The sequence below is a fragment of the Lysinibacillus sp. 10T31 genome (genome assembly GCF_056394365.1).
Window position 1 is genome coordinate 1 of record NZ_JBFTHS010000029.1, and the last position, 57182, is coordinate 57182.

The 57182-nt window shown below is 34.5% G+C and carries 66 protein-coding genes and 3 pseudogenes (1 of these 69 running past the window's edge); 25 read left to right on the forward strand and 44 right to left on the reverse strand.

What is annotated here, in order from left to right:
* Positions 1–182 precede the first annotated feature (182 nt).
* A complete protein-coding gene (locus AC1DCY_RS16910) occupies positions 183–389 on the forward strand; it encodes a hypothetical protein (RefSeq protein ID WP_477351992.1) in 207 nt (68 codons plus the stop codon).
* Between the two features lie 510 nt (positions 390–899).
* On the opposite strand, the gene AC1DCY_RS16915 is transcribed toward AC1DCY_RS16910, so the two are convergent.
* The 5 genes from AC1DCY_RS16915 to AC1DCY_RS16935 form a co-directional block, all read right to left on the reverse strand.
* Entirely contained in the window at positions 900–2105 is a 1206-nt protein-coding gene (locus tag AC1DCY_RS16915; RefSeq protein WP_477351994.1) for an EAL-associated domain-containing protein, read from the reverse strand.
* Positions 2106–2652: 547 nt separating this feature from the next.
* Positions 2653–3756, reverse strand: a complete 1104-nt coding sequence (locus AC1DCY_RS16920) for a TFIIB-type zinc ribbon-containing protein (RefSeq protein WP_477352118.1) — start codon at positions 3754–3756, stop codon at positions 2653–2655.
* Positions 3757–3770: 14 nt separating this feature from the next.
* Positions 3771–5087 carry an SPFH domain-containing protein gene (locus tag AC1DCY_RS16925; RefSeq protein ID WP_477351996.1) on the reverse strand — a complete coding sequence of 439 codons (1317 nt, stop codon included), beginning with the start codon at positions 5085–5087 and terminating at the stop codon, positions 3771–3773.
* A gap of 272 nt (positions 5088–5359) precedes the next feature.
* Positions 5360–5734, reverse strand: a complete 375-nt coding sequence (locus tag AC1DCY_RS16930; protein WP_477351998.1) for a DUF423 domain-containing protein — start codon at positions 5732–5734, stop codon at positions 5360–5362.
* An 11-nt stretch (positions 5735–5745) separates the two neighbouring features.
* Positions 5746–6171 (reverse strand): acyl-CoA thioesterase, encoded by a 426-nt coding sequence (locus tag AC1DCY_RS16935; RefSeq protein WP_477352000.1) that lies wholly within the window; start codon positions 6169–6171, stop codon positions 5746–5748.
* Positions 6172–6840: 669 nt separating this feature from the next.
* Between AC1DCY_RS16935 and AC1DCY_RS16940 the strand changes: the two genes are divergently transcribed.
* The 4 genes from AC1DCY_RS16940 to AC1DCY_RS16955 all read left to right on the forward strand — a co-directional run bounded on the left by AC1DCY_RS16940 (position 6841) and on the right by AC1DCY_RS16955 (position 9481).
* Positions 6841–7032 (forward strand): RNA polymerase subunit sigma, encoded by a 192-nt coding sequence (locus AC1DCY_RS16940; RefSeq protein ID WP_477352002.1) that lies wholly within the window; start codon positions 6841–6843, stop codon positions 7030–7032.
* 887 nt (positions 7033–7919) lie between these two features.
* A complete protein-coding gene (locus AC1DCY_RS16945; RefSeq protein WP_477352004.1) occupies positions 7920–8549 on the forward strand; it encodes a LysE family translocator in 630 nt (209 codons plus the stop codon).
* A gap of 434 nt (positions 8550–8983) precedes the next feature.
* Positions 8984–9133: a YjcZ family sporulation protein gene (locus AC1DCY_RS16950; protein ID WP_477352006.1), complete on the forward strand. Its 150-nt coding sequence runs from the start codon at positions 8984–8986 to the stop codon at positions 9131–9133.
* A 147-nt stretch (positions 9134–9280) separates the two neighbouring features.
* Positions 9281–9481, forward strand: coding sequence for a hypothetical protein (locus AC1DCY_RS16955; RefSeq protein ID WP_477352008.1), 201 nt, complete (start codon positions 9281–9283; stop codon positions 9479–9481).
* Positions 9482–9914: 433 nt separating this feature from the next.
* On the opposite strand, the gene AC1DCY_RS16960 is transcribed toward AC1DCY_RS16955, so the two are convergent.
* Complete coding sequence (locus AC1DCY_RS16960) at positions 9915–10166, reverse strand: hypothetical protein (protein ID WP_477352010.1); 252 nt, start codon at positions 10164–10166, stop codon at positions 9915–9917.
* A gap of 330 nt (positions 10167–10496) precedes the next feature.
* Here AC1DCY_RS16960 and AC1DCY_RS16965 point away from each other — a divergent pair, with 330 nt between their 5' ends.
* Positions 10497–10679, forward strand: a complete 183-nt coding sequence (locus AC1DCY_RS16965) for a hypothetical protein (protein ID WP_477352012.1) — start codon at positions 10497–10499, stop codon at positions 10677–10679.
* 306 nt (positions 10680–10985) lie between these two features.
* Here AC1DCY_RS16965 and AC1DCY_RS16970 read toward each other — a convergent pair whose 3' ends face one another.
* Both AC1DCY_RS16970 and AC1DCY_RS16975 read right to left on the reverse strand, forming a co-directional pair.
* Positions 10986–11807 carry a phosphoenolpyruvate hydrolase family protein gene (locus AC1DCY_RS16970; protein ID WP_477352013.1) on the reverse strand — a complete coding sequence of 274 codons (822 nt, stop codon included), beginning with the start codon at positions 11805–11807 and terminating at the stop codon, positions 10986–10988.
* Positions 11773–13032, reverse strand: coding sequence for a Tm-1-like ATP-binding domain-containing protein (locus AC1DCY_RS16975; protein ID WP_477352015.1), 1260 nt, complete (start codon positions 13030–13032; stop codon positions 11773–11775). Before AC1DCY_RS16975 ends, AC1DCY_RS16970 begins: the two co-directional genes overlap by 35 nt.
* A 200-nt stretch (positions 13033–13232) precedes the next feature.
* Between AC1DCY_RS16975 and AC1DCY_RS16980 the strand changes: the two genes are divergently transcribed.
* Entirely contained in the window at positions 13233–13403 is a 171-nt protein-coding gene (locus AC1DCY_RS16980) for a hypothetical protein (protein ID WP_477352017.1), read from the forward strand.
* A gap of 45 nt (positions 13404–13448) precedes the next feature.
* On the opposite strand, the gene AC1DCY_RS16985 is transcribed toward AC1DCY_RS16980, so the two are convergent.
* From AC1DCY_RS16985 to AC1DCY_RS16995, 3 genes are all read right to left on the reverse strand, one after another.
* Entirely contained in the window at positions 13449–14669 is a 1221-nt protein-coding gene (locus AC1DCY_RS16985; protein WP_477352019.1) for a phosphoenolpyruvate hydrolase family protein, read from the reverse strand.
* A gap of 292 nt (positions 14670–14961) precedes the next feature.
* Positions 14962–15531: a histidine phosphatase family protein gene (locus tag AC1DCY_RS16990; RefSeq protein WP_477352020.1), complete on the reverse strand. Its 570-nt coding sequence runs from the start codon at positions 15529–15531 to the stop codon at positions 14962–14964.
* Between the two features lie 76 nt (positions 15532–15607).
* Entirely contained in the window at positions 15608–16093 is a 486-nt protein-coding gene (locus tag AC1DCY_RS16995) for an Lrp/AsnC family transcriptional regulator (protein ID WP_477352022.1), read from the reverse strand.
* Between the two features lie 206 nt (positions 16094–16299).
* Between AC1DCY_RS16995 and AC1DCY_RS17000 the strand changes: the two genes are divergently transcribed.
* On the forward strand, positions 16300–17226 hold the full coding sequence (locus AC1DCY_RS17000) for a DMT family transporter (protein WP_477352023.1): 927 nt from the start codon (positions 16300–16302) through the stop codon (positions 17224–17226).
* Between the two features lie 734 nt (positions 17227–17960).
* Here AC1DCY_RS17000 and AC1DCY_RS17005 read toward each other — a convergent pair.
* Together AC1DCY_RS17005 and AC1DCY_RS17010 are read right to left on the reverse strand one after the other, a co-directional pair.
* Positions 17961–18134, reverse strand: coding sequence for a hypothetical protein (locus tag AC1DCY_RS17005; protein WP_477352025.1), 174 nt, complete (start codon positions 18132–18134; stop codon positions 17961–17963).
* A gap of 166 nt (positions 18135–18300) precedes the next feature.
* Positions 18301–18402, reverse strand: a pseudogene (locus tag AC1DCY_RS17010) (ATP-binding protein); the annotation flags it as partial.
* Between the two features lie 125 nt (positions 18403–18527).
* Between AC1DCY_RS17010 and speG the strand changes: the two are divergent.
* Entirely contained in the window at positions 18528–19043 is a 516-nt protein-coding gene (gene speG / locus AC1DCY_RS17015; RefSeq protein ID WP_049664852.1) for a spermidine N1-acetyltransferase, read from the forward strand.
* Positions 19044–19170: 127 nt separating this feature from the next.
* Here the strand turns inward: speG and AC1DCY_RS17020 are convergent, their stop codons facing one another.
* Positions 19171–19389 (reverse strand): hypothetical protein, encoded by a 219-nt coding sequence (locus AC1DCY_RS17020; RefSeq protein WP_477352027.1) that lies wholly within the window; start codon positions 19387–19389, stop codon positions 19171–19173.
* A gap of 522 nt (positions 19390–19911) precedes the next feature.
* Here AC1DCY_RS17020 and AC1DCY_RS17025 point away from each other — a divergent pair.
* Positions 19912–20373 carry a putative iron-sulfur cluster-binding metallochaperone gene (locus tag AC1DCY_RS17025; protein ID WP_477352029.1) on the forward strand — a complete coding sequence of 154 codons (462 nt, stop codon included), beginning with the start codon at positions 19912–19914 and terminating at the stop codon, positions 20371–20373.
* Positions 20374–20557: 184 nt separating this feature from the next.
* Here the strand turns inward: AC1DCY_RS17025 and AC1DCY_RS17030 are convergent, their stop codons facing one another.
* Together AC1DCY_RS17030 and AC1DCY_RS17035 are read right to left on the reverse strand one after the other, a co-directional pair.
* Positions 20558–21184 carry a DUF3267 domain-containing protein gene (locus AC1DCY_RS17030; RefSeq protein WP_477352031.1) on the reverse strand — a complete coding sequence of 209 codons (627 nt, stop codon included), beginning with the start codon at positions 21182–21184 and terminating at the stop codon, positions 20558–20560.
* A gap of 34 nt (positions 21185–21218) precedes the next feature.
* Positions 21219–22628 (reverse strand): aminotransferase-like domain-containing protein, encoded by a 1410-nt coding sequence (locus AC1DCY_RS17035; protein WP_477352033.1) that lies wholly within the window; start codon positions 22626–22628, stop codon positions 21219–21221.
* A gap of 119 nt (positions 22629–22747) precedes the next feature.
* On the opposite strand from AC1DCY_RS17035, the gene AC1DCY_RS17040 reads away from it, so the two are divergent.
* Complete coding sequence (locus AC1DCY_RS17040; protein ID WP_477352035.1) at positions 22748–23659, forward strand: DMT family transporter; 912 nt, start codon at positions 22748–22750, stop codon at positions 23657–23659.
* 300 nt (positions 23660–23959) lie between these two features.
* Here the strand turns inward: AC1DCY_RS17040 and AC1DCY_RS17045 are convergent, their stop codons facing one another.
* Positions 23960–24301, reverse strand: a complete 342-nt coding sequence (locus AC1DCY_RS17045) for a hypothetical protein (RefSeq protein ID WP_477352037.1) — start codon at positions 24299–24301, stop codon at positions 23960–23962.
* A gap of 263 nt (positions 24302–24564) precedes the next feature.
* Between AC1DCY_RS17045 and AC1DCY_RS17050 the strand changes: the two genes are divergently transcribed.
* Positions 24565–24870, forward strand: coding sequence for a hypothetical protein (locus tag AC1DCY_RS17050; protein WP_477352039.1), 306 nt, complete (start codon positions 24565–24567; stop codon positions 24868–24870).
* 112 nt (positions 24871–24982) lie between these two features.
* On the opposite strand, the gene AC1DCY_RS17055 is transcribed toward AC1DCY_RS17050, so the two are convergent.
* From AC1DCY_RS17055 to AC1DCY_RS17085, 7 genes are all read right to left on the reverse strand, one after another.
* Entirely contained in the window at positions 24983–25726 is a 744-nt protein-coding gene (locus AC1DCY_RS17055; RefSeq protein WP_477352040.1) for an amidohydrolase family protein, read from the reverse strand.
* Positions 25727–25924: 198 nt separating this feature from the next.
* A complete protein-coding gene (locus AC1DCY_RS17060; RefSeq protein WP_477352042.1) occupies positions 25925–26110 on the reverse strand; it encodes a hypothetical protein in 186 nt (61 codons plus the stop codon).
* A 106-nt stretch (positions 26111–26216) separates the two neighbouring features.
* Entirely contained in the window at positions 26217–26909 is a 693-nt protein-coding gene (locus AC1DCY_RS17065; RefSeq protein WP_477352044.1) for an ABC transporter permease, read from the reverse strand.
* A 14-nt stretch (positions 26910–26923) separates the two neighbouring features.
* Positions 26924–27256 carry a hypothetical protein gene (locus AC1DCY_RS17070; protein ID WP_477352046.1) on the reverse strand — a complete coding sequence of 111 codons (333 nt, stop codon included), beginning with the start codon at positions 27254–27256 and terminating at the stop codon, positions 26924–26926.
* A gap of 460 nt (positions 27257–27716) precedes the next feature.
* A complete protein-coding gene (locus tag AC1DCY_RS17075; protein ID WP_477352048.1) occupies positions 27717–28289 on the reverse strand; it encodes a DUF1697 domain-containing protein in 573 nt (190 codons plus the stop codon).
* A 128-nt stretch (positions 28290–28417) separates the two neighbouring features.
* Entirely contained in the window at positions 28418–28975 is a 558-nt protein-coding gene (locus AC1DCY_RS17080) for a cysteine hydrolase family protein (protein WP_477352050.1), read from the reverse strand.
* A 232-nt stretch (positions 28976–29207) separates the two neighbouring features.
* Positions 29208–30014 carry an aminoglycoside adenylyltransferase domain-containing protein gene (locus AC1DCY_RS17085; protein ID WP_477352051.1) on the reverse strand — a complete coding sequence of 269 codons (807 nt, stop codon included), beginning with the start codon at positions 30012–30014 and terminating at the stop codon, positions 29208–29210.
* Positions 30015–30173: 159 nt separating this feature from the next.
* On the opposite strand from AC1DCY_RS17085, the gene AC1DCY_RS17090 reads away from it, so the two are divergent.
* From AC1DCY_RS17090 to AC1DCY_RS17105, 4 genes and pseudogenes are all read left to right on the forward strand, one after another.
* Positions 30174–30359, forward strand: a complete 186-nt coding sequence (locus tag AC1DCY_RS17090) for a hypothetical protein (RefSeq protein WP_477352053.1) — start codon at positions 30174–30176, stop codon at positions 30357–30359.
* Between the two features lie 133 nt (positions 30360–30492).
* On the forward strand, positions 30493–31179 hold the full coding sequence (locus AC1DCY_RS17095) for a DUF421 domain-containing protein (protein WP_477352055.1): 687 nt from the start codon (positions 30493–30495) through the stop codon (positions 31177–31179).
* Between the two features lie 148 nt (positions 31180–31327).
* Positions 31328–32242 (forward strand): class I SAM-dependent methyltransferase, encoded by a 915-nt coding sequence (locus AC1DCY_RS17100; RefSeq protein ID WP_477352057.1) that lies wholly within the window; start codon positions 31328–31330, stop codon positions 32240–32242.
* Between the two features lie 20 nt (positions 32243–32262).
* Positions 32263–32615 (forward strand): annotated as a pseudogene (locus tag AC1DCY_RS17105) (cupin domain-containing protein).
* A gap of 712 nt (positions 32616–33327) precedes the next feature.
* Here AC1DCY_RS17105 and AC1DCY_RS17110 read toward each other — a convergent pair.
* The 5 genes from AC1DCY_RS17110 to AC1DCY_RS17130 all read right to left on the reverse strand — a co-directional run bounded on the left by AC1DCY_RS17110 (position 33328) and on the right by AC1DCY_RS17130 (position 37452).
* On the reverse strand, positions 33328–33702 hold the full coding sequence (locus AC1DCY_RS17110) for a VOC family protein (RefSeq protein ID WP_477352120.1): 375 nt from the start codon (positions 33700–33702) through the stop codon (positions 33328–33330).
* A 500-nt stretch (positions 33703–34202) separates the two neighbouring features.
* Positions 34203–34910, reverse strand: coding sequence for an ABC transporter permease (locus AC1DCY_RS17115; RefSeq protein ID WP_477352059.1), 708 nt, complete (start codon positions 34908–34910; stop codon positions 34203–34205).
* A gap of 11 nt (positions 34911–34921) precedes the next feature.
* Entirely contained in the window at positions 34922–35617 is a 696-nt protein-coding gene (locus tag AC1DCY_RS17120) for an ABC transporter ATP-binding protein (protein ID WP_477352061.1), read from the reverse strand.
* Between the two features lie 63 nt (positions 35618–35680).
* Positions 35681–36229, reverse strand: coding sequence for a PadR family transcriptional regulator (locus AC1DCY_RS17125; protein WP_477352063.1), 549 nt, complete (start codon positions 36227–36229; stop codon positions 35681–35683).
* A 323-nt stretch (positions 36230–36552) separates the two neighbouring features.
* Positions 36553–37452, reverse strand: coding sequence for a LysR family transcriptional regulator (locus AC1DCY_RS17130; RefSeq protein ID WP_477352065.1), 900 nt, complete (start codon positions 37450–37452; stop codon positions 36553–36555).
* 244 nt (positions 37453–37696) lie between these two features.
* Here AC1DCY_RS17130 and AC1DCY_RS17135 point away from each other — a divergent pair, with 244 nt between their 5' ends.
* Both AC1DCY_RS17135 and AC1DCY_RS17140 read left to right on the forward strand, forming a co-directional pair.
* Positions 37697–39013: an aspartate aminotransferase family protein gene (locus tag AC1DCY_RS17135; protein WP_477352067.1), complete on the forward strand. Its 1317-nt coding sequence runs from the start codon at positions 37697–37699 to the stop codon at positions 39011–39013.
* Positions 39014–40423, forward strand: a complete 1410-nt coding sequence (locus tag AC1DCY_RS17140) for a sodium:solute symporter family protein (protein ID WP_477352069.1) — start codon at positions 39014–39016, stop codon at positions 40421–40423.
* Positions 40424–40514: 91 nt separating this feature from the next.
* Here the strand turns inward: AC1DCY_RS17140 and AC1DCY_RS17145 are convergent, their stop codons facing one another.
* Complete coding sequence (locus AC1DCY_RS17145; protein ID WP_477352071.1) at positions 40515–41360, reverse strand: MBL fold metallo-hydrolase; 846 nt, start codon at positions 41358–41360, stop codon at positions 40515–40517.
* A gap of 398 nt (positions 41361–41758) precedes the next feature.
* On the opposite strand from AC1DCY_RS17145, the gene AC1DCY_RS17150 reads away from it, so the two are divergent.
* The gene (locus AC1DCY_RS17150) at positions 41759–42532 is read left to right on the forward strand and encodes a DUF1266 domain-containing protein (protein WP_477352073.1); all 774 of its coding nucleotides are present in this window, start codon (positions 41759–41761) and stop codon (positions 42530–42532) included.
* Between the two features lie 76 nt (positions 42533–42608).
* Here the strand turns inward: AC1DCY_RS17150 and AC1DCY_RS17155 are convergent, their stop codons facing one another.
* The gene (locus tag AC1DCY_RS17155) at positions 42609–43367 is read right to left on the reverse strand and encodes a class I SAM-dependent methyltransferase (RefSeq protein ID WP_477352075.1); all 759 of its coding nucleotides are present in this window, start codon (positions 43365–43367) and stop codon (positions 42609–42611) included.
* 598 nt (positions 43368–43965) lie between these two features.
* Between AC1DCY_RS17155 and AC1DCY_RS17160 the strand changes: the two genes are divergently transcribed.
* Both AC1DCY_RS17160 and AC1DCY_RS17165 read left to right on the forward strand, forming a co-directional pair.
* A complete protein-coding gene (locus tag AC1DCY_RS17160) occupies positions 43966–44541 on the forward strand; it encodes a GNAT family N-acetyltransferase (protein ID WP_477352077.1) in 576 nt (191 codons plus the stop codon).
* A gap of 144 nt (positions 44542–44685) precedes the next feature.
* Entirely contained in the window at positions 44686–45069 is a 384-nt protein-coding gene (locus AC1DCY_RS17165; RefSeq protein WP_477352122.1) for a ribosomal maturation YjgA family protein, read from the forward strand.
* 96 nt (positions 45070–45165) lie between these two features.
* Here AC1DCY_RS17165 and AC1DCY_RS17170 read toward each other — a convergent pair whose 3' ends face one another.
* Complete coding sequence (locus tag AC1DCY_RS17170; RefSeq protein ID WP_477352079.1) at positions 45166–46011, reverse strand: alpha/beta hydrolase; 846 nt, start codon at positions 46009–46011, stop codon at positions 45166–45168.
* Positions 46012–46325: 314 nt separating this feature from the next.
* On the opposite strand from AC1DCY_RS17170, the gene AC1DCY_RS17175 reads away from it, so the two are divergent.
* On the forward strand, positions 46326–46811 hold the full coding sequence (locus AC1DCY_RS17175) for a tetratricopeptide repeat protein (protein ID WP_477352081.1): 486 nt from the start codon (positions 46326–46328) through the stop codon (positions 46809–46811).
* A 46-nt stretch (positions 46812–46857) separates the two neighbouring features.
* Here AC1DCY_RS17175 and AC1DCY_RS17180 read toward each other — a convergent pair whose 3' ends face one another.
* The 5 genes from AC1DCY_RS17180 to AC1DCY_RS17200 form a co-directional block, all read right to left on the reverse strand.
* Positions 46858–47079, reverse strand: a complete 222-nt coding sequence (locus AC1DCY_RS17180) for a DUF3955 domain-containing protein (protein WP_477352124.1) — start codon at positions 47077–47079, stop codon at positions 46858–46860.
* A gap of 10 nt (positions 47080–47089) precedes the next feature.
* On the reverse strand, positions 47090–47308 hold the full coding sequence (locus AC1DCY_RS17185; protein ID WP_053484019.1) for a helix-turn-helix domain-containing protein: 219 nt from the start codon (positions 47306–47308) through the stop codon (positions 47090–47092).
* 12 nt (positions 47309–47320) lie between these two features.
* Positions 47321–47800, reverse strand: coding sequence for a DUF2975 domain-containing protein (locus AC1DCY_RS17190; protein WP_477352082.1), 480 nt, complete (start codon positions 47798–47800; stop codon positions 47321–47323).
* Between the two features lie 497 nt (positions 47801–48297).
* Positions 48298–48693 carry a GNAT family N-acetyltransferase gene (locus tag AC1DCY_RS17195; RefSeq protein ID WP_477352084.1) on the reverse strand — a complete coding sequence of 132 codons (396 nt, stop codon included), beginning with the start codon at positions 48691–48693 and terminating at the stop codon, positions 48298–48300.
* A gap of 145 nt (positions 48694–48838) precedes the next feature.
* Positions 48839–49222 (reverse strand): winged helix-turn-helix transcriptional regulator, encoded by a 384-nt coding sequence (locus AC1DCY_RS17200; RefSeq protein ID WP_477352086.1) that lies wholly within the window; start codon positions 49220–49222, stop codon positions 48839–48841.
* Between the two features lie 137 nt (positions 49223–49359).
* Here AC1DCY_RS17200 and AC1DCY_RS17205 point away from each other — a divergent pair, with 137 nt between their 5' ends.
* Positions 49360–50229 carry an SDR family oxidoreductase gene (locus AC1DCY_RS17205; RefSeq protein WP_477352088.1) on the forward strand — a complete coding sequence of 290 codons (870 nt, stop codon included), beginning with the start codon at positions 49360–49362 and terminating at the stop codon, positions 50227–50229.
* A gap of 211 nt (positions 50230–50440) precedes the next feature.
* Here the strand turns inward: AC1DCY_RS17205 and AC1DCY_RS17210 are convergent, their stop codons facing one another.
* Both AC1DCY_RS17210 and AC1DCY_RS17215 read right to left on the reverse strand, forming a co-directional pair.
* Positions 50441–50833, reverse strand: a complete 393-nt coding sequence (locus AC1DCY_RS17210) for a topoisomerase (protein WP_477352090.1) — start codon at positions 50831–50833, stop codon at positions 50441–50443.
* 214 nt (positions 50834–51047) lie between these two features.
* The gene (locus tag AC1DCY_RS17215; RefSeq protein WP_477352092.1) at positions 51048–51512 is read right to left on the reverse strand and encodes a DUF4362 domain-containing protein; all 465 of its coding nucleotides are present in this window, start codon (positions 51510–51512) and stop codon (positions 51048–51050) included.
* A 669-nt stretch (positions 51513–52181) separates the two neighbouring features.
* Here AC1DCY_RS17215 and AC1DCY_RS17220 point away from each other — a divergent pair.
* Positions 52182–52375 (forward strand): annotated as a pseudogene (locus tag AC1DCY_RS17220) (hypothetical protein).
* Between the two features lie 458 nt (positions 52376–52833).
* Positions 52834–53046 (forward strand): hypothetical protein, encoded by a 213-nt coding sequence (locus AC1DCY_RS17225; protein WP_477352094.1) that lies wholly within the window; start codon positions 52834–52836, stop codon positions 53044–53046.
* Between the two features lie 393 nt (positions 53047–53439).
* Here the strand turns inward: AC1DCY_RS17225 and AC1DCY_RS17230 are convergent, their stop codons facing one another.
* The 5 genes from AC1DCY_RS17230 to AC1DCY_RS17250 form a co-directional block, all read right to left on the reverse strand.
* Positions 53440–53889, reverse strand: a complete 450-nt coding sequence (locus tag AC1DCY_RS17230; protein WP_477352095.1) for a hypothetical protein — start codon at positions 53887–53889, stop codon at positions 53440–53442.
* A 50-nt stretch (positions 53890–53939) separates the two neighbouring features.
* The gene (locus AC1DCY_RS17235) at positions 53940–54173 is read right to left on the reverse strand and encodes a hypothetical protein (protein ID WP_477352097.1); all 234 of its coding nucleotides are present in this window, start codon (positions 54171–54173) and stop codon (positions 53940–53942) included.
* 404 nt (positions 54174–54577) lie between these two features.
* Positions 54578–55621 carry a phosphotransferase family protein gene (locus tag AC1DCY_RS17240; protein WP_477352099.1) on the reverse strand — a complete coding sequence of 348 codons (1044 nt, stop codon included), beginning with the start codon at positions 55619–55621 and terminating at the stop codon, positions 54578–54580.
* A gap of 268 nt (positions 55622–55889) precedes the next feature.
* The gene (locus AC1DCY_RS17245) at positions 55890–56666 is read right to left on the reverse strand and encodes an SDR family oxidoreductase (protein ID WP_477352101.1); all 777 of its coding nucleotides are present in this window, start codon (positions 56664–56666) and stop codon (positions 55890–55892) included.
* A protein-coding gene (locus AC1DCY_RS17250; protein WP_477352103.1) for an acyl-CoA dehydrogenase family protein crosses the window boundary here: on the reverse strand, positions 56663–57182 show its final stretch. It continues 716 nt past the right edge of the window; 520 of the gene's 1236 nt are visible here — the last part of the coding sequence; its start codon lies off the right edge, out of view; its stop codon occupies positions 56663–56665. The genes AC1DCY_RS17245 and AC1DCY_RS17250 overlap by 4 nt, the downstream gene beginning before the upstream one ends.

Below are 57182 nucleotides of genomic sequence, written 5' to 3' on the forward strand. Positions count from 1 at the left end.
TTTTACACGTTCTGATATGGTAAGATGGGTATAGCTCATAACGATTCCTCCGTTTGAATGTTGGTGTGGTAACTACATTCTACACGAGGTCGTTATGGGCTTCCTTTATATTGATTTCTGAGTGTTGCACTTAATATTACAATCCGTCAAGTAAAAAAGAAAACCGTGAAAAAGCTTTAAGTATGCTTAATAGTGCAAAAACTAAATTAGGATCTTATTTAAATACTGCGGAGATGGACCAAAACATATCAGAGCGGATAACTGCTCAAGTAGCGACACGAGCTGGAACATCTCCAACAAAAATAGCTTCAAACGAAATGGTGGCTGAAGGTGGAGGTCATACAGGTATCCACTTTTTCAATGAAGAAATTCAAGGAAAAGAACAATAATAACACAAATCTTCTCAATTCATTTGAGGAAACTGGATATAGTAACTAATTTTGTGTTTTCAATTATATTAACTATTAAAAGTCGATTCATACTGAAAGATTCGGTATAAATCGACTTTTTTAGTGGCTTCCCCATCATGGAGTGGTCCTTTTAGTTTATATTTTATTTTTCTTTATTTCTAATTCTTCGTTGCAGTTTTTTTTATAATAATCCTTTAATATACCTTTATAAAATATAATTATATTATAAGCGGCAGTTATGTCGTAAAAATGTTCACTGCCCTAAAAATAAGCAAAAAATCAATAGGTTTTCTGCCCATGTATTGAGACACACTTATGTGAGTATTTTAATTGCAGAAAATATTGCTGTTACAACACGTAGGAGATACACCTAAAATGGTGATGAAGGCATATGTACATTCACTTAAGGATGAAGAATTAAGAGCTACTAAAAATGGGTACAAGTTTTTCTTGTACCCATTAAACCTTGATATATAAGCATTTGTAGAACTATCTAAATATATTATGTTCGTATAGGTAATCATACGAAAGATCGACGAACAAATACTCATGCTCGCTAATAGCAATTGAAAATGTTCTTGTAATTTCCCCTGTCTCGATATCTCGATAAAGCTCTGAGATTTCTCCACTTTGGTCGTTGCGCATTTTAATGATTGTTTGTAGGAAGTACGGGCGCCAACTCCAGTTTTTATTGATCGCTCTTGGCTGCAATTCCCACTGACCATCAATACGCATTACGTTTGGAGATAGTTGGAAACCATCTTCATTACAAATATATACTCGGAATGAATAACTATCCAATAGCTGCGCTAAATGCTCTAAAAGCGTGATGTTGTCACTAGAAGGTTTGACACGTTGGACAATTGCTTCTAGCTCCTCTCTCAGCTTTTTCAACTCGAAATATTGTGCTTCTAGAATTTTCTTTTCAGAGGTAATAAACTGCTGGCACTCTTCCTTAAAACGTTCCTTTAAAATATCTTTCTCTACAAAAGTTATTGCAGGGTTTGCCAAGTATCTGCCTTGATAAAAACGGCCCCCGTTCTTCCAAGCAAACTGTAATTGATAAACAGTTTTGATTCCTTCAAACAGAAGATTTGCGCCGATTTTATAAGCGAGACTCCCTATTGCTGATATCATATCAGACTGTGCAGACCAAGAATCATAATTTAAGTCTTGAATATTGACCTTTAATATTTGTGGTGATAATAGAGCAATATGCTCTAAATGACTCTCCGCTCCTACTTCCTGAACGGCAATTTTGACACCAAAAGTCGTAAAGTAACGTACTGCATGATGCAGCTTATGGATATCACCTAAAAACCGATGCTCAGAAACAACTAATACAATGCGATGTAAATCCTCTTCACTTATATATTGTTGAATAATATTAAAATGACTTTCACCGAAATCCTGCATCAGTAAGTTCGGGTTACTAGGAATATAAATATCAATATCCTGTCCGATTTCTTCTACTTTGGCTAATGCAGCATGTAGAATTTTATGTTCCATGTCAATACGATACTCTTCTGGAATATCTTCATTATTCACAAAATCTTTTAAATTAATTTGTTGACCCTCGATTAGTAACTGTCCGGAAATTTCGTAGGCAATCACCGTATGCGCATCCGCGCTAAATATAGGCTGAAAATACCCATGTATTTGATCTAAATTTGTTAAAACTTCAATTGCATCCATTGTCGAAACCTCCATACATGATGTTATCCAAGAATAACATTACATTCGCAGCTCATTACATGAAAAAAAGCTCTCTGACTGTATAATAATTTGTTTAAAGTAAATTGGCAACTTCACATGGCGTTATTTTATGGAATAAATCTGTCCTGAAATTTAACAAACTTCCACCTAACTGATTTATTTATGATGAAAATAATCTTTTTTGATAACACACTAGTACAATAGAACATATGGTTATGTTTTAGCCCATTTTTCTGACAATTCATCAGTAATAACGACTTTCCCATATAATAGGTTGCTTAAATACGTATATATTTGTTTATCCTTATTATAAAACATGGATTCGCTGGATTTTTCATGTATTGCTGTGTAAAAAAACTCCCTCAGAATTCCTTATCCCTATAAATTATGCAACAATCCCAAGCGAATGCCGTGATAACTAAAGATTTTCATCCTATATCCTAAAATTTTTCAGCCGTTCACCCATTCCATTAAATAAGCAGTATTCCAAAGTATGGATAATACCCTACAGGAATACTGCTCATGACTATTCTGACATAAAGAAATACCAAATAATCGCAATTGTAATTAATGATAAGATGACAGCAATTGTTACACGAAGTGGTGAAATTGGGGCATCTCCACCTACTCGACCTGTTTGTCCGTTTACCATAAATCGATAAATTTTCTCTTTGTAGCGGAATGATGAAAGCCAAATCGGTAACATTAGATATTTGTATGTAATATCATCATGAGTTGTTGAGAAATGTAAATTGGATACTACATCCGCATTATGTTCCCAACGTATTTTCGAGGTAATTTGTGCATTCAGATGATCTGAAATTTCCCTCTTCGCCTGACTCCACCCGTCCTGTAAACCAATACTGTAGCGTTCTGATAAAAATCCTGATACATATTCTGGTTTATAGGCCTTATTATTGAGTAAATTAAAGGGTTCTACTTTTCGCATCATATTTCGATCATAGCGGGATGTTGCACTTATTAAATGATCATCAATAAATTCCTGATAAAAACCACTTGTAGAATACCAATCTGTTTCAGTTCGAGTATTTCCCTCTTTATCTGTAACTGTGCGATGTCTACCGTATCTTGCGGAATATCTAGAGCTTGTTTTCGTGTCAAAAGTCCAATAAGGAAGATAAACTCCTTTAAATGAATCAGGCTTTGCACTATCTTTTGCTGCTCTCGGTGTAAACCATTTTCCCTTAATCCAACTTTGGAAGTTCTCTCCCGCTTGCTTATCTGTTATTTCAAATGCACATACCCCGTTCGGTGCTAGTGTATTTTCTGCACTAGCTTCCATAACCTGATTAGAACCACAATATGGGCAACTATCAGCTACCTGTAATGCATCATAAATCGTTTCTGCCGCACAGGATTTACAAATGACTGTTTTTTTCTCAACACCCCAGTTAAAATTCCCACGTTCTTCAGCCATTGCAAAATCCATTTCCTGGGCAACTTTTTCCTCTTGTTTTTCTGGGGCTGCAATTTCAGTTTCATAGCCACAATAAGGACATGTTAGCTTTCCAGTTGCTGGGTTAAATTCAATAGATGCACTACATGATGGACACTCAGCGTCAAAATCAAGCTTTACTTGTTTAGCATTTTCAGCATCTTGCGTTGGCATCATTAGTCATCTCCTTACTTAACATCATTCTCATCAAACACATCGCCACACTCTGGGCAGAATTTTGGTGGGTTTGCAGGATCTTCTGGCTGCCAACCACATTTATCGCAAACGTATTGTAATGCTTCTGAAGGTTTTTTAGCACCACATTCGCTACAGAATTTGCCTTTGTTGACAGTACCACATGTACAAGTCCATCCTTCTTCTGTAGGTTTTGATGTCCCACAATTTGAGCAGAATTTACCAGTGTTTTCGCAACCACATGCACATTTCCATGTAGCTGAATTCGTCGCTGTTTGTCCTTGTTGGGCTGCCTGTTTATTTTGCTCATTCATTTGATAAAGCTGTCCTGCATTAACACCGCCTGCTTGTGTCGCCATGTTCATGCCCATAAATCCTGCCATTGCTCCGCCATCATTATTGGCTGCTGCAATCATTGCTTCTGCCTGAGCACCTGTTAAATGAGCCGCAGCCATACCTGGATCACGCATCACTGCATTTCGTTGTAGTTGTTTAATCATTGCTTCATCTTCTTCAGATGCTTTTAAAGAACTAACGCCAAAGGATACAACTGCTAAACCACGAGTTGCTAGCCATTTCTCTGATAACACTTTATTTAGGGCATCTGCTAGAGCAACCGTATGCGCAGGAATTTCACTATAGCGTACCCCGCTTGCTGAAATTTGTGCGAAAGCCGGCTGTAACGCAGTCATCAATTCCGTTTTTAATTGACTATCGATTGCATCTCTTGTATATTCACGCTCTACGTTGCCACATACATTTGTATAGAATAATAATGGATCGACAATTTTATATGAATATTCGCCATGGCAACGAATTGCAATGTCAATATCTAGGCCGATATTACGGTCGATAACTCGGAAAGGAATCGGTGCTGGTGTCCCATATTTATTGCCTACGATTTCTTTTTTATTAAAATAGTACACACGCTGATCCTTTGCAGGTTCTCCTCCAAATGTGAAGCGTTTACCAATCTGCTTGAATGTTTCCATAATACCTTCTGACAAATCATTACCATACATAATCGAAGGCTCTGTGGATGTATCATAAACATACTCCCCAGACTCCGCTGAGAACTCCACCACTTTTCCTTGCTCGACAATCATCATACATTGACCTTCATTTATAGCAATAATAGAGCCATTACTTATAATGTTGTCATTGCCTTTATTGGATCCTCGTTTAGAAGTACGTTTAAAACCCTTTGCCACAAGAACATCCGCTGACAGAGACTCACAATAGAAATATTCACGCCATTGATCTTCTAGAACACCTGCTAATGCGCCAACTCCTGCTTTTAATAAACCCATATTTATTCCCACCTTCAACTTATATACTTACGACTTATTTTACCATATCAATTATACCTCGGCATAATTGCGTCCGGAGGCTTTAACTTCCAGCGGATGTTTGAACACCCGCTGAAAGAAGTTAAAAATAATCTAATCATTATGTAGTACGCATAAAAAGGACAATTTGTTTCATTTTTTTAAACTTCTCTATAAAAAAAGAGATAGCTCCTAAGGAACTACCTCTCTCGTATTGTTGTACAATAGCGTTTTTTAGTGGATCTTAGCATTTCTTAAGAACATGCGGAAATAGCTACAAGCACCCAGGCAACGATAAATAACAAACCGCCGATTGGGGTAATTGCTCCAAGCTTTTTCACACCTGTAACGGCCAATACATATAAACTACCGGAGAAAAACACAATACCAGCCAACATTAAGTAGCCTGCCCAAGAAAGCATACTAGAAGCTCCTAAAAGTGCCTCACTCGATAAAATACCAAGTCCCAGTAAACCTAATGCGTGATACATATGGTATTGCACCGCAGTTTCCCAAATGGCTGCATAATGTGGTGACGCAAATTTATCTTTTAGTGCATGTGCCCCAAAAGCTCCGAGTACGACACCAAGACAAGCCATAATTGCACCTATCGCCAATAAAAGTTCCATGTATGATTCTCCTATTTCGTCTCGCGTGCGATTTCTTTGTATTTCGCATCCCATGCTGGATCGATTTTACTTAAAGACACCGGACGTAACGTATCTTTGTGCGCTAGAATATGTACGGACTGAGCAGTCGCTGCAATCGTGCCATCTTCATGTAAAATTTCATAGCCATATGTAGTACGCAGACGATCGTGTTTTTCCACCCATGTACGTACCGTTGCCACTTGGCCATAATGCATAGCTGCCTTGTAAGAAATGGATAAATCCATCACAGGCGATACATAACCATCTTTTTCTAATGCTGCATACTCAAAGCCTGCATCATTTACTAACTGCGAGCGACCTATTTCCATCCAAATGATATAGTTCGCATGATACACCACGCCCATTTGGTCGGTCTCAGCATATCGAATTTCGATTTGTTTCTCACTAACAAACATTTTCTTCACCTCGTCCTACATTATAGCGTAAAAATATTGATTTAGCGGGGTTTTTGTTTTAACAAGGAAAAATCAAATTATTTAATTTTTCAATAATTTGAAGTTTAATCCAGAAATTATTATGGCAATAAATAGTGATATTCGTTTTTTACCAGTTGTACCCCACTTATTTGGGGTACAAATTAGGGTACACAAAAATTAAATTACACCGGGCAGATACAGTGAATTAATTACATGAAAACAGTCACTCAAATTCTTCAAATGAGTGACTTTTTCTTTTTTATATAAAACTGTTCATAGCTTCTTTTGTTTCGATTGAGTACGTTTCTTCTTCATGAATTATCGGTTCATTTCTATATATCCTTATTTCACTCTCTGGATCACGTTTCATATCTACTTCAATTAATCGTTTCACATACTTTTAAAATTTCTCGACTTCCCTGTCAGTGAGTTGATTTGTTCTACATGGGTTAATAGTGCCAGTTCATACTCATTATTGATACTTTTTTATGTATAGGTAACTTCAATTTGCACAAGCTAATGTTGAGTGTATCGCACGCACTTATTAGGCTTTGGCTTTGGTTGACAGTAACGGCCTCCCTCAACAGGGTCACTTCCAACTCAGTGACCCTTTTTTGTTTACTTATATTACATTTAGAGGTGCTTTAATTGACTACATTCGGAAAATGCTTATACATTGCTTTCTTTGTAACACTGTTATTATTTACAACAGTTTGGGATTATTTCAAAAGTGGTAATTTTGCTTTGCTTGAAAATTTTTTCTTTTCTTTTTGGGTAGCAAGTTTTTTATTCACGGCACTACTACTTAGAAGTAAAAAAGATGAAACGGAAAAAAGCTAAAAAACAGAAGCTGATTGGTATATTCTAATCGGCTTTTTAACTGAACAATTTCTTTTAAGTATTCACCTATCCCACCTACGCAATTCACTAATCTGCTTAAACTCTTTCCAAATGGTCCGTAGTTTCCTATAAGTCTTGCATCTTCTGCATTCTTTAGTAGGATCATGAATAGTTCTGGTTTTACACAATCAAGAATCGGTTTTCCTCCACGATTCAGGTTGACTTGCCCCAATTTTTAGAAGTATTTATCCCCTGCTGTCATTTCCTCAACCACACGAGGATCTTCCCAAAAAGTTGTATAGACCTATCTGAATTTACCCATTTGCCCCTCGCATCTACTTTTAACGTAATATAAATCTTTAATCACAGACTTAATTAACAAAAAACATATTGTGAAGCATCAACCACCGCATTATTTTTTATCAGCCTTACCAATAGCTATTTGAAAAGTGGTTACAGGTTAAGAAATAAGAAATAATTTCCCGGGTAAGCGCAAAAAATGACAAGTTTAGTCTTGCATTCCAGCACCAAGCGACTTATTTCATTTATCCTTCTCTTACTAGAATATCCAAGCAGGTAGAAGGACTTTATGGGGTACGTTATTGTTCAACGATAAATTCCTCTTGGACTGATTCATCTTCCACAACTGAATAGTTAGTTACATCTATAACATCGCTCATTTCCTCAGATACCTCTATTTTGATAGTTTCATCAGCCTCAACAACCTTTTGAAGTTCGATTGATTTAGGAGCATAATTTAATACCTCTGAACGTGAAAGCTCAATCTTTCAGGTGTAGTTCGGAAAATCTGTAAAAAAAACTTTTATTCTTCATTCATTTACTTTAATATCGATAAGGGCACCCCAAAAAAAGATAGAGGTGCTAAAATGTACGGTATTATTAATTATGAAATGTTTTTATTAACAGGGATTTTATTAAATCTAATCCCTGGTGCGGACACCATGTATATTGTTGGTAGAAGTATTTCTCAAGGTAGGCGAGCTGGAATTTATTCTGTGTTTGGTATTATTACTGGCTCCTTAGTTCATACGTTATTAGTTTCTTTTGGCTTATCGCTCATACTTACAAAATCTATTGTATTATTTAATACCATTAAAATTATTGGTGTTATTTATCTCGTTTATTTAGGGATTAAAATGATACTTGATAAGTCAAACATCGGTTTCGAAGCATCATCAAATAAATTAAACTTAAGTAAAATTTATATACAGGGACTTTTAACAAGTCTAACGAATCCAAAAGTTTCTTTATTTTTTATTGCGTTTCTCCCACAGTTTATAGATGTTAAGGCATCAGGTCCTATACCTTTTTTAATTTTAGGACTTACTTTTACAGCAACTGGACTACTATGGTGTTTATTTGTTGCGTATTTCTCTTCGTACTTTACTAAAAAACTAAGAGGAAACAAAAAGGTAGGATCGATCCTGAATAAGATAACAGGAATAATATTTATTGGAATGGGGATAAAGTTGCTTCAAACGAAAGCCCCGCAATAAATTTGTATAACAATGCCCCCTATTTAAAAAATGTTATATTGAATTTAATATAGTTCACTTTTATTGAACAGTCCTTTCAAATTGAGGGGACTGCTTTCTTATTTATCCACTTCTTTTATTGAACATTTCTCTCATATTGTTTATTAGTTTAATGTAGCATGTGAAGACGCTACGGCTTTTTTATTTTTTAATCTATTTCACAGGCAATTCACTATACAAACATAGCTATTACATCATAATAATAGTAAGGTAAAGCTAATTTAGCCTTACACCTCCGAAGGTTTTACAGAGGGTCACTCCTATCCCAAGTGACCCTTTTTTTATTGTCTTATCTCACAAAAAAATATTTTTTAAAGCCTATAGCTAAATGGTTTAACACCCCACTTTTTCTCTAAAGCTAACATATTATATGTTGTAGAAAGGAGGTGTGCTTTATGGGATACTATGGTGGAAATGTTGGTGGTATTGGTAACTGCGGCTACTACGGTGGCGGATATGGTAATGGTTCAACATTTGCCTTAATTGTTGTTCTATTTATACTTCTAATTATTATCGGCGCTACTTTTATGAATAGAGAATATTAATATTTCCGATTTAAGGGTCGCCCCTCAGCCTGGTGACCCTTTTATAGTTATTTGTCTTATATTGTTCATTAGTAGGCTGTAGCGTGTGATGACGCCATGGCTATTTTTATGGTAAAATTTACATAAATTACATAACGAGGTGATAATATGGAAAACAATAAACTAGTTTGTAAGGCTTGTGGTAATGATTCCTTCGCACAAGGTGAATTAGGTGGATCTATGGCAAAAGTAAAACCCATTAAGCTCGATATGCTCCATTTTTCGAGTTCACCACTAATTTTGACTATTTGTACGGATTGCGGAGAAGTAGCTTCAATGAAAGTTAAGAAAGTTGATAAGTTTAAATAGTCCCTTATAGTTAAACTTTGGGTCATTTCAGCCGAGTGACCCTTTATTAGTTTCATTCCACATATTGTTCAATAACTAAATTCTATAATATTTGCAACATATTTTTTTACATAACGACTCCTGTTAAAATATCTTTCTGACATGATTGTCATTCTCCCCTTTTTTAATCACTTTACATTTATGGTATAATTACTCAAAAAGGGGTTTTATTAATATAATGCTTGTAATATTATTTTTTATATTTGTAATTTGGTTTATGATTAAATTCATTAACTTGCAGGAAGAACGAAACGAAATTCTAAGGAATATATCTGAAAAGCTAGATATAGATAAGTAGTATACCTAGATGGGAAATCCATCTTTTTTACTGCACAGTTTCTTTAAAACTATTCACTAATCCACCTTTGCGAATTTAAGGAGTAAAGTCTTTGTTTTACTGTCTTTTATTTTTTCCAAATTTCTCGTTACCACGTTTAAAATTACCCGTAATTTTAGCTAATAATAACTGTACCTCTGTTAAATTATCTTCAACTTCTTTGATCCTCGCTATAAGACGCTCAGCCTCCCTCTCCTTTACTATTTTAATTTGTTTCCCTTCGTAATATATGACAACCGTTCCTTTTTTCGTTATTTGATAATCGAATGGTTCTTCGCTTAATCTGTTTCGTTTATCTATTTCGCTCACTTCACCATCTCCCTATTTCTTTTAGTTTCAAACATTATATTCAAAAAAATATGTTGATTCACTCGTTTTCTTTAATTATTTTCATTTTCAATATGTACCTGGTGTAAAAAATAGTTTAACTGCAAGCCGTAAACAACTGGAAATCACTTAATTATATTCTTTCGTTGTAATCCAATGTTGTTACCATTTCTATACCTCCATTACTGTTCATTTCTTTCGATTAACCATCCTTTGTGAAATGACATTCTCCAAGGGAAACCTCCACAAATAAGTTAACTTATAATTAATTTTGTGTTAACATATCATCATCCAATTATTGGAGGTGTTTTTTTGGCAGAAAAGAATAGAACATTACTTAGCTCGGTTAGTGGTTTGGCATTAGGTACAGTAGGAGGATATAGAATCTTTACAAATAACTTAGAAGGTATGTCAATACTAGTAGCTTATATTTTCTTGATTTGCGGATTGATAGGCTTTGTTTTTAGCGTTATAAAATTGTCTAGAATTTCTTGAACTTTGCGTTGCTTTATTGCAACGCTTTTCTTAATGCTATTGCACATTCTCTCAAGATTCACCTAACTCACCAACGCAAATTAATAACTTCTTTTTTCGATACTTTTCTACTGCCTATATTTCGAAGATCCTCTAGTTGAAGTTTTTTTATGAACGTAAGCTCAACTCGTCATTCCACCGTACCACTTACAGTTCACTTTTTCTTTCTGAATCCCCTCGCATAGCAAGAGGTTTTCGTAGAATACAAAAAAGTCACTCATGTTTACTAATGAGTGACTCAGACTATCGTAAGAGAAAACGAGTTAATTATTTTATACCTTTAAAAGCTTCAGTTTGCTCCTTAATTCCTTTTTCTGCGGCAAATCTTTCAATACTAGATGCGCCAAAGAATCCAACAATTCCATCTACTCTTTCAATAATATAAGCAGCATCTTCCGGTTCTGCAATCGGACCTCCATGACAAATTGCTAATATATCAGGATTTACAGACTTTCCAGCATGTATAATTTTTTGGATTCGATCGACACAGTCATCTAAAGTTAATGCAGTTTGTGCACCAATCGTTCCTTTTGTTGTTAATCCCATATGGGCCACTAAAATATCTGCACCCGCTTCAGCCATTTTCTTTGCTTGCTCTTCATCGAAAACATATGGAGTAGTTAGCAAATCTAATTTATGTGCTTCTCTAATCATCTCTACTTCTAAATCGTAGCCCATTCCTGTTTCCTCTAGATTTTGACGAAAAACACCGTCAATTAAACCAACAGTAGGAAAGTTTTGAACGCCACTAAACCCTTGATCTTTCAGCTGCTTTAAGAAAACCCTCATCACTTTAAAAGGGTCTGTTCCATTAACACCAGCTAGTACTGGAGTATCTTTTACGACGGGTAATACTTCATTACCCATTTCAACAACAATTTGGTTCGCATCACCATATGATAATAAACCTGCTAGAGACCCACGACCAGCCATTCTATAACGACCTGAATTATAGACTATTAACATGTCAGCTCCACCAGATTCACTACTTTTAGCTGTAATTCCTGTACCAGCGCCAACACCTAGAAGAATATTTCCTTTATTAATTTCCTCTTTAAAACGTTTCAATATTTCTTGTCTCTGTAACATGATCGTTTTCCCTCTCTTTATTTTCTATCAATTCAATTAATTTCTTAGCTGCAGCTAGTGCAAACTCTTCACTATTTATGTCCGCATTGATTTCAATCATTTCCACTTTACTTTGGTCAACATTTTCTCTTAATGTATCAAATAGCATACGGTCTTCCTCTAAACCGTAGAAAGGCTGCCCTTCAACATCAAGACCTGAGAGCCCTTTTAGCGGTAAAAATAATGCCGTATACTCATTAGCTAAAGCTAATTTTTCTGCAATTACTTCACCTATTTGCTTGTTCTCTTCAACCGATGTCCGCATTAAAGTAACTGTTGGATTATGCTTATAAAATTTTCGTCCTTTAAATTTAGCAGGGACAGAATCAAATGGACCAAAGTTAACCATGTCTATTGCACCCACTGATACAACTTGAGGAATTTGCTTTATTGAAGCTGCCTCTAAACGATGCGGTCCAGCTTTCAGTACACCCCCAATTAATTCATCAGCCCATTCAGTAGTCGTTATGTCAAGGACTCCATCTATAAATCCATTAGCTATTAAATTCTCCATTGTACGACCGCCAACACCTGTTGCATGGAAAATTAATACCTCATATCCTCTAGCTTCTAGGAAATCTTTAGCCTGATTTATACAAGGTGTTGTCAATCCAAACATAGTTGCAGCAATAAGAGGCTTCTTTTTCTCTATAGTTTTATTTTCAAAGTTAAGCATACCTGCTATCGCAAATACTGCATTCGTAAATATTTTGGTCGAAATTACATTTAAACCAGCAACGTCTACTACCGATGGAATCATAATAATGTCACTAGTACCTACATATGGCTCCGTATTGCCAGAAGCGACTGTTGAAACCATTACTTTAGGAACACCTATTGGTAATGCTCTCATACCGGTAGTTACAATAGAAGATCCACCAGTACCTCCAAAGGATAGTACACCGTCGAATTTACCTGCTTCATACAATTTCGGTAAAAGTATTTCCATCCCCTTCGCAAGAACTGCGGTTGCATTTGCTCGGTCTCTTTTCGCTGCAATTTCTTGTATATCTTCTCTAGCTGCAGCCGCTACTTCAGCATTTGATACGTCAGGCTCAAATGCTGGGGTAAAAACACCTGTGTGAATCGTGAAAGTATTGAAACCTAACGATTCAATCAACTCTTTTACATATAAATACTCTTTTCCTTTTGAATCAAATGTTCCAGCCAAAGCAATTGTTTTCATATTAACTCTCTCCCTTCTTGATCTTTAAAATCATATAAGAAAGCGGTTTCATTTATTACTCCATTTCATAATACAGTTTTCTTTTAGGAGAGTTAATGTGTTTTTGTTCTATAAAATTGTCTCTTTGTTATATTATCAATTATGCCTTGGCATAATTGCGTCTGGAATCGGCTTTGTGCTTAGGCCTGCTGATGTTTTTTGTGCGAAAGCGCAGTGCTAACGTAGCGGCAGCAACAGATGTTTTTTGCGCGAAAGCGAAGCGGCAGCAGCAGATGGTTTTTGCGCGAAAGCGTAGCGCTAACGCAGCGGTAGCAGCACCGAAGTTAGTTACTCAGTCGTGTGTTTTTGCTGTCGCTTCGCTTTCGCACTGATAAATTGCCACAGGACGTGGCGTTCTTTGACTGAGTTCCTCTGTTTCAGCGGGTGTCCAAACACCTGCTGAAAGAAGTTAAATAGTTTTGAGGTGATACACCTTTATATTTTTTAAATATTTTACTAAAGTGAGTATAATCGGGATAACCTACCATTTCGGCAATATTATTTAGAGGTAATTTTTCTAATTTTAATATTTCAATTGCCCTATTAAGTCGAAAGTTAATAAGATATTCTGTGAATGAAATACCCACCTCTTTTTTGAATAATGTGCTTAAATAAGAACGCGACAAATTTAATATTTGTGCCACTTCATTCAATGATATTTCATCCATATAATGCAAACTAATGTATTTCTTTATAAAATTAATATAATCAGCTTGACTTCCTAGTCCATCAGTAATTTTACCGATTAAATCATCCAACTGAAAATCGTTCGTTTGCTTAAATGATTTCGTAATATGTATGAGAGCTTGTTCATTTGGAATCCTTTCAAACACAGAACCTCCGATATAACCCATAATAGTAGTATCATCATACATATATTGAACATCTATTGGTTTATTAACCGGGCCTCCATAAATCATTTTAATAATGTTAGAATTTAGTTCATTACATCTATTAAAAATATTTACCGCCATCTTTTTGGCAGCCTGTAAAGATAAAATCTTTTTAGCTCCTAGTGATCCGCCATTCGTTAAACCTAAGTGAACACAAATTATATCTGCACCGGCCTCTATCATACTTATTGCTTGTTCTTCGTTAAATACAAAGGCCACTGTAAACAGCCCTTTTTCATTAGCGATACGAATAGCTTCTACCTCTTTTTCATAAGTAATTCCTTGTTCCTCTAAAGCTTCTCTAAAAAGCCCATCTACAAGACCTATACTTGGATAATTATTAATGCCCGAAAATCCTCTTTGTTTAATTAAATCGATATAACTATCTAATTCAATTGTTGGATCTGTAGCACATAAACCAAAACAAACTGGAATTTTTTTAATCATAGGAATGATCTCTTTACACGCAAAATCCATAACAACATCATTACTATTTGCATACGGTAAAAAACCAGCTAATGAACTAACCCCCATTAATCTGAATCGTCCTGAATTTAGAGCTAGAATAAAATCTGCGCCACCTTGTTCTGCGTATTTAGCTGTCATTCCAGAACCAGCAGCAACACCTAAAATATAACTATTTTTATTAATTTGTTTTTTAAAATAATTGTTTATTTCATACTTCTTATTTAGCTCTTCCTCCATTTAACTTTCACCTCTACTTAAGCTATGAAACATTACTCTCTTCTAGTGTAATGTACATTATCTCTTATCCAAAAGCTATAAATGTCTACTAGTCTTTACAGATTAACTAACTTTAAACTTGTTCGTTTTATTCAAAATTCTAGATACGACATTAGAATAAAATAAAAAAACACACTCTTAAATCGCAGCCACTGAAAAAGTCAATTCACACCAACTTTTTTGGTATAAATTGACTATAAATGCTTAATATAGTTATTAATTTAGCGATTCATATGTTTGTCAGTGCCATTGCTTAAATCTTCCACAATCTTTTTACATCGACCAATTCTTGCCCATCGAATTCCATTCTATATATGTCTGGCTTTGTTGTATGTAATAAAAAGTTCAAATCGTATTTACTATCATAAAACCCCATCATTAAAGTCATAACTGCGCCATGTGTGCCGATTACTACTTTCTGTCCTTGATATGTATTTATTATTTCTTTTAATACAATTATAGCACGTTTCTGGCAGGCCGCATTTGACTCACCTCCCTCTAAAGCATAGGTTGAGTCAGAAAATGACTTTTCTAAAAAAGGGATTAATTCCTTGTCAGAGATTCGCTTATCACCAGCAATAAATGTTTGCTCTTTAAGGTCTTCAAATACCATTACTTCTTTTTCTATTTGTTCAGCTACTTTCTGAACAGTTAGGATTGAGCGACTATACGGGCTAGAGATAACAATATTAATGTCCTCTTTTTGTAGAATTTCAGTTATTTGTTGAGCGTCTATTCTACCTTTTTCAGTTAATTCTCTCGTTCTTTCATTGCCGTCTTTTGGTGAATCACCGTGTCGTACCATATATATGAATGTTTTCATGAAGCCTCCTATTATGCTTGAGTCTTTGAGTCATTTATGCGACGAAGCTAAAAATCCATATGGCTCGGAAGAACTTCTACTGTTCATCTTCCGATATCGGTAAAACAGTTGAATATTTAACTTCTCGTAAAGATAAGTTCGTTTGAATGCGAGATATGCCCAGTCTATTTAATTTTCTTATAAAGCGATCTAATTCTTTTCGATCTCTAATAATAACCTTTAACAGATAATCATACTCTCCTGTTAAACAATGACATTCTAATATTTCTGTCATTGTTGTTAAGGCATTTTCCAAAGCTTCTAATTCCTTCGCTTGATGAATATTTGTACTCATGAAAACGTAACACAGTAAATCGAATCCCAGTTTCTCAGGATTCAAAATGGCCACTTGTTTGTCAATAAACCCTTCACTTTCTAAACGTTTTATTCTTGTATGGGTTGCCGGTGGGGACAAATTCACCCGTCTCGCTATCTCTGCATTACTTATCTGAACTTCTCTCTGCAAAATATCTAGTAGTTGAGTATCAACACTATCTAATAACTTTCTTTCAACATCTTTCAAGCTATTTTCCTCCTTTTTTATATTCGAAATTTTCGTTACATTCAGCAACTATTATTAATTTTATTCTGCAAAATACAATTATTCTTACTGTTATTTCGTTTTTTATTCATTACACAAAATATTATACAGTTAAAATGATAAAAATGTTATTATTCTTTTATCTGAAATCTCAATATACATACGAGAATCAAAGGAGAGATCGTGATTTGCCGAATGTCTATGTTTTATTAATGCTTTTAACTAGTTTACTTTGGGGAGGCAATTTTGTAGTTGCTAAATCTCTTGTTGATCATGCCTCTCCCTTAACATTGACGAGCTTAAGATGGATCATTGCAGTCGCTGTGCTTCTTCCAATGGTATGGTGGAAAGAAAAAAGATTGCTTCCCTCTCGAGATGCCCTCCTCCCTTTATTGTTAATGGGCGTTACAGGTGTAGTATTGTTCAATATCTTTCAATTTTTAGCATTGGCAAGAACTACGTCGACGAATGTTGGCTTCATTTCAACATTAAATACAATTTCAATTGCGATTTTTTCAATTGTTTTTCTAAAGGAAAAAATGAATATTCTTCAAGCACTTGCAATGCTTCTTTCGCTGTTCGGTGTTCTTCTCGTACTTTCAAAGGGGAATATCAGCCTATTATTGTCTTTTCATTTTAATGTGGGTGATTTATGGATGCTTGCCGCTGTATGTGTATGGGGTATTTATTCCGTTTGTAATAAATGGGCAATGAAAACTACCTCGCCATTAATGGCTAATTTGTATTCAGGCATATTCGGACTTCTTTTACTATTGCCTTTTAACCTTAAGGATTTTACCATTTCTAATATTAATCATTCTTTTATACTATCAATTTTATATACAGGGTTTATCTCCACTGTCGTTTGTATGGTACTTTGGAGCATTGGAATTCAAAAACTAGGTGCTACCACATCCGGTGTTTTCCTTAATTTCAATCCGATTTTCACTGCACTTCTAGCGTTTTTATTTTTAGGAGAGAGCATATCTTGGACGCAAGGGATTGGGGGATTGATTGTCATTATGGGATGTTTTTTATTTTCACATTTTAAATCAAATACAAATCAATTAAAGAAATTCTCCTTCAAGTCTAGGTCAATAAAACACATTAACTAATATTAAAGTAAAAACTTCAGATGCTTCATTAAAGGTAGGCTGATTTCTCAAATATTGTCTATATAAGGGTCACGTCATAAAAATGCGTAATAAGTAATTACAACGTTAAGTATAAAAAGTTCCCGAACCTCGCTTTGGGACTTTTTTGTATTGAACAACCTTTATTGAGTGAAAACGTCTTTGTAAGAAATAGAGAAAAAACCGAGGTGACATTATGCGATTTATTTTTAATAAAATAACACTTTTTAGCATAATTTTTTTATCATTTTGTTCAATAGTAATTGGATATATATTACAAACAATCCTTTTCCCTTTACAAGATATTAATTCTATAAGTAGTAAAGAGCTATTGGAATTTCAAAAAGTATATGCAATAAACTATCCCTTAGGAAAAGGGCTACTCTATCTAGGTCTATTTCTGATGATTTTAGTCATAATGCTATTCATCATTAAGTTAAAAAACTTAAAATATAATAATCAAAATTCAGATGTCTAACTATCCAACCACAATAAAAAAGTTCCCAAATGAATGTCAATACAGTTTTTTATGTAAAGGCGTATAAACACAGTTAATACAAGGCTTTTTGGGATTTATTTTGCAGAAAAACGCTGCTGGTGCACTGTCTATATAAAATCGTGCATATACAGACCAATTTGATAATTTGTACAGGACGTGGCGTTCTTAGTCTGAGTTCCTCTATTTCAGCGGATGTTTGAACACCCGCTGTAAGAAGTTATAGTGAATTATATTTTTTCACTTCTAAAGGAATCGATATTATATATAAATCAATAGCATATGTAGTAATCGTAATCCCTTTACCTTCTTCAGTAAATTTTGCTTGAAGAAACCGCTCCGAAACTTTTCTTTTCCCCCATTTTTTAGGGAACCATTCAAATCCTGAAAACATAAATATTAATCTACCTTCTTTTTACTAAATTTGATTGTAAACTTGGCCAAAAGGGCACTGCTTAAAGCATTTTTATTAATCTCCATGTTTTCTTGACAGAGTCACTAAACATCTTTCCTCATGTACATCAAACGGGTTTGGCAGAGAAAGACAAAAATATGCTAGTAATCGTTAATCCAAGACCCGAACCTCCTGTTTGACGATTTCGAGAGTACTCTCCGCGGTACAAAGGTTTGAAGATATGAGGCAATACATTTTCCGGAATACCTCTGAAAAGTATTTTTTTCGTTGGTTCCTTGACTATATAGTTACTATACAGCATATAGTTTATACCTGGAATAATTGTTTGTATGTAAAACATACACTTTTATAAATTTAGGAGGAACATCGATTATGTCAGAAAGTATCAAGTTAAGACCGTTAGAAAGAGAAGATTTAAAATATGTTCATAAATTAAATAATGATTCTAGAATCATGTCATATTGGTTTGAAGAACCATACGAATCTTTTGTAGAACTACAAGATTTATTTGAAAAGCATATCCATAAACAAAGTGAAAGACGTTTTATAGTTGAAAAAGAAAAGGAAATTCTTGGGCTAGTGGAATTAGTTGAAATTGACCTGATCCATCGCAATGCAGAATTTCAAATTATTATTGATCCTAATTCCCAAGGAAATGGATATGCCTACTCTGCTACTATTTTGGCAATGAAATACGCCTTTCATATTCTAAATCTACACAAACTATATTTAATTGTTGATAAACAAAACGAAAAAGCCATTTACATTTATAAAAAAGCTGGATTTCATATTGAGGGAGAACTTAAAGAAGAATTTTTTACTGAAGGTAAATATCGAGACGCCCTTCGCATGTGTATATTCCAATATGAGTTTAATAACCAAATATAGCTACACTTGCCCTTCTTATGTATATTATGAAAAAGTCATTAATGGGCATAACCAACTATTAGCTGTAGCGTATTACTACGCTACGGCTTTTTTCATTCAGTCAAATTTCCTCAAAAAGTTTATAACATCATTCAAACAGGGAGATGAATGCAACAATCCATGCTGCTATCACCAGTAATAAAAACCACCAACCCATAAACTTTAGGAACATTTTAAAAAATGGTTTCTTTTTGAATTCATCTGAAAAGGAACTCATCTGTATAGCACCCTCAGGATGCTTCAACAGCATATAAGAAATACTGCCGAAAATTAAAGTAATCAATATTGCCACTATAAACAATTCCAATAGTCCCCTCTTCACGTTTAATTCATTATCCTACTGACATGAACCTCGAAGTGTTTGTTCATTTTCGTTAACACTCGTAAAATTACCAAACAAATACTTTTTTGGCTATCAGCTTATCAATTTTACTATTTTCTACTCTATAAATCTCCTTTTTTACGTTAAATGATTATTCTTCCACACCAATCTGTTAACGTATCATGACCATGGACATATGCCTTAACAGCGACTATTGTAAAAGAATATTCAATTGCTCCAAAGAGGACATTACACACTAACTAACAATTGAAGGTGCAGTTTATGTAAGTAATTCGTCATTTTTTCATACGTGTTCACTATATTGTTGTTATTCTGAGAATGATTAGTTGAATCAAATAATTATTAATTTTCTTTACCCTGTACCTCAGCATAATGGTTTATACTTAATATAAGATGAATTATGAATCCTTACCAAAAAATGATGTGCGATTATCATGCTATTGAAACTTTTAGAGACTAAAAATAATAAGTAAAGGTGGCAAAATGATGGGAAACTGTTGTGATAGTAGCCATAAAAAAAATATAAATGAAAACGCTATTGTATGTCCTTCTTGCAAAAATAAAGCTAAAAATGTGCAGCTAATAACAATTAAATCAATGATGAAACCATCTGTATTAGGATCTATAAATGCTATGGAAAATCACTATTTTTGTTCTACTAATGATTGTCATGTCGTTTATTTTGATACCAGTTATAAGGAGTACCTTCTATCTGATATAAAGGTTGCCGTACATCAAAAGGATGACTCATTAAGTACACCGGTTTGTTACTGTTTTGATTGGACTAAAGAAAAAATTAAACAATATGTTGAAAATGAACTTTCGCCTAATCCATTAGAACATATTCGTGCAAATATAAAAGAAAACCGTTGTGGCTGCGAGATAAACAATCCTCAAGGTAGTTGTTGTTTAGGGAATGTTACGAAATATATTAAAGGTCTAGCTTAACCATCTTTCTTTAGTGGAATAAGTTGTAAGTCGCTTGTCCTAAAACCCTTAGTAAAAAGGGCTTTTAGGACATTTTTAAATCATTGTATAGCCGGCTCATTGGCGCGGAAAGCGCCCAGCGTCGGGTTGATTTCATTTCATCTTCCTCTTTCAATGTTTCTATTACTGATTTATTTGTTAATTTTTACCCTTTTTGTTCAGTCTGAACGTTTTTCCAATAAGTGTTTGGTCCATTACATATTAATGTTGCATTTTTCGGCACCTGTTTCATTATAAGAAGAAGATTTAGTAAATCAACTGACGATCCCAATGAATTTAGTATGATCAGGAACTTTATTGTCGTTGTTAAGAGTCCAAATGAACTTAAAATTAGTGGAAAAATTATTGAAAGTATCAAAAAAGGAGCAATCGTAATGATTATATATCTTGATTTTGAAATCTCTTCTTCTGTAATGACAAAACCCCCGAACAGAGTAAGCCCTACAGAAGTTTTTTCTGATTTCATAAAATTAGGAATGAACATCAAATGAAGTAATTCGTGAATGATTAATAGTAAGACGATCCCCAAAATAACGCTTAAGTTAATGGTTATTGATATTCCACCAGATGTAAATCCGAAATCTCTCAAAGAAATACTAGAAAAAATATTTATTACCCCAATAGAAATCATTGAAGCGACAATCATTAAAGGGATAGATAACAATATAGCACTAGTTAAATTTTTAGGTTCTTTCATCGGAATCCAGCCATTGTTAATTAAATCTACATGTAAATTCGGGTTACTTTTTGGCAATTTGTTTAGTATTTTCATTTAACTCCTCCATTTAATCCAAGAACTTTACAATCTATTGATTCTTAATTATTTCGCTTAATTTAAAAATGCCTTCCTTTATTTCATCGAGTGAAGCATAGCCATAGGAGATTCGTATAAACTGGCCAGACTTTTCAGCATAAATACTACCGGGATTTAGAAGAATATTTTTGGATAAGGATTTTTCAAATAGCCTTTTCACTTTAAATTCAGGTTTTATTTTAACCCATATGAACAATCCACCTTTTGGGATGTCCCATGTAGCGTAAGGACTTAAATATTTGTCCATTGCATCTAATGCAACTTTTCTACGAATCTTTAGTTGTTCTCTTACTTTATGAAGGTGATCCTCATAGCAATTACTAGATAGCCACTCTGCTGCAACAAGCTGGGAAAGGGTACTTGATCCATAATCGGATTGCATTTTTAAATCTGCTAATCGATTAATGACTGACTCCGAGCCGACTATCCAGCCAATTCGTAATCCTGGACTAAGGGTTTTTGATAAACTCCCAACATATAAAACATTTCCGTAATGGTCCATTGCTTTCAGTGGTATAGGTGGTGGGTTATCAATCCATAAATCACGGTACACATCATCTTCTATAACTGGCAGCTGCTCTCTTTCACAGTATGCAATTAATTTCTCTCGTCTACCTTCTTGCATTAAAGCGCCTGTTGGATTGTGGAAGGTTGGAATCGTATATAATATATTCTTCCCTTTTTCCTTTGTTGGATAAATTGAATCGATGATAATCCCCTCATTGTCCATCGCTAATCCTTGCAACTCCATCCCCGCAGACTCAAAAACAGTCAACGAGTAAAGATAAGACGGCATTTCTAACAATACAGTTGAACCTCTTTTTAGGAGTCCGATCGAAATTAAATGTAAAGCTTGGAGCGCACCAGAAACAACGAGAATGGACGACGGAGACGCTTCGACCCCTCTCACCTTTAAATAGTCACTAATGGCTTGTCGTAATTTTATATTTCCTTTTGGCTCTTCATAGCCAAACGAGGTTAATTGATTCGATACCTTTTGAACAATGAATTTCATCTCTTCTAAAGGGAACATCTCTGGTGATAACTCCCCTTTACTCAGTTGAATAAGATTCGTATTCGATTCCGCTTCGTTAATCTCCTGAACCATAGAAACGCTAGGTTTATGAATGCCTAAAGTGACATTTTCATTCCAGTTCGATAAGGATTTTGCCCCCATTAAAGTCCACGTATTATTAGTGACGACTGTTCCCTTCCCGGCTTTACCTTCAATTAGTCCTTCTGCGATAAGTTCGTCTAGTGCTGTTATGACTGTACTACGATTAACCTCAAACTGTTTTGCCAAATTACGTTGACTTGGTATGGGACTTCCGATTGCCCACTCCCCTGTAGCAATTTTTTCTTTTATAAAATCAATAATCCATTGATATTTTGGTTTTTTCATATGTACTCTCTTTTCTAAACTGGTTGGTTTTTTTCATTTTAACCTGTTGGAGAAATTTTACCAAAATCCTATTAATATTGAAAACATAAATTTAATTGGTTGGATAACGAGGTGTATTCATGTTAAAAACATTAGATCTTAAGATTATTTCTGCTCATTTCATAACAATCATTTTATGGGCATCGGCTTTTCCAGGAATTCGAGTGGCATTGACAGCCTATTCACCTGAACATATATCACTTTTACGATTATTAGTCGGCTCATTCGTCTTAATAATCATAGCAGTTATTACAAAAACTCCTTTGCCTGAGTTAAAAGATATCCCCATTATTTTATTACTTGGCTTTTTAGGTTTCACTGTTTATCAAGTAGCACTAAATTATGGAGAGCAAACGATTAGTGCTGGGGTTGCAAGTTTACTTGTTTCCACAACTCCGATATTCACTGCTTTGTTAGCTGTATTCTTTTATCGTGAGAAGCTTGGATTATGGGCATGGCTTGGTTCACTGCTTAGCTTTTCTGGTGTAGCATTTATTACAGTAGGAGGTTCAACTGAAGGTTTTTCTTTTAATACGGGGATTATTATCGTTTTAATAGCATCCCTTTCAGAAAGTATTTACTTTGTTTTTCAACATCGTTATCTAGAAAAATACGGCGCTATTCCCTTTACGATGTACGCCATTTGGTCAGGTACTATTTTTATGTTACTATTCTCACCTGGCCTAAGTGAAGCAATAATGGATGCCCCGTTAAATGCAACATTAGTCATTTTGTATCTTGGAATTTTTCCAACAATCATTCCTTATTTTACACTAGCTTATGTTACTTCGCGAACAGGGGCAGCTGAAGCAACAAGTACGCTTTATTTAACCTCTGTTTTTGCATTTCTTATCGCATGGATTTGGCTTGGTGAGGTTCCACATTTTTCAGCTGTAACAGGTGGCTTGATTACTTTAATAGGTGTATTTATTGCAAACATAAAGAAAGAAGATATTATTAAAGAAAATAACGATGCTCAGAGCTTGAACTAACTGTTTCGATTGCAAAATTGCTCCATTGTCATTTTTTAAGAAGCATTTTCAATTGGGGAATCCAAGCGTGAGGCTTTGAAGATTGGAACAAACAATATTCATAAAAAAAACAAATGGCCAATACAATATTAGATACTCAAAACTTTGTAAAATGGTGCCGAAGTAAGCATGGAGTAAAGTCAATCAATGAATTGAATGAAATACATTATGTGTCCTATTGCTTATTTGAATGAGAAGAACCACATAAATAAAAAACTCGGACGTTTAAAACGTCTGAGTTTGATTAAGAAACTATATTTTCTATTTCTTTATTGCCTTAATAAATTGAGCGAAAATCTCGATTATTATTTTACCAACCATTACAGTTACAGGTAAAAAAATCAAAGTATATATTATTCCCCATATAACCCTACCTTCAAAATTAATACCTTGTAAGCTTCCTCCAATAATGATGTCACAAATAATACTACCAACAGTTCCACTAATTAAACTTATCGTTAAGGCACTTATAAAACTAACCTTCCACATCTTTTTATTACTTAATTTCGAATGATCATAGAAATATGCTCCTAAAACTCCAAAAATAGTTATCATTGGTACTGATAAAGTATAGTAAAGCCATTTATCCGTTGAAAAACTCATAACACCTCCAACAAACAATTTGACTATAAATAGAATTACAAAAGATATGACAACAGAAATCAATAATCCAAAAACTGATCCTATTAAAACAAGGCCCCTTTTTTCATTTTATACTCCCTTTTAACAAAATTTCATGTTTTTAGGAAAGGAAATGATAGACTAAAAATAAAAATACCTTTATAAGTTGATTATTAAAATAGCCCTTGAAGGTTGTGACTCCTTAAAGTTAGAGTTTTTATTATGTGAACAAGGAGGAAACTACGATGAGGTATATGCGTTTTTATATTGGATTAGTAATATTTTTAATTTTTGCATGTGGACTATTTTTTTATTTGATTAATGATACTTATGTAGAAGGTGTCTATCAAATTGGGAAAGAAAATAGGACAGAAGAAAAAGGGGATATTTTCCTTATGTTAGATGGTCATAAATTAGCTGTACCTGAAAGATTCTATGATGTAATTAAATGGGAAGAAAATTACGAATATCGTGTAGGATATGTTTATAAAGTTTTTTCAAAAAATAATGGAGATGTTGTAATGTTAAAAAAATATGGTTATTCACCATAAGTTCTATATAGTAATGAAAAAACAACCTCAATTATTGAGGTTGTTTTTTGAAAGATCGTAATTTATGAATTTTATTCAATTTTGGCATTAGGGGTACTTCTACTAAAAAAACTCACTTGAAATAAAAATTCATCGCGTTTTGATAAAGAATTTTTTCCGTAGACATTGAATCAAACAATTCTCGAATTAGTTCAATATCTGCATAAGCAAACGGTCTTCTTGCTCGTGTTGACGGCAAATCTGTACCGAACATTAACGCCTCTGGATTAACAGCATGAATTGATTTCAAAGCTTGTTCTACATCGAGCTCTACACGACCAAAACCAGTCGCCTTTACTCGTACACCTTTTTCTACTAGGCGCAACAAATGAGGTAAGCCTTCCTCAGATAACCCTAAATGATCAATTGAAATCGCCGGTAATTTTTCAATAGTTGGTGCAATTTCAGATAAATCTTTTGCGTCGATATATAATTCACTATGCCAACCAGTTAAATCATAAACACGTCTTGCAAAGTAATCGAGCTTCGTTAAATCCTCGGAACCACCACGCTTCACATTGAATCGTAGTGCTCGCACACCTTTTTTATGTAAGTCCATAATCTTATCATCTGTTACTGAAAATGGTAGCTGTGTAACACCACAAAATGCAGATCCCATTTTCTCTAAAGCATTCAATAAATAAGCTTGGTCAAAACCTTGAAAAGAACCTGATACAATTGCACCACCGACGATATTATAAGTCGCTGTTTCTTTTTGGTAATCCTCTACAACATAGCTAGGTGGTACATATCCTTGATTTTCAGTAATAGGAAAATCAAAATCAATAATGTGAAAATGTGCATCAAAAATTCTCACCTTTCCCGCCTCCTTTCTTTTACGTTATCAAATTAAGAGTATAAAGTAAATTTATGATGTTTTATTCAAATACATAAGTTTTCCTTATCATCAGCCCATTCGAATCTTCAAAGTCTTACAAAAATCCCCTCAGTATCACAAATATAGTGAGCCAAAATGAAAGTCAGATATCATTTAACTACATTAAAATTAAGTACCTTATAAGAGATACTTTAAAGCATTACTTCCAGATGTAATTAACGCTAGCAAACCCGCAACCAGTATCCATATTGCATAGGGACTCTCTTCTTGTCCTCTCTTGCTTATCCAAAATAATATCATGCTAATTAATAATAAAACCACACCCAAAACTGCACCTGTAATAATGCCTATAGTCATTCCCATTTCTTGTCGCCTTCTTTCTTTACATTTTTTATTGTAAACACCAATATTAATTACTAAAACTCTTCTATTTCGATAGTCTTTTGATTCTGCTTAACTTTACTACAAATTACATTGCATCTACATTTTCAATATTACGAATACCTATGTACGCAATTATTACTCCAACTGCTGCAAGTCCTAATTGCAGTGGAATGAAGGTTACTAATGATATTTCTGGGTTATAAGCACAAGCAATTGCCACCACAAGTAAAGATGAACCAATTGTAGCCGGAACTGAATGGTTACGCATCCCAAAATACAATGGAATTAAGCTTGTTCCTGTTGCGGCAATAGCAAAAGGAACTATGTTTATGACTTCTCCAATAAACTGGCTTGCAGTTATTGTAAATGGTACGATAGGAAAATAAATATTAATGATCGAAAAAAGACCAGCTACAACGATATTTGACAACATCATAGTCATTAAGGTTAAAAAAGCGATCAAGGCCAGTTTACTAGCAATCAATTTCTTACGACTAACCGGATAAGTGAACATAATCAAAATTGTTCTGTTTTTATACTCTTCAATAACTAATTTTGCAATTAATACAGAGGCAAACACAATAAACGTTGCCCTCACACTTGCACCAATCAGTACATAAACATCTTCATATGTTGAAATGGGTATATCCCCTTCTCTTTGTGCTATATAAATTACGAAACACACTACTGCAGTTATAATGATGTTTGCAATAATTGCACCTTTTACATACCAACCTAAATTGAATTTCTTCATTTCCAGCTTAAGTAAATGTAGCATAGAACCATCTCTCCTTATTGCATGATAATATAAACAATACTCATTATGTTGAATATTGGTAGACCATAACTATTCTTGTATTCTTCAATTAATAAACGTAATAAAATAACAGCTAAAATAATTGTCAATATTGTTTTGAAAAGAATAGTCAATAATGGCATTTGTCCTGTATAATCTGAAAAAATCAGTCCACTTACAACTTTAAATCCAAACGGGACAAGGTTAACCGGAAGATAGGTTGCCACAATAAAAATTATTATTCCTGTTAAATATTTAGATAAATGATATTTTTTCCATCCTAGTTCCATCAGTTTAAGCATGGATTCTCTCTCCGTTCGTTTATTCATGAAATACTCCTCTAAAGAGCTATGTTTTTTTCATAAATTGAAATCCTTTCAGTAATCTTGATCCAAAAAAGCAATATAATTTCACCATTCTCCATACATGTTTACACCGAAACGACCCCTTTCATGTACTTTATTGTACGAATCGATCATCTCTTTTTTCTTACTCATTCCTTACAAATTTATTAATTGTAATTCTCTCGTAGGGATTATCTACAAAATAAACTGCACCCCAAATTTGGGATGCAGTTCAAAATAACTTGTTGGTTTTTATTGTTACGATTCGTCAACACAAAAAAGCTAGGCTCACAAAAAATTTGTGAATACCTAGCCTTCTTTATGCGTGTTCATTTGTTAACCATGACATTACTATATTACCATATAATCCTAATTATTGAAATCTTTTTTTATGCATTTTTGTAAATCCGATATACGAATGCTTAATAAAGAGCTTTGATAAATATTATTCACTCTTCATATGTTTGACTTCTTCGACCATACTCGATAGTTTCATGAGTGTTTTCCAATTACGGACAGTTGCTGGAATCTCAAGCTTTATTAGGTTATTACCGAGTTTGGAGTTTCGAATGCTGTCATAAAATAAAAGATACACATCTCTACCATCAATGACACTAAGCTCTTTTTCGTTTGCATAGGATAAAAACTTGTCACTATTAACCTTTAAAGGAGCTGCCGGCAACAAAGCAACATGCAAGCATTCCCCCTTACATGATTGCTCCGCTTCTGAAATCTCCTGATCAGAAAAAGGGGATTGACTAACGATCTGCTGTATTTCCTCTGCTGTCCTTATGACAACAACACTAGATACCCCAAAATCCTCTTTAATTTTATCGTGAATTTTCGTTTGCAAAAGCTCCTCAGTTTCGTCTGATTCAAAAAGAATATTTCCACTTTGGATATAAGTCTTCACATTATGTAATCCTAATTGCTCTAGAGAACTTCTTAAATCCGCCATGATTATTTTATTATGCCCGCCTACATTAATTCCTCTAAGAAATGCAATATATATGGTCATACTATCCCGCCTTTCTACTTACAATTTATTTACTAAACATTACTATCCAAGGCTCTTCCTCTAGAAAATCAAAAATAATTTCAAAAAAGAAAGACACCCATAAATATGAGTGCCCTATACATTTTTTCTTATCTATACGAATCATGTGTAGGTTGAAACAAGTCTTCTTCTGAATTTCTAACAACTGAAAAGTGTTCGACATTGTAATGACCATGAAGTGTATGATTATGATGCTTTATAATTTGTTCTGCACTTAAAACATCACTGTCCACTGTTGAATGACCATCACCCACTAACGTGACATCCAAACCACTTATAGTCGCAGTTCTTACGGCACTATCGATACAGTGCTGCGTCGAGCATCCCATTACAACAACATGATTAATTTCTTGAGATTGCAAATGATTTAGCAGTTCAGTCCCATGGAAACAATTCGTTGCTTTTTTATCGAAAATCATTACTTCCTTAGGTACACGAATGCCATTATGAATATCAAACCCAGTCCCTTTACCTTCCGCAACATCGAGATCCCTTACAAAGACAACTGGTACATCGGATTTTCTTGCTTTGTCAATGACTAAATTGATATTTCTAATTAGATGTTCTTTATTAAAAACTGCTTTTTCTTTCTCATTGCCATCCATTAATTCTTGCTGAGCATCAATAATAAGTAGTGCTTGATTCAAAAAACTTTCCCCTTTCGATTTGAGGAAACGCTATATAATTTTTTAGTTAGACGATTTCCCCTTTTTGTTTATCACGGCGCTAACATAATTTTTGTTCATAATATCTACCCCCTAAATGAAATTGTCATTTAAGACTTATTAATTTTATCACATTTTCCACGAAAGGTAATACTAGGTAAATTGGAACATTTCAAGCTCATTACCAAAACATGTGGTGATAAGCCACATTTCATTACTTTTTGACACTATTACAATGCTCAAGTATGTAAGTCATACATTGAATAGTGTCATCAATGCGTTGTTTTTTCGAATTACAATAGCGTATATTGGAACCTTCTCGAATACTGATGGCTTCGTTAATAATATTGTGAAATCTTTCTGGTAAATGATGCATTGCATATTTACAAGCATCTACTTTCGAAACAATATCTTGTTCTTGCAGTGTGTAAAATTGCCGTAAAATCCCTGTAACTGACCACTCTACTTCTAAATCAACTAATTTATTTGGTATCAAAAATGCTTTATATTTTTTAATTTTTTTCAATCTACTTGACCAATAACTGTTCATATTTTCTAAAACATAATCACTAAGCACTCTTTCATCTACACGAAAGCTATACGTAGCTAAATCCGGTCCTAAAATGGTTATCCCTTTATTTTTTAAAATCCACCAAGTAATTGGGTTAATATTATCATTACTCCAACTAGTTTTACCTTCGTTTACGTTTAAACAACCTTTTACCTCACTCTGCTTCTTACCAATATCCTCAACAAGTAAATAACATCCATCCATTCCTGTATCCTTGTATTTTCGATTTAATTCTTTGTGAAGATCGGATATTATTTTTGCATCTTCTTCGGTTAAGGATCTATTGACAACTGCAATAAAGTCAATATCACTAGAACCGTCTATGTAAGCGTTAAGCGCTATTGAACCATGTAAATAGAACCCTTCAAGCGTATTCGGTATTTTATTTTGAAATAGGGTTATATATTCATTTAGAATTTTTCGAACTTGAATAGGAACTCTAGAATCCATAAAAACTCTCCTTTTAACCAAATAATACTTATATTACCAAAATACCGATTATATTTTCCATTATTGATAATCATAGGTTCATTACCGAAGCTAAGAGATAAAATTTGTTGAAACGTATACCATGTATTAAGTTGATTGGAGTGGAGACTGGGCGACTCCTTGGGGATTAGCGTCACAGATGAGACCCTGGAGCGAGCAGCGCGAGTGAAGCGGCTCATCGGACGCCCCCAGGAAGCTCTGCTCTGTGCGAAAGCGAAGCGTCAGCAACAAATGTTTTATCTGCGCGAAAGCGAAGCGTCAGCGGCAAAGCGCCCAGTCGGAACGGAAATCAACCCTACATTATGATGAAGATCCAATAATGTACTGATCCTGTTATATTTTTAATGAAATGTAAATTTGAATCCACTCTGTTTTTGTATTGGAGTATCTTTTAAAAATTCATTGGGTATTCTAGGGATTAGATAAGGAGTGGGAGAATTTGTACACAGGTTATTTACAAGTAGTTGTTCAAACGATTATTAGTTTTTTTGTTCTTCTGACACTTACGAGGTTTCTAGGTAAAAAACAACTAAGTCACTTAACCTTCTTTAACTACGTAACTGGTATTACAATTGGTTCAATGGCTGCCAATATGGTAGTTTTAAAAACAATTGTATACACTAAATTTTTAGTAAGCTTAATCGTTTGGTGTGCGCTTACTACTTTAATTAGTTACATCGCTCTAAAATCCGGAAAAGCAAGAACATTACTTGATGGACAACCGACAATCGTTATTAAAAAAGGGAAAATAGATAGAAAAGCTTTAGCAAACACTAAAATTAATATTGATGATCTAACAATGATGATTAGACAGTATCAAGTTTTTTCAATTACAGAAATTGACTATGCTATATTAGAACCAAATGGCATGCTTAGTATTTTGAAAAAGCCTGAATTTCAAGGCACGCAAAGGATAGATTTAAAAATCTTTCCTTCACCTCCTTCTTTTATACCCATTGAAATTATCACAGATGGTAAGCTATTAACAAAAAATTTCCTGGAAGTTGGAAAAAGCAGAGAATGGTTAGATAACGAATTAAAAAAGGAAAATATACAATCAATCGAAGAAGTTTTCTATGCAGAAATTCAACCGAACGGTAAAATATTTATCCAAAAATTTGATTAAGTAGATTTCTTTATCTAGTTGTTTCTCGGCACCTCGAATTTGACAAAAAAAGTTTTTTATGCAATAATTTACTTTTAATCAATTTATTTGTACAATAGGATTCTCCTGGCCAGGGGAATCCTATTTTTTTTTGAAGGAGTGTATTTGCATGAACAAAGATGAATCCAGTTTAACTTCATTAATCTCAGCTTTTAGTAGAGCCTATCATAGTCAATTCGATACACCTAAAATTTTTGATGACTACCTAGCTAAAGAATTGATCACACAACAAGAGTTCAATGACATTCAAACAAATATGGTTCAAGGTATCCAGTTTTTCAACAAAGAAATCGCAGTAAAACTAAATGGACAAACTGAAGAGCTATTAAAATGGATTGTGCAAACTCAACTCTCCCCTACACCCTTGGCACGTGCAGCATATTGTGAAAAAGTTTTACTGAATGAAGTTTTGCTAGGTTTACAGCAATACGTCATTCTCGGAGCAGGGTTAGATACATTTAGCTTAAGACACCCGGAACTTGAAAACATTTTGGAAATCTTTGAAATTGATCACCCTGCAACACAGGAATTTAAAAAGAAAAGATTAGCTGAAGTTAATTTAAAGCTTCCAATTAATGTACATTTCGTTTCGATGGATTTCACAAAAAAGTTTTCATATCAAAATCTAATGGATATCGGCTTTGACAATAAAAAAACTTTCTTTAGTCTACTAGGTGTTTCCTATTATTTAACGAAAGATGAAATTTCAAGTTTAATTGATCATTTGTTTGCCAATGTACCAACAGGAAGTTCGATAGTGTTGGACTATGCAGATGAAAAACTATTTAAAGAACAAGGAATTTCAAACCGAGTAGATAACATGGTGAAAATGGCTGCTGCAAGTGGTGAACCGATGAAATCGTGTTTCACTTATAAAGAAATGGAAAAAATGTTAGAAAACTCAAACCTACTTATTTATGAACATCTGTCGCCATATACAATTAATGAGCTTTATTTTGACAATCGAAAAGATTATCTAACAGCTTTTGAAACGATTCATTACGTTCATGCTGTAAAAAAATAATTTAAGTTTGGAGGAATCAAATGAAACTTTATCAATTGTCTAAAGAGAATGGGAAAAACATAACTCAGTTTGAGTCAAACTTTATTATGTCTCGCATTATTAACACAGAAGTACCAGCTAGTATCGGGTGCATGTATTTAGAAGAAAACGGTGTTATTGGCTATCATCAAGCAGTGGTTCCCCAGCTACTCTTAATTTTAGAAGGCGAAGGATATGTAAGAAATGAACAGGAGCAATATTATCAAGTCCAGCCTGGAGACGCAGTTTTTGGGAAAAGGATGAATGGCATGAAACTAAAACGGATAAAGGATTAACTGGTATCGTGATAGAATCTGAACAATTAAATCCCGCAGCTTTTATGCCTTTAAAATAACTAATATTATCAATTATGCCTCGGCATAATTGTAGCTGTCGCTTCACTTTCGCATAGATAAACAATGCGTCTGGAATCGGTTTTGTGCTTTGTCCTGCAGATGTTTTTTGTGCGAAAGCGCAGTGCTAATGTAGCGGCAGCAACATGATGCAGGTCAGTTAGCCGTTATCGCATGGATGCGATGATTTTAGGCTAACATCCTTTATTAACTCCTTTCCGATTCCGTGACATCCGCCGGAGGCTTTAGGCCAACAAATGTTTTCTGTGCGAAAGCGTAGTGTTAACGCAGCGGCAGCAACACGAAGTTGGTCACTCAGTCGTTGCCACAGGACGTGGCGTTCTTAGACTGAGCTCCTCTATTTCAGCGGGTGTCCAAACACCCGCTGAAAGAAGTTAAACTATTTCTCAGGCAATTAACTATGCAAGAATAACATCGTATCATATCTTAGTAATGTAAGATTGTTTTAGTCTTACACCTCCGAAGCTTTGTTACTAAGGGTCACTTATAATAATAAGTGGCCCTCTATAAATTTTCTGTTCAAGAAATAGTGTTTCTATATAGTTAAATTGACAATTTCTAGAGTATTTCCATTCGATCATACAAGATAAAATTTCGTCTCTCCTTCTATATAATTTACTAACTCCAAAATAATTGTCTGGGAAATTTAGTGGAATCAGAATAAATATTGCTTCTACTTCTTTCAATATTGGTTTACTCTTCACCCTTATATTTCTCTATAAATGTAGGACTCAGCTCACTCCACACATCGAATTTATTTCCTTCTAAATCGTGAAAAATAAAATTTCTTCCAGCATGCCCCCTATTTTCAACTTCTCCAACCCTAATTCCTTTCTCTTTAAAAATTTTATGAATAGTCTCTAATGCACTTAATCCATCAACCTCAAAGGTAATCGAAAATTGTTCTTTGCCGTAGCAATCAATGAAATTTGAGCTTTGATTGTTCATTGATCTAACAAGAAAAATACTTTGATTGGCAAAATTAAGAATAGCTTTATCGGTATCTACGTAACTTCCGCGAGTATTCCTCTCTCTTCCGCGTGTATTTGCTCTCTCTTCCGCGAGTATTTCTCTCTCTTCCGCGAGTATTCCTCTCTCCTTCCGCGAGTATTCTTGCTCCGTGCGAGTATTCCTCTCTCTTCCGCGAGTATTTACTCTCCTTCCGCGAGTATTTACTCTCCTTCCGCGAGTATTCCTCTCTCTTCCGCGAGTATTCGCTCTCCTTCCGCGAGTATTCCTCTCTCTTCCGCGAGTATTTACTCTCCTTTCGCGAGTATTCATCTAACTACACTCTGCTCCCAACTTACTTACATACCACTCACATGACAGTTCTACATTGCTGACTGGAATATATGTAGTTCCTATTCTAATTAATGTTTCACTCATCCCATCGCCCTCTCTAGAGTCTTTACTGAAATATTCTATTTTTAGCTTTTATATCCGTTCAGACCAAATCTACAATTTCTACACTCCTCACAACCGCTATATGGCTGGGTCTGCAAAGTAACGCAGAAAATGACCAGACTCAAATTCGAGTTCTGGTCATTTGAATTTTTACGTTTCAATTATTATTCACTATACTTGAATGTTTTTAAGGAAATGATAAGTGTCAAAGCTAGGCATCCCAATAAAAGGAGTAAAGATTCTCCCCATATACTAAAGTTATTTAGAAACGCGGCTTTAATTCCATTTAAAAACCATTCAAATGGATTTACTAGACTAATGTATTGAATAAGGTTTGGCGCTTTTTCCATTGTAAAAAATGCATTACTACAAAATATTAGTGGTATCATCAGTACATTTGCTGTCATACTTAAATGTCCCTCGTTTTTCACGAGACTTGAAATAAAAAAGCTTAAAAAAACAAAACTTAATGAAGCTATTAAAATAATCGGTGTCATATACAAGAGGATATTAAAAGAAAAATTTAGTTGATTGATAACGATAGCAAATAAAAGCACGATATAAGATAAAATAATCGCTACTATAGCCCATGCACTAGAAATACTGACGATATATTTCCATAAAGGCATTGGTGTCGTGTGAAGTAAATTATAAACGCCTCTTTTTCTTTGCGATAACGCTATAAAAGCAGTGGTCATAAATGAATAAAAAAATACACTAACGGCAATGATTCCTTCTACATAATTTTCTGCATAGCTCGGTAAAAATATCTTTAATGCAATGATTGCAGCAAACGGCATTAATATTGACCAAAAGAGTAAATACATATCCTTTATGCTAGATTTCAAATTTAATACGAAAATAGCCTTCATCTTCTCGCTCCTCACTTCGTTAATTCAAAAAATAATTCTTCTAAATTTTGCGTTTGATAGTGCTCCATTAAACCATTGGTTGAGCCATTTGCCATTATTTTTCCGTGATGCATTATCAACACTCTGTCAGCAACATTCATTACTTCTAACATATCGTGGGAAGAAAATAACACGGCAACCCCGCTATCTTTCATACGTTTAATGATCTGTTGAATTTCTCGTTGTCCTCTAGGATCCAATCCAGCAGAAGGTTCATCCAAAATCACAAGTTTGGGATTATGCAAAGTTGTCACGATAATGGCTAGGCGTTTTTGCTGTCCTAATGACAGTTTGATAGCTGGTGTTTTTTTGACCTGCAATAAATCAAAAGCGACTAGTTTTTCTTCAATTTCATTTTTTGTCAGCGAAATTCCATAGAATGCCCCAAATAATTTCACATTATCCTCTACAGAATAACCTTCGAAAAAAGGGGTTGATTGAAGCTGCGTACCTATTTCCTTTTTGTAATCAGATGTCCAGTATTCAATCGTTCCACTGTCTTGAGGAATAATACCAAGTAGCATTCCGATTGTTGTTGTTTTCCCAGCACCATTTGTGCCCACTAAAGCTACTATCTCACCTTCTTTAATATCAACGTTTATATGATCAACGACACACCTAGCTTTATAATTTTTCGTTATTTGGCTAGCACTAATTAGCTTTTTCATATATTCTCCCCTTACTTAATATTGTATATTCAACGTTGAATATACAATTATTTTTTAACTCCCTCATTCGAGAGAGTCATTTTTTTTCATAATTTCAATAGCTTGATGGACAAATTTTGATTGTACTTGAACAATTTCAAGCATATTATCAAATGCTAGTTGTGTTAATGCTGGTAGTTCTCCTTGCATAGCAAGCAATTTCGCCTCATAGCCAGCATTGATCGCCTTTTCTTCTTGTTCCAAAATTATTTTCTGTTTTTCTAATGCTTCCACCGCTCTAGTTTTTGGCAGTTTAAATGCAAAAGAGACACCAGAATATAAAGTTGTAGGATAAACTACAGAAGATTTTTCAAGAGCCTCTATAATTAATTCTTGCTCATGCTCCCTGCCCTTTTCTGTAATTTGGTAAATTGCTTTTTGTCTATGACCCGTGGATTCAATGCTAGCCACCTCTATATAGCCATCTTTTTCAAGTTTCTTCAAAGCATTATAGATCGAGCCGATTAGCACACCACCCCATCGTTCAGCGTCGCTTAATTCAAGCATTACTTTAATATCATAGCCAGTCATTGGTTTTAGCCCCAACATAGCAAGAACTAATAGTCTTGTCATAATAATCACCTTTTTATATTCAACGTTGAATAAATTGAATATAACTGTTCTGCATTTTTTTGTCAATAGGCCGGCCTTTTAATTATTTATATGCTAAAAAATCATTATTCAAAAAAAACAAAATACATCATAATAAAGTTTTTTATGATAAGATGGATAATATTGCACTATCAAAGGGCATATACCAATTCCGGCTGTAGCAAAATTTATTTTGCTACAGTCTTTTTCTTTTACTGAATGAAGTAAAATATATCCATCATAGAAAGTAAGAAATGGGGCATGCACACTTGCATTCCCCATTTTCTAATTATCTTTTTTGCAATTTAATTTAAAGATTCACTAAGATTATTGCTAACTGGCCAGGCGTTTTGTAAAAATTCATTAAACGTTAGTATATTCGGTTCATTTGAGCGAACTTTTAAATTAATGGCTGATGTAATGATAGATTCTGAAACTTGTTGGAGGATGCTGATCGAGCCATCCTGTATTTCATTCTCAATAGCATTTTGACCTAATATCGCATAGCCTGTTCCGTTCAACACGGCACGCTTTATCATCTCATCACTTCCACCAACCACAATAGTGGACTGAGGTTGAAATTCTTCTTTTTTGAAGTATTGTTCTATGATATTACTGAAACTACAATGATAGTCATAGGAGATAAAGGTATCTTCACTTAGAATTTCTTGAAAACTTCTTTCTTTACTAATTCCAGAAGAAGCAACTAAATAAGCCTTTTCCTCTTCTAAAAAAGTTTTACTAATATCAATATCATTACACTCATTCGCAATGATAGCAATATCCGCTACGTGGTCTCTTACACTTTTAATAGCATGTATACTATTTAGTGGTAGAAGACTTATTTTCACAGTCGGGTAGATTTCCAAATAAGCTTTTACAATCGGTGAAAGATGTTGAGTACAATAATATTCTGAGGCAGCAATAGTCAGAATGCCAGACGGTCCATGTAGCTCTTCCATGTCTTTTTCTATCTTATCTATAAGAATAAATAAGTTATCGACATGGTCTTTTAGCTTTTTTCCAGCGGCTGTTAGAAGTGTCTTTTTACCAACTCTTGTTAATAGAGTGTGCTTCAGTTCTTTTTCTAAAGATTGTATTTGTAGCGTAATAGTTGGCTGTGTATACCCTAATCTTTTGGCAGCCTTTGTGATATTTAATTCTTCTGCGACCACTTGAAAGGTTTTCAAATTCCTTAGTTCCATTTAATCACCGTCTACTTTCCCCTAATTCCTACATATTAAATCTGTATTTCTATTATAAAGTAATAATTACCCTTCTTCCATTTAAGAAATTATGAGTGTTATGCAAGGTCGAATTAGATGTTTTTATTTCTATCCTTCTTTATCAACTATTTTTCAACTATTAAAATTTCTTATGATAGGCATTTGACGTTTTTTCTGAATTAAGAGAAAATTCTTTCAACACCAATGAAATGGGGATGAGTTTATGATTGATTGGAAAAACATTAACGAAGAAGGTCTATTAGCACCCACAATGGCTAAGGATTTTCCGAATCTGCAGGTAGTAAAATCTGAGGGATTATTTTATATAGGAGTAGACGGTAGAAAATATCTAGACTTTACTTCTGGTATTGCTACAGAAAATACAGGACATAGACATCCAAAGGTAATTACAGCTATTAAAGATCAAGTAGATCGTTTAGTTCATGGTCCTATCGGTATTATTAATTACGATTCAATTATTCTATTAGCTAAGAAATTGAGAGAGATTTTACCAGAGCCATTAGATTGTTTTTTCTTTGGAAATAGCGGAGCAGAAGCAATCGAAGGTGCAGTAAAATTAGCAAGACATGTAACCAAGAGACCTTACGTTGTTTCTTTCCTTGGAGGATTCCATGGAAGAACGATGGGAGCCTTAAGTCTTACTACATCAAAAAGTAAATACAGAAGGAATTTACCGGTTGGAGCAAACATGACATATCAATTACCATATGCTCATTTAACGGAAACACCAGAAGGTTTAAACCACGATGAATATTGGTCAGAACATGTTGAAAAAGATTTTGAACGTTTATTTAATCATCAAGTGTCTCCAGATGAAGTGGCAGCTGTTATTTTAGAACCTGTTCTAGGAGAAGGCGGTTATGTGATCCCTCCAAAAGCATGGTTACAAAAAATAAGAGAAATCTGTGATCGAAACGGAATTTTATTAATCTTTGATGAAGTTCAGACTGGTTTTGGTCGAACTGGTGACTGGTTTGCAGCAAATCGATTCGGTGTAACACCAGATATCATGGCGATTGCAAAGGGAATTGCAAGTGGCTTACCCCTTAGCGCAACAGTAGCTTCCAGGGAATTAATGGAACAATGGACAATTGGTAGTCATAGTACTACATTTGGCGGAAATCCTGTCGCATGTGCAGCCGCATGCGCTACAATAGATGTTTTAGAAGAAGAAGGTTTAGTGGAAAATGCTAGAATATTAGGTGACTATGCATTAAATAAATTAATACACTTAAAAGAAAAACATCATACGATTGGCAATGTTCGTGGAATTGGTTTGATGCTAGGAATTGAAATTATTCATCCTGAAAACCGAGAACCAAATGGTAAGGGTTTAATGAACATCCTGGAGAAGTGTCTGGACAAAGGGGTTATTTACTATTTGAGCGGTAATAAGGGAGAGGTAATTCGAATGATGCCTCCATTAAATATAGATAAAGAACATTTAGACTTAGGAATTTCCTTGCTTGACGAAGCAATTACCGAATACGAATTAGAATTTAGTTTCGGGGGTGAATAAATGAATATACTGGATACTTTTGTTCTTCTTCTATATTTTGGTGTCTTAATGATTATCGGCATAATCGGAGTTAAAAAAGCGAAATCTGAAAAAGATTTTGTTCTCGCAGGAAGTCGTTTAGGGTACTACAGCCATGTCGGTTGTTTAGCAGCCGTTATTATCGGTGGTGCGGCTACTATGGGTTCCACGTCATTAGGTTATAATTACGGGGTTTCTGGTCTTTGGTTTGTTTCGATGATGGGCTTTGGTATAGCTGCCTTGGGTCTTTTCGTCGTTAATAAAATTGGCGGTTATGAGGTTTTTACTATTAGTCAGTTACTCGGAAAGCGCTTTGGAGAAGGAACTCAGCTTATCAGTGCTATTGTTACATCCATCTATACCCTTATGGTCGTAGTAACACAAGTAATTGGAATGGGAAATGTTATTCACGTATTACTGGGCTGGTCCCTTATTCCTTCTATGATTATTGGCGGAGGGATCGTGCTCTTTTATACAATCTTAGGTGGAATGTGGAGTATTACATTAACCGATATTATACAATTTATAGTAATGACTATCGGCGTATTTTTTATTATGTTCCCGTTTAGCGTAAACAGTGTCGGAGGATTAACTGCTCTATTTAGTAGTGTGCCAGAAGCGCATCTTAGCCTTACAAATATCGGCTGGGATCGTATCTTCCAATATTTTTTATTGTACTTCTTCGGTTTAATGGTTTCTCAAGACATCTGGCAGCGTGTATTTACAGCGAGAAATCAAAAAGTAGCGAAAAGAAGTGCCATATCGGCCGGTCTTTACAGTGTTTTCTATGGTTTAGTACTAAGTATTGTAGGTATGTGCGCACTTGTGCTACTTCCAAATTTAGGGGACTCTCAATCAGCATTTACTAGCCTTGCATTAGAAATTCTCCCACCAGGTTTGTTGGGGCTTGTTCTTGCTAGTGTTTGTTCTGCACTTATGTCAAATGCTTCAGGTGCTATTTTTGCCTCTGCGACCCTAATCACTAACGATATTATTAAGGTATACGTAAAAAAAGATATGACTGATAAAGATATCATCAATACATCGCGAATTGTCATACTTGGCTTAGGTGTGTTAGCAATCATTTTCTCAGTATGGATTCAAAATATACTAGTGGCATTAGATATGGCTTACGCAATTTTATCAGGTGCTATCTTCGTACCACTCATCATCGGTCTCTATTGGAAGCGTGTAACAAGTAAAGCTGCTTTCTATTCTATTATTGCTAGTTCATTAGTTATCTTTATTTCATTTATTATTTTTGGAATTACTTCTACATTACCGATTATTTATGGTTTAATTACTGGACTTGTCGTTATTGTTGGTTTCACACTTATTATTCCCGAAAATAACATTGAGGCGAACAAGGAAAATACGTCAATTTATAAGTAAATCTTTATAGAAGACAAACTCAAGAAAGCTGCACTCCAGTAGTTAGACACATCTAACAATTGGAGATGCAGTTTTTTATAATTCGGAATTATTAATTCAGGAATTTGCTATGATTAGGTAAAGCAATCTGCTCAAAGTCAGTCGCTAACTTATGCAAATTTCTAGTAAGCTCTTCCCCCTTCATTGGTAATCCATGACCCGTAATAGCAACTGAAGGTTTTAATGCCTCTAATTTTTTTACGGAATCCCAAGCAGCCTGCCAATCCGTCGTGAAATATCGTGGCGGCCCACTAATTTCCTTTTTTTGTAGCACCACTTTGTAAAGAGACTCTTGTTTAACCGTAACAAAGGCATCTCCAACAATTAACGCTCGATCTTCTTCGCGAAATAAAGATATATGCCCTGGCGTATGGCCCGGAGTATGAATCCAACGAAAACCATCCATATATGGGATACTCCCATCGGACGGGAGCTCCTCAATGTTGTTTCCTAAGTTAATAGCTTCATTCGGGAAAATGGATGATATTTTGGCTATTAAGCCACCATTTACAGCAGTATCAGGTTCAGGATAATTTTTTATATCCGTCAAATAAGGTAATTCTAAAGAATGGGCATAAACTGGCATACCCCAATGTTCAATTAAATCAATTACTGCACCAACATGATCAAAGTGCCCGTGCGTTAAAATTAATGCTTTAGGCCGACTATTTGATCCAAACCTCTCCTCAACTAATGAAATAATTTCCTTTGCACTTTTTGGCATGCCTGCATCAACTAATACGAACTCTTTCTTATGAGGTTCACCGTAGAGTACGATATTAACAATTTGAATCGTATGCTGGTATAAATCAGGTAATACTTCTACACCATCTCCACTCCAAATTGATGTTGCTGGAATATATTTAATGTCGCTACCATAATTCATATCTTTATGCATGGAAAACCCTTCTTCCTTCATTGAAATATAGACAATCATATTTTTCCTTTATACAGTAAAAATAAAGCAAGAAAAAATTGGATTGTATCTAATAATTATATTGGTTGATCCAGCTCATGAGGTCTCAAAATAAATATTTGCCAGCATGAATCAACATTTTATCCCTTTTCAAGTAAGGGATTAAGAAGCTTAGTCCACTTTCTTTAGTTCCTTTCAATCGCTCTTCCAGAAGCCTCTACGCCAATCAACATTTTCATACTATCTATCAGTAACAAGTAATAAAATAGTCTTATTGTATAACATTACCTGTAAATGTATAATTTTACTATCATTTACTAGGAGTGAGTGATTCTGATTTCAACTGCGCCTAATAAAAATATGGAGAGGAACGTGATGGTTTGAAGATTTTTCTAATTATTGTAGGGATTGTGGTTTTAATTTTCGCGGGTATGTCTATAGCGGTCAATGTATTTAATAAAAAGAATAAAAAACAGCGTGCAGAAATGGAGATGGCTAACCCTTTACCAAAGGAGAAACAGCATTTGCTTGCCTACGGTGCCATCCTCGCTCTTTACCGACTTGAATCGCCACGGATATTGCAGGTGAAGGAAAATCATGAAATTTTGAAGGATGGCCTTTCTGCTGCCTGGGAGGTTAATAATACAGAGGAGGCTATACAAACCCTAGAATGGCTGCTATCAGAAGGGCACCGTACGAAGTTTAATGAGCTGCTTCTGGCGTTGAAAGCTGGACAGTCTTTTACAGAGGAAGAAGTGGGAAAATCGCAGGAATGCTATGAATCAGCCCAAGAAGGGATGATGAAGAGGCTTTCCTTTACGAAATCCAATTTTGACCAAGTAAACACCATTGCTGCATGGGATTTTGACCGAGCTGTAAATATTGCAAGATGGAGCTACATAGTTGGTTATATTACCGAGGAACAGGCATGGAGCTATATAGAGCGAGCTGCTGACGCCGCCAGCCCTATCTTCCAATCCTGGAATGATTATTTTATTTCATTTGCATTTGGTCGAGCTATTGCTTACGAGGGTAAAATTAACGATATCATTTGGAAAGGAAAAGAATTGCTGGATGAAAAAGACTCGATTTGGAATGAATTTAACATTAAGCGATCAACGGTACAGGAATCTGTAGCCTTGGACAAGGCATGAGAAAATAGAATTATGATTAAATCTAAAAACCTGCTAGATATTAGCTACTTTCTTAGCTAATATCTAGCAGGTATATTTATTTACGAACAGCTTCAAATGTAATTAGTGAATGCTCATTTGAAGGCTTCTTGTTATAAACATATTCAGCCGAGCAAGTAATATCAGAAAAACCTATGTTTGTTAATATAAGCTTGAATTCTTCTATTCCGTACCATCTTAACGGAAATCTTTGTAACTCTGTATCAATTAATTTACCATTTCGCCATTTTTCATATTTTAAAACGGTTAGCGTATATTGATCGATCCAGTTCATTTCAATTGCTTTTCTTTCTATTGAAATTCCTTCCTCTTGCGAAATTTCATAGTAGGATGAAGTAATTTCCCCTGTTCTCCAGTCTGTAGGTAAAAGCATGTCTACAATTAGGCGGCCTCCAGGTGTTAAATGATTATACATACATGTTAATGCATCCATCGCATCTTTTGAATTCTCGATTAAACAGAACGAACCCGTCGGCATAACAATCGCTTCATATTTTGAGTCTAATGAAAAATTGCTTAAGTTACCTTCATATAGATTTGGCTTGAATCCTCTTTCTTTGCAGTGTTTTCGGCATGAATCTAACATTTCAGGTGAGTAGTCAATCCCCTCAACATCATATCCATTTTCAAGTAAAGGGATTAAGAAGCGTCCAGAGCCCACTCCTGCTTCAAGTACCCTTCCCTTAGTTCCTTTTAAGCGTTCAAGATAATATTCAATATCTCCACCAATAGAATATCCTACTGGTTTTGTCAAATCATAAAGTTCTGTACATAAAGGTCCGTAATAACTATACATGTCAATTCCTCCGATTTCGTGCAGAAGAATCTATTATTCTTACTTCTTCCACACCTTATATTTGTTTGTTGGGAAAATAGAGCTGACTATCATCATGAATCACTCGCTTTCTGTATAATATAGTAAAATTATACATTTAAAAGAGATGTAAAGCAATATATTCAATCAACACCAAAGCGAGTGGTTGATTTACGTTCCGACTGAGCGCTTTACTGGGGGCGTCGGGGCAACACGATGCTAGTCACGGAGGCGTTATCACAGGACATGATGGTTTTAGCCTTCGTTCCTCTATTGCTGATCCCCGAGGAGTCGCCCAGTCGGAACGAAGATCAACTTATACATATAGCATACATTTTATTATCCCAACTCTTTATGATGAACCATTTTTATATGCTTAGAGTAATTTATTTATAGATTTCCATTCTGTAAATGTATATGTTTTCAATCAATTCTACAATATAATGTACTAAATATAATAAATCACCAAAAGTTTAGTCTATCTTCAATAATGTCAATAGAGAGGAATTATGATAAGGATTCAAAACTCAATTGAATATTGCCCTTTAACTTAAAGGGGAAAAAATAAGGAGAGAATACTATGAATAGCGAAAAAGTGTTTGCAGCAGAATTCCCATTTTTAAGCTCCGAAAATGTAGTGCTTAAAAAAATTGAAGATGTACATTTACAGGAAGTATTTGCGATCTATGATAATGAAAAGGTCTTTGAATATTGTGGGATAATCCCGAAACATAATATCCAAACAGTAGGTAAAATGATTGGTCATTTTGACAGGGATTATCAAAAGAAAACCAGAGTTAAATGGGGTATTTTTCAAAAGTCTCATAGCGATAAATTAGTAGGTATTATAGAAGCAATGGATTTTAATCAAAAAGTGAATATGGTGACGATTGGTTACTTTTTTGCAGAGGACTATTGGGGTAAGGGCCTTGCGACGGATGCGCTTAAAATACTTGTCAAATTTTTATTTGACGAAGTAAATATAAATCGCATTCAGGCTGAAGTTATGCCAATAAATGAAGTATCTAAAAAGGTTCTCCTGAAAAATGGTTTTTCAAAAGAAGGACTTTTAAGACAAGCTACGTTATGGTCTGGTAAAGGTGTTGTAGATTTAGAAATATACGGATTGCTTAAAGAAGAGTACAAGGTGCACTAAATAATTTGGTAATCTTTCGTCAAAGGTGCGTACACACATCAATCTTTCGGACATCAATTATGAGATAATGAATTAATATCAACAACCGAAAGAGTGATTCTATTGACTTATGAGCATAAATCTAGCAACTTGCACTACCGTAATATGCGAATAGCTTATTTGATAGCCCTTGTGATCACCATCTTTTTAGGTCTAGCATCTAGAAAATGGAGTCTTCTACTTCCGTCATTTATAGCGCAGAACGCAGGGGACATGCTATGGGCTATGATGGTCTATTTCGGATTTCGATTGTTGCTAGTGCGTAAGTGCACCTTCACAGCCATTTGGCTCAGTTTTTTGTTTAGCTTCGGCATCGAAATTAGCCAGTTGTATCAGGAAGACTGGATTAATCAGATTCGTGGGACAACGCTCGGGGCTCTGGTACTTGGCAAAGGTTTTCTTGTAGAGGACTTGGTTCGATATACAGTAGGTATTATAATCGCTACTGTATTAGATAAGATGGCACTTAAGTTCACTTTTCGAGGTTAAATATACAATTAAACGAAAAATCGCTAGGGAAATTTATTAATTTCTCTAGCGATTTTTGTATTTGGGTTATAAATTAATAAACCTTATGTCATCATTCTATTCATTAATCCAATCGATTAATTCATTATCAAAAGTATCCGGTTCTTCAAACATTGGGTTATGGCCACTTTTTTCAAAAATGACCTTCCTCACATTTTCATTTGAATAATCAATGACATCCCAGAGTGAGACAGGAGCGACTAAATAATCGTACCTTCCTAACCCTACAAAAATAGGTTTATCTAATTGAGCCATAGATTGGATTAGATTTCGTTCAGCAAAAGCTACACCCCAAAGGTAATCAATAACTTCCATATTTGTATAGACGCCATCCCACATATAAGCAGCATCGAACGCATAATCATAAAAGCTATGCGCACCCATGCGGATACACATATGCACAAATCGTCTTTCAGGATCATTGTGAATATCATTCTCTAAAAAGGCAATATCATGCTCAAATTGCTTTGTACGCTCAGCACTAGCAGTCTCATTAAAAAATGAAAAACTTTGCTGCTGTCTCTCTTGACTGTTCGTCGGTGCTGAATTTAATAATATAACCTTTTGAACATACTGAGGATATTTTTCGGCATATGCCAAAGCCATAAATGCGTGCCCAGAATGGCCTAAAATGATGAAGTCCTCTAGCTTTAATGATTGTCTTGCTGTTTCGATATCCTCAACAATTTTATCCAAAGTATAATCTTCTTTCATTAAAGAACGAGGAGGCTTTACAAAACCTCTATGATCTAAGAAGATAAATTGAAAATGTTTATATAAATTTTCCGAGAACAAGCGCGGATAATATACACTGCTACCCACTACCAATATCGGCTTACCTTGTCCCTTCACACAATATTTTAAATTAAATCCTTCACTAAAGATGCTTTGATACTTATTCATAATAATCGTCCTCTTTTCTTTTTATATAGAAGAGCTTCATATTGTACTCTTCTTTCTATCACTCCCTTTCTTTTTTACATTCCCGTGTTTTCTCCATAGAACGCTCAAGCATTCTAATTCACCCCATTATTATTTTATTAATTGAAAAACGAGCGTTGAGCCGCTTCATTGTTGTCGATTTATTTTTCTATTCGATATGTCTGATAATACAGAAAAGTGAATTTTAAAAACTTGAACCAAGTATACAATATTAATTCAAAAGTTTAAAATAATTAAATATTAGAAAAAAATAGAAAGTTAGAGGATACAAGAAAATGGATAAACGATTACAACACATTATTACACTAAGAGAGAATGGTAAATTGGAAGAAGCCAATCAATTAATGGTAGAACTAGTTAAAGAACAGCCTGAAAATGGATACTACCAATTTCAATGTGCCTGGACATATGATTCATTAGGAAAAGAACAAGAGGCTGTCCCCCACTATGAAAAAGCGATTCAATTAGGGCTTAAACCCGAATTTTTAGTAGACGCTTATTTAGGATTAGGTAGTACCTATCGTACATTAGGGCAATATGAAGAGTCGAAACGTATTCTAGTACAAGCTCTAAGTGAGTTTCCAGAAGCCGAACATGTAAAGGTTTTCTATGCGATGACTCTCTATAATCTTAATGAACATTCAAAGTCTATGGAAACTTTATTAAATACTTTAATTCTCACTAGTAAACATGAAGGAATAAAAGACTATACCAAGGCCATTAAGTTTTACAGTGATAAGCTAGATCAAACTTGGGAATAACACAATAAAAGATCAGGCTCCTGTTTATGAACCTGATCTTTTCATATTACTTAACTATATTTGTCTTTTTAACACTAGAAAAAATTGCAACAAATAGTATTGAAATTATACCACTAAAGAAAAATAAATAACTTAAAGGAATTAAAAAGAAGTTTCTTTCTACAAGTGTTCCATCAGGCAATAATTCATCACCAATAATTCCCTTCATAAATAAACATAAAACTCCTATTACAATCGGTAAAGTTGTAAGTATATATTTTTTCATCATTCTTCTCCCATTATTCATTATTTTCATTTTTTCTGTATTCCAAAATGTCACCTGGTTGACAGTCTAAAACTTCGCATATTTTTTCTAACGTAGAAAATTTAACGGCTTTTGCCTTTCCATTTTTCAAGATAGAAACATTCGCCATTGTAATGCCTAGTTTTTCCGATAATTCTGTAACACTCATTTTTCTTTTAGCCAGCATGACATCGAGATTTACAATGATAACCATCGTTTACACACCTCAAATCGTTAAATCATTATCCTGCTTTATCTCACTGGCTTTTCTTACTAAATAAGAAAGCAATGAAGTAAAGACCGAGATCACGATTGCAAAGAATAAAATAAGTAACATAATCACTAGGACATCTGTGTGGTAGCTACCAATCGCAAAAATATAAAGTAACGCAGTTACATATAAAACACCTTCGATCATGGCTAACACACTTATTATTTTCAATCTATCTGCATTCTCGACCGTAAAATCTTGATACGAGCCAATATCCGTACATATTTTCCAACCTAAAGCTAATGCTATAAAATATGGAATCCCTGTTATCCAAATAAATGCAATAAATGGTTTATACAACGCTAGTAGTTCTTCTGAATCCATTAAGACTTCCTTCCCTGTTTGTGGTCCAACATAAACACAGAACAATAAACCAAATAAAGCACAAAATATAATTATCAATTTTAACCATCTTGATAATTCTTTTTGTTTCATAAAGCACCTCTTTCATAACTTGCTAATGACATATTAGCTTGTCATTCATTCCAAGTCAATAATTATTTATCGTAAAACAATAAATAATTATTGTTATCAAAGATATCACCCTCTCTTTTCACCCAAAATACTTGTCAAATGTGAGTAATATGATAAAATAARAACATGCATTCGCTCTCTCTTGATTTTCTTTACGGGAATATTTTGTTATGATAATAAATTGGGTGCGAGGATATATCAAAAATATAATATTTAATGTCGGATAATCTGTAGTTTTTATCATTTTGACTTTGTTTTAAACAAAAGTATGGTTACATTAATGTTATCAACCTTAATATGAGCACAAGTCTAAAGAGCATGTTTCGAAAAAAGTTTAATCAAAACATGCTCTTATTTGAATGTGGTAGATTAACTTCTTAAAGCTTGAACTAAACTACCCCGATAGTGAAAAAGCGACTGCTCTATTGAACAATCGCCTCCGTTAGTAGAATAAGATTTTATTTATCAGATTGCCATACGCCACCTGCACCAGTTGTAAAGCCACACTTTTTATAAAAATTAGTTTTATTTTCCTCATATGATACAGTGACAATGCCTAATCCAAAACGTTCAGACTCTCTCAATAATTCCTTTACTAACTCTATTCCAATTCCTCGCCCTTGATATTCAGGATGAACTATTATATCTTCCATATAACCGTGTTCTAAGCCCATTCCACACACATAACCAAAAGCAATCAATTTATTACTTTCATTTCTTACCCCAGCCCAAAAATTACAACGCTTAAATAATGTTGGGTAATCTTTTTCTCTTCTATCCCATCCAACAAGTTCTCTTAATATGGGTACTTCATTATTAGAAATTGGGATATTTATTTTAACTTTATAGTTCATTTAATTTCCCCACTATCTCTGGATAGCTTTTATATGGTGAAGCCTTCCCCTTATTCAATTATTATGCTCCGTTAGCTGAACAAGACAAGAATTCTATATGAGAGTGTATTTAAACTCGATACCTTTTAGCTATTTGTAATGATTATTAATCCTCAAGTTTTTCATACGTCTGTATTTTTTTATTTAGTAAATCTTTACCCCAAACTTGTATTGCTTCTAATACAGGTATAAATTTTTGCCCCTGCTCTGTTAATGAATATTCTACTTTTGGTGGAACAACTTTATAAACTTCTCTGTGTACTAGACTGTCCTCTTCAAGCTCTCTTAATTGTCTAGTTAAAATTCCTTTCGAGATACCAGGTAGCAGCCTCAATAATTCATTAAACCTAATAATTTCATTTTGGCTTAAATGCCACAAAATTACGATTTTCCATCTGCCTGCAATTGCATTTTGAGCAACTGTTAATGGACAAATTTCTTGCAGCGTTTCTTCAGAGACCGTTTCATCTTGATAATTAAAACGTGCCAAAATAACCCCCCTTTTCTTTAGGTACTATTTTTATGACTATGTTATTAAATTGTGCCTACTTACATAAATCATTCTTTGGTAATAGTATATGCATTAGGAACAAAAATCAAAAATAACACTGTAGTGGAGGAGATTCTATGAAAGTTTTAATAACTGGCGCAACTGGAAATTTAGGTTTTAAAATTGTTGAGTACTTACTTACCAAATTATCAGTTGAAGAAATAATTGTTGGTGTGCGTGACGACAAGTCTGAAAAAGCCCTTAGCTATAAGGAACACGGCCTAGAAGTTCGTGTAACAGATTTTGAAAATTCAGAAACATTACTTACAGCATTCAAAGGTGTAGATCGTTTATTCATTATGTCAACATTTGGTGACTTTGAAACCGTTATGCGTCAGCATACAAATGCAGTAGAAGCTGCTAAAGCAACAGATGTAAAACAAATTATTTATCCAAGTGTGACGAGGGCAGAAGGAAATGACTTCTTCCTTGCTGGTCTGCATAGAGCACGTGAAGTAGCAATTATTGAATCAGGTATTCCGTATGTGATTCTACGTAACAACTGGTATGTAGAAAATGAACTTGGCACAATACGAGGCTGTATAGCTGGTGCCCCTTGGGTAACTTCTGCTGGTGAAGGAAAAATCGGTTGGGTATATCGCCCAGATTTAGCCGAGGCAGCAGCAAATGTTTTGGTAGCTGATGGTCACGAAAATAAAATTTATGAACTTTCAGGTAAAAATTTAACACAACAGCAATTTGTTGATACTTTAAATGAAATATTAGGCAAAGAAGTTCCTTTATTAGCAGTAGACGATGCTTCATATGAAGAAATGTTAAAAGGTGCCGGAGTACCTGAAGCCTACCTTCCAATGTTAGTAATGACTCAAAAAGGTATTCGTGAAGGGGGATTAGAATCCACTCATACCGATTTAGATTTCTTATTAGATCGTCAGGCTACTTCACTAAAACAAGCACTGACACATTTAATATTAATGACAAAGTAGATAAAGCAAATTTCACAGCTAGAATAACATTATGAAAATAGTATCTTACAAAGTGCCAGCCCACATTGGACTGGTACTTCGCTATTTCTTCCGAAAAACCGTTTTTACATTTGAATACTAACAAAACCTTCTTCAAGTAAAGCACCGGTTTGTTTAAGTACACTTTTTTACAATCTTATAAGGTTGTTTCTATCCTTTAAGAACTTCTCCATTAGTATTTCTCAATTTTTATTGTTATATTTTCTTCGCTAATTGCTACTTTTTCTATTTCAGAAACTTTCTTTATAGAATCTTCAATTATTTGTTGAATCATCGTATCATCAACTTTTGCATCCTTCGGGAAGCTTACTGAAATAGTCATTTCTTCAAAAGGATTACCATCTAACATTATTGCTATTGACTCACTATCAAGTTCCGTTTGTTCTGTAATAGATACCATTATTTCTTTTTTTAATTCTGATAATAAATTTAATGATTCTGATTCTGAAAATACATTTGCATCATTTCCCCCGTTTTCCGTAATATCTATTACTTCCTCTTCATTACACCCAACTAACAAAATTGAACTAAATACAATTCCTGAAATTATAGCTTTTTTCAACACTTTTACTTCCCCTTTCAAAATAAATTACAGATTCTGCAACAGTTCATCGCTCGTAAATTTGACGTAAAAAAATAACAAATGATCCAAAATAAGACTTCCGTTTGTTCAACTATACTGCACTGTTAGTTCAATAAGAAAAAAGAGCTGTCTAAGCAGCTCAAAGGTCTTCAAGTAAAGCACCCCGTTAGCATAAGTACAAAATTTCACATGATTTCTATTGTTCTTTATTCCGAAACTCGAAGTTAAAAGAATTGCCAACTTCCGAAGAACACTCACTTAAATAATATTCAACTCCATTCTCCGTATTTCTTGATTTTATATTAGAACAAGACGTACTTTCTATTCCTTTTCCAGTACCTGCATATCCATCCTGTGAATTATCATAAGTATAGTGAATTTTGTTACCATTATAATTTAAATTATAGAAAATAGGGTCTCCTTCAATAGTGTACATTGTGATACGAATTTCATCTTTAGCACCACTCTCAACATTTTCTATAAAACTCTCAAATCTATCTAAGTTACTAATTTCTCCATGAATATTGACTACATCTCCATTCTCTATTGCCTCCTCAGAAGAATAAGATTTCTTTGGATTGTTAATTTCACTTTTTTGTTGGCAACCAAGTAACACTATTGATAAAAGTGTTAAAGACAAAATTATACTAATTTTTTTCAAATTTATCACTCCCCTATATAAAGTTAGTCGTCTTTCTTTTGCTTTCGTTTCAAAATTCAAAAAATTACGTATCACTTCAATTAACATGCTCCGTTAGTTCAATAAAAAAAGAGCTGCACATGCAACTCAATGTTCTTCGAGTAAAGGCACCCCGTTTGTTTAAGTACATTTATTCACAAACTTAGTTGGTTGTGCATAATTAATCGGATCATTTATTACAGGAATGCTGCCCCTTTGTGGAATAAGAAAAAGGCTGTTTACATCACAGCCAATCACATTTTTAATCTAAAGTAGCTCTATTCTTAATCTTTCCGTATAGCCAAGGAATGCCATGAAATACAAATATTCCACTAATAGCTGAAAAAAAAATTTGCTGAGAAATAAAATTAGTTAGAAACAGAATAATTAACATAAGTAATACGAAGAAACGCCAGAAAATAATTAGTTTCTTCCTTCTCAAAATAACACCTACTTTCAGTGTAATATTCTATATATCACCATTGTATTATTTTACCATATACAATTATTGTTGTAGTACCTTATTGAGCTATCTTGCACCATTAGTAAAAAAGCGTCTTCACTTGTTGTAAGTTAAAGTGGAAAGTTTCACAAATGATAGAAAATAGACTATACTAGACTAAATATCATATTCAAAAAGGAGCATTTCCTATGACCGAGAATAATCATTCTGAAGTACCCCAAAAAAAATCAGCCTAAAAGAGGCAGTGAAACAACAGCTTGAAAACAAAAAGAACCATTCCGCTTCTAATAAAGGAAAAAAGAATGTCGACCTTTCAACAAAAAAAATGAAAAGCCAGCAAACGAAAAAAACAAGCAATACCCGTAGAAAAATGGGTGTCTAATTTACGGACAATATCGGAAAGACATATTACCAGAGATATCATTTAAGATATTTTTACCAAATCAGGAACTCTTTCCCACTGAATTAAAGTCAGGCTTACAGATCGACAGATTGGACGTGTACAATAAATCCATTCTAAATAAAAGAAGTGAAAAAGCATTCAAGGGTGAACTGTTCCCTGAATGCTTTTTTTAATAATTGGCTGTTTTCTCAAGGCTATTTTCGAAAAGATTGTTGCTATTCAATTAACGGAGCATTTACTTCAATAAGGAGTAGAGCCTTATAAAAAATAGTTTAATCTGTTATAATTGTAAATATATTCTTTATATGTAAATGTGACCGTTAAATAAAGAATAGCAATTGCTTAAAATAAGGGTATATAAAATCATTTGTATATAACTAAACAGTAGTTTGGTTTGGGATCAATCCTATTTACAATAGATAAGAGGAGTGAAGGGAATGAAAGAAAATTTAAAAATTGCTTGGATGGCTTCGTGGTTTGCACTTGTGGGGCAGTTAGCAATTTTCATAGGAGTGGCGATATTCACAACAAATTGGCGGTTTGTAATGTGGAGTTTTATGGTGAGTATGCTTGTAGGGGTTCCTAGTATGATTAATACTTGGCGAGCACAGAAAAAAGCGAACAGCAATAAACATAATTTATCCTTATAAGAAGTAGTGTTTTTCACGAAATATCAAACCAAAAAGACAGAATTTAATCTAAAACGTGTAGATTAAATCTGCCCTTTTTGTTTTAATAGCAACAATCTTTGAGAAAACAGCCTTTCTCAAAGATTGTTGCTTCTATAAAGAATAGGGTTCAACACAGCAGAAAACTAGAGGATAGGTACTTGTAGATTAAACTATGGCTTTTATTATTTGTAAATCCTAGAAAGAATATTTATTTCAAATGTCGTTACATCAAGTTCTAACTCTACTTTACTGTCCACGATTTTTGTTGAACTAGCCTGCACTGTTAGCTCAATAAGAAAAGCACCTTTGACTTCAGTAGCTTAATCTAAACTCTTGCCCCGTTAGTTGGACAACGTAAATAGTTTTATAAAATTAACGGCTTATAAGTGATGAAAAATCTTTAAAAGCAGTTAATACATCATCACCTAGTGGATGAGCAAATTCTTGAGTTTTTAAAGGTAATATTCCTTTCTTTTCAAGTTGTTGCAGATATTTTAGAAATTCTGTAGAAATAGCTTCGATATACTCTTTCAGCTTAAATTGATATTTAAATATACCATCTGGATAATGGCTTATATGTTCAATAAAAAGGTTTGTTCCCTCACTGGAAAATATATAGTAATCACAGTTTCCGTGACAATCTAATTTTGCCTCACTGATTTCTCCCTTATATAGAGAGGAAAGAGTTGAGAAAAAATGTGGGATTGCTACAAAACCAATACCTGATTTAAAACTAAATAACTGTGTGTCACTCGAAACGTCAAATTGAATATCTCCACCATTGAAACAAATTTCAATAAAACATTTATAATTAAAATTCATAAAATCCACCTTCATTAACATTTTTGTTTCACTTCAACTAACCTGCTTTGTTATGCTTTTTTGCGAGTTAAAGGTTTTTCTGGTCGGTTAGGGCAATATTTGCAATTAGGGTCACTACATTTTGATTCAGTCCAACTATTACATTTAGGGCAAAAATAAGCATCAAAATCATCGTAATATACTAAATTAAACTTGCATTTAGAACAATATTTTTCTTGTTCAATTTGACCATGAAATTCAAAATCATCTATTATTACTCTTCCATACATCTCTACTATTTTCATAAATATACCCCTATCTATTATTTAATCCATATTTATGTAATAAATAACTATATTAACATATATTATTCATTTTTTTGTTTTATATAATTACAATTTCTTTATTGCACTATCCAGCCCTGTTAGTTGAATAAAGTTAATATGTATTTTCTTTACCAAATAATAGTAATAAAAAAATTATAGAGTGCATGACCCTTGCATTGTTTTTATCATTATTTTCCACTTTACTTTCTACACTTAATTTTCATTCCATTTCAGCCTCCTAAAATCTGATCATTTCTTATTTTAGTAGTGTTGAGGAAGAGCCCTACCTTATATAATTTGACACCTTAATTTCATTGACAGAAAAGTTTTTAACGACATGAAATAACGGCTGCTTTAAAAGCAACCGTTATTTTCAACATAGTTTATAGTGCCTTGGAAGCCTGATGAATTAGTGCAGCTACCATTTTATCCATTTGTGCAAAACGATCGTCTTTTGTTTGACCATTCACGTATCGATAATAGATTTGCTGGCATATTACTGCTAATTTAAAGTAGGCAAATGTAATATAATAATCGATGGCAGAAACATCACGCCCGCTTTTCTCTGCATAGCGGTTAATGAATTCCTGACGTGTATAAAACCCTGGTAAAGTCGTTATTGGTGGTTCTCCAAATGCGTATAGCAGCATTTGGGGGTCATCTGCATGCATCCAGTAGCTCATGGTCACACCTAAATCTGCTAATGGGTCCCCTACAGTTGTCATCTCCAAATCGAAAAGACCAATCATCTCAGAGTAATCACTAGAAAACATAGCGTTATTAAGCTTGTAGTCATAATGAATAATGGTAGCTTCTTGATTAGAAGGGACATGATCCTTTAACCACTTTGTCAATGCTGCTACTTCAGCATGCTCTGCCGTTTTCGCTTTGTCATAGCGCTCAATCCAACCATGTACTTGTCGTTCCATAAACCCTTCTGGCTTCACCATATCCTTTAGCTTCGTTTCTTTATATGGTATTGCATGGAGAGCAACAAGTGAATCAACCATCTTTTCTGATATGAGCCGCCCTAAATCCTCTGTATTTTCAGTACCCGCTGGAAAATGAGTGTCAAGTACGATACCCTTTTTGCGTTCCATTAGAAAGAAATCGCTGCCGATAATCTCACGATCTCCAACGTACACATAAGGTTTTGGTACGACAGATAAAAATGGATGTAATGCTGATAAAATCGTAAACTCTCGTTTCATATCATGCGCTTTTTTGGCGACTGGTCCATGTGGAGGTCGACGAAGAACAACTTCAAATTCGCCTACTTTTAGGCAATAAGTCAAATTTGAATGTCCAGCACTAAACTGTGAAATTTCTAGCTTTCCCTCTGGTAACTCCGGAAATTGACTCTTTAAAAATGAATGTAATTTTACTTCATCAATACGTTCACTTGCCCTTACTTGTATCGTATCCATTGTACCCCTCCTATCAATTATGCCTCGGCATAATTGCGTCCGGAATCGGCTTTGTGCTTAGGCCTGCAGGATGCAGGTCAGTTAGCCGTTATCGCATGGATGCGATGATTTTAGGCTAACATCCTATATTGAACTCCTTTCCGATTTCCGTGACATCCGCCGGAGGCTTTAACTTCTTTCAGCAGGTGTTTGGTCACCCACTGAAAAGTAACTTAAATCGGCATTCATCTCACCACCTATAGAGGTGTAAGACTTTTGCTGAAATAAGTTAAACGATTGAGCTCATACCGCCATCTACAACTATGACATCCCCCGTAATATAATCTGAGGCAGCCGCGGCTAAAAATAATGCGACGCCTTTTAGGTCATTTTCAGTTCCTAAACGTTTTAAAGGCGTCACTCCCATTAAATAATCTTGTCCGCGCTCAATTAAAACTTTTGACATTTTTGTTGGGAAAAATCCTGGGGCAATCGCATTCACATTGACGCCATATGGCCCCCATTTTACGGCCAAATCTTTTGTAAGCGTAATAACCGCTCCTTTACTTGCGTTATAGCCAATTGTATCCATGAATTCAGGTAATGTACCACCTAGCCCTGCAACAGAAGCGATATTAATAATTTTTCCGCTCTTTTGTTCTAGCATTATTTTGCCAACAGCTTGGCTCATTAAAAATGTACCATTGACGTTAACATCGAAGACTTTTTGCCAAGCCTCATATGGCATTTCAACAGCAGGAGTACCCCAAGACGCCCCACTGTTATTGACTAAAATATCAATTTGACCGAATGTTTCAAGCGTTTTTGACACTACATTCGCGATATCCTCTGGCTTTGTCACATCACAAGCAAGAGCTAATGTTTGTACACCTAATTCAGCTAATTCTGCCGCTACCTCTTCGCATGCCTCAACCTTTCTTGAACAAAGTACAACGTTGGCACCTGCTTCAGCAAAGCCTTGTGCAATTTGAGCTCCAAGACCGCGTCCTCCCCCTGTTACGATGGCGGTTTTCCCCTTTAAGCTAAATAAATCTAGTACCGTCATTTCACCAGCTCCTCTTGTTTTTTAGCATGCTTTTTCAGCTCCAGCTTGGCAACCGTGTTACGATGCACTTCATCCGGCCCATCAGCTAATCGTAATGTTCGAGAATTTGCCCATTGTGCCGCAAGCGTCGTATCAGGTCCTACCCCAGCAGCACCGAATGCTTGAATTGCTCGGTCAATAACTCTTAATGCCATATTTGGCGCCACTACTTTAATCATCGCAATTTCTGCCTTCGCCTCTTTATTCCCTACTGTGTCCATCATGTACGCTGCCTTTAGCGTTAAGAGTCTTGCCTGCTCAATATCTATACGGGACTCCGCAATACGCTCACGCATTACACCTTGGTCTGCGAGTGGTCGATGGAAGGCGTGTCGCTCCTGAACACGCACACACATTTCCTCTAATGCACGTTCAGCCGCTCCAATAAGACGCATACAATGATGGATACGACCTGGCCCTAAACGACCTTGCGCAATCGCAAAGCCTTTTCCTTCTCCCCACAAAATATTTTCAACA

Bases quoted from the DNA above. Each gene is read 5' to 3' on its own strand.
- AC1DCY_RS16910 (WP_477351992.1), top strand. From the start codon at position 183: ATGCTTAATAGTGCAAAAACTAAATTAGGATCTTATTTAAATACTGCG.
- AC1DCY_RS16915 (WP_477351994.1), bottom strand. From the start codon at position 2,105: ATGGATGCAATTGAAGTTTTAACAAATTTAGATCAAATACATGGGTAT.
- AC1DCY_RS16920 (WP_477352118.1), bottom strand. From the start codon at position 3,756: ATGCCAACGCAAGATGCTGAAAATGCTAAACAAGTAAAGCTTGATTTT.
- AC1DCY_RS16925 (WP_477351996.1), bottom strand. From the start codon at position 5,087: ATGGGTTTATTAAAAGCAGGAGTTGGCGCATTAGCAGGTGTTCTAGAA.
- AC1DCY_RS16930 (WP_477351998.1), bottom strand. From the start codon at position 5,734: ATGGAACTTTTATTGGCGATAGGTGCAATTATGGCTTGTCTTGGTGTC.
- AC1DCY_RS16935 (WP_477352000.1), bottom strand. From the start codon at position 6,171: ATGTTTGTTAGTGAGAAACAAATCGAAATTCGATATGCTGAGACCGAC.
- AC1DCY_RS16945 (WP_477352004.1), top strand. From the start codon at position 7,920: ATGTACGGTATTATTAATTATGAAATGTTTTTATTAACAGGGATTTTA.
- AC1DCY_RS16950 (WP_477352006.1), top strand. From the start codon at position 8,984: ATGGGATACTATGGTGGAAATGTTGGTGGTATTGGTAACTGCGGCTAC.
- AC1DCY_RS16955 (WP_477352008.1), top strand. From the start codon at position 9,281: ATGGAAAACAATAAACTAGTTTGTAAGGCTTGTGGTAATGATTCCTTC.
- AC1DCY_RS16970 (WP_477352013.1), bottom strand. From the start codon at position 11,807: ATGTTACAGAGACAAGAAATATTGAAACGTTTTAAAGAGGAAATTAAT.
- AC1DCY_RS16975 (WP_477352015.1), bottom strand. From the start codon at position 13,032: ATGAAAACAATTGCTTTGGCTGGAACATTTGATTCAAAAGGAAAAGAG.
- AC1DCY_RS16985 (WP_477352019.1), bottom strand. From the start codon at position 14,669: ATGGAGGAAGAGCTAAATAAGAAGTATGAAATAAACAATTATTTTAAA.
- AC1DCY_RS16990 (WP_477352020.1), bottom strand. From the start codon at position 15,531: ATGAAAACATTCATATATATGGTACGACACGGTGATTCACCAAAAGAC.
- AC1DCY_RS17005 (WP_477352025.1), bottom strand. From the start codon at position 18,134: ATGTTTTCAGGATTTGAATGGTTCCCTAAAAAATGGGGGAAAAGAAAA.
- speG (WP_049664852.1), top strand. From the start codon at position 18,528: ATGTCAGAAAGTATCAAGTTAAGACCGTTAGAAAGAGAAGATTTAAAA.
- AC1DCY_RS17025 (WP_477352029.1), top strand. From the start codon at position 19,912: ATGGGAAACTGTTGTGATAGTAGCCATAAAAAAAATATAAATGAAAAC.
- AC1DCY_RS17030 (WP_477352031.1), bottom strand. From the start codon at position 21,184: ATGAAAATACTAAACAAATTGCCAAAAAGTAACCCGAATTTACATGTA.
- AC1DCY_RS17035 (WP_477352033.1), bottom strand. From the start codon at position 22,628: ATGAAAAAACCAAAATATCAATGGATTATTGATTTTATAAAAGAAAAA.
- AC1DCY_RS17040 (WP_477352035.1), top strand. From the start codon at position 22,748: ATGTTAAAAACATTAGATCTTAAGATTATTTCTGCTCATTTCATAACA.
- AC1DCY_RS17045 (WP_477352037.1), bottom strand. From the start codon at position 24,301: ATGAGTTTTTCAACGGATAAATGGCTTTACTATACTTTATCAGTACCA.
- AC1DCY_RS17050 (WP_477352039.1), top strand. From the start codon at position 24,565: ATGAGGTATATGCGTTTTTATATTGGATTAGTAATATTTTTAATTTTT.
- AC1DCY_RS17060 (WP_477352042.1), bottom strand. From the start codon at position 26,110: ATGGGAATGACTATAGGCATTATTACAGGTGCAGTTTTGGGTGTGGTT.
- AC1DCY_RS17065 (WP_477352044.1), bottom strand. From the start codon at position 26,909: ATGCTACATTTACTTAAGCTGGAAATGAAGAAATTCAATTTAGGTTGG.
- AC1DCY_RS17070 (WP_477352046.1), bottom strand. From the start codon at position 27,256: ATGAATAAACGAACGGAGAGAGAATCCATGCTTAAACTGATGGAACTA.
- AC1DCY_RS17075 (WP_477352048.1), bottom strand. From the start codon at position 28,289: ATGACCATATATATTGCATTTCTTAGAGGAATTAATGTAGGCGGGCAT.
- AC1DCY_RS17085 (WP_477352051.1), bottom strand. From the start codon at position 30,014: ATGGATTCTAGAGTTCCTATTCAAGTTCGAAAAATTCTAAATGAATAT.
- AC1DCY_RS17100 (WP_477352057.1), top strand. From the start codon at position 31,328: ATGAACAAAGATGAATCCAGTTTAACTTCATTAATCTCAGCTTTTAGT.
- AC1DCY_RS17115 (WP_477352059.1), bottom strand. From the start codon at position 34,910: ATGAAGGCTATTTTCGTATTAAATTTGAAATCTAGCATAAAGGATATG.
- AC1DCY_RS17120 (WP_477352061.1), bottom strand. From the start codon at position 35,617: ATGAAAAAGCTAATTAGTGCTAGCCAAATAACGAAAAATTATAAAGCT.
- AC1DCY_RS17125 (WP_477352063.1), bottom strand. From the start codon at position 36,229: ATGACAAGACTATTAGTTCTTGCTATGTTGGGGCTAAAACCAATGACT.
- AC1DCY_RS17130 (WP_477352065.1), bottom strand. From the start codon at position 37,452: ATGGAACTAAGGAATTTGAAAACCTTTCAAGTGGTCGCAGAAGAATTA.
- AC1DCY_RS17135 (WP_477352067.1), top strand. From the start codon at position 37,697: ATGATTGATTGGAAAAACATTAACGAAGAAGGTCTATTAGCACCCACA.
- AC1DCY_RS17140 (WP_477352069.1), top strand. From the start codon at position 39,014: ATGAATATACTGGATACTTTTGTTCTTCTTCTATATTTTGGTGTCTTA.
- AC1DCY_RS17145 (WP_477352071.1), bottom strand. From the start codon at position 41,360: ATGCATAAAGATATGAATTATGGTAGCGACATTAAATATATTCCAGCA.
- AC1DCY_RS17155 (WP_477352075.1), bottom strand. From the start codon at position 43,367: ATGTATAGTTATTACGGACCTTTATGTACAGAACTTTATGATTTGACA.
- AC1DCY_RS17160 (WP_477352077.1), top strand. From the start codon at position 43,966: ATGAATAGCGAAAAAGTGTTTGCAGCAGAATTCCCATTTTTAAGCTCC.
- AC1DCY_RS17165 (WP_477352122.1), top strand. From the start codon at position 44,686: ATGCGAATAGCTTATTTGATAGCCCTTGTGATCACCATCTTTTTAGGT.
- AC1DCY_RS17170 (WP_477352079.1), bottom strand. From the start codon at position 46,011: ATGAATAAGTATCAAAGCATCTTTAGTGAAGGATTTAATTTAAAATAT.
- AC1DCY_RS17175 (WP_477352081.1), top strand. From the start codon at position 46,326: ATGGATAAACGATTACAACACATTATTACACTAAGAGAGAATGGTAAA.
- AC1DCY_RS17180 (WP_477352124.1), bottom strand. From the start codon at position 47,079: ATGATGAAAAAATATATACTTACAACTTTACCGATTGTAATAGGAGTT.
- AC1DCY_RS17185 (WP_053484019.1), bottom strand. From the start codon at position 47,308: ATGGTTATCATTGTAAATCTCGATGTCATGCTGGCTAAAAGAAAAATG.
- AC1DCY_RS17190 (WP_477352082.1), bottom strand. From the start codon at position 47,800: ATGAAACAAAAAGAATTATCAAGATGGTTAAAATTGATAATTATATTT.
- AC1DCY_RS17195 (WP_477352084.1), bottom strand. From the start codon at position 48,693: ATGAACTATAAAGTTAAAATAAATATCCCAATTTCTAATAATGAAGTA.
- AC1DCY_RS17205 (WP_477352088.1), top strand. From the start codon at position 49,360: ATGAAAGTTTTAATAACTGGCGCAACTGGAAATTTAGGTTTTAAAATT.
- AC1DCY_RS17225 (WP_477352094.1), top strand. From the start codon at position 52,834: ATGAAAGAAAATTTAAAAATTGCTTGGATGGCTTCGTGGTTTGCACTT.
- AC1DCY_RS17230 (WP_477352095.1), bottom strand. From the start codon at position 53,889: ATGAATTTTAATTATAAATGTTTTATTGAAATTTGTTTCAATGGTGGA.
- AC1DCY_RS17235 (WP_477352097.1), bottom strand. From the start codon at position 54,173: ATGAAAATAGTAGAGATGTATGGAAGAGTAATAATAGATGATTTTGAA.
- AC1DCY_RS17240 (WP_477352099.1), bottom strand. From the start codon at position 55,621: ATGGATACGATACAAGTAAGGGCAAGTGAACGTATTGATGAAGTAAAA.
- AC1DCY_RS17245 (WP_477352101.1), bottom strand. From the start codon at position 56,666: ATGACGGTACTAGATTTATTTAGCTTAAAGGGGAAAACCGCCATCGTA.